Source organism: Staphylococcus pettenkoferi (genome assembly GCF_002902685.1).
In the GTDB taxonomy this organism is placed as follows: Bacteria; Bacillota; Bacilli; order Staphylococcales; family Staphylococcaceae; genus Staphylococcus; species Staphylococcus pettenkoferi.
Genome location: NZ_PPRN01000012.1, coordinates 1 through 57671 on the forward strand (window position 1 = coordinate 1; position 57671 = coordinate 57671).

Consider the following 57671-nt stretch of genomic DNA (forward strand, 5'->3'; position numbering starts at 1 on the left):
CTTATAAACCTAATGTGGCTTTGAGTAATGAAGTTGTCTCGCCACCAGGATAAAGTACATATAATAATATATATACTGCAACACCTGTAATCGCCGTAAAGAACCAGATGATAGAAGCTACAGGTCCAATCTTACGGTGGATATTAAACTTATCTTTATAAGCGAGAATAATTTGTATTAGCCCCAGTACCCCACCTACTGTAGCTAGTACGATATGGAAGATCAAGAAGATTGTGTAGTAAACTTTGATTGAATCTGGTCCTCCAAATGCAGTATTACCAATAATAGCAGTACGTGCTGCATAAATAATGAAGAATGCTAATGCAAATATTGCTGCCCATAACATGACTTTCTTATGACTTTCAATTTGTCGCTTCCATATCAGTCGCCAACCGATTGCTACGAGAATCGCGCTGATAACGATGAAGCTAGTACTTAATGTCGGTAAAATAGGTACACTCATAACTTCCATCCTTACTTACTTTATTTCAGACTGCGAGAACCAGTCTTATTTACAGTATTGCGCCGCTAAAGTATCTTGAATTAAAACATTTTAATCAATGACACAATAACGGTAAGAACGAAGAACACGACCAAGTAATTTAATGAATAAATGAACATCTTCGTTGCCCATTTCGTATGATCTGTATTCTTCTTGAAGCTTGTAAAGCCAACAAAGAACCAACCTAAGTTGAGTAACGTTGCGAGAACCATAAACGTCGTACCTAATTGACTAAACAAGAATGGTAACGGTAGTAGACAAACTAACCAGAAGAACATGCTTGCACGCGTACGATTGAAACCTTTCACTGAAGGTAACATAGGAATGTTCGCTAAGCTATATTCATCTTGGCGTTTAATCGCTAACGCGTAGAAGTGAACAGGTTGCCAGCAGAACACGACTAAGAAGAGTGCAATCGCTGTAAGGCTGATATTTCCTTCTAACGCTGCCCAACCGATAAGTGGCGGTACAGCTCCTGGAAAGCTTCCTATAACAGTATTCCAAACTGTATGACGTTTAGACCAGATAGAGTAGAAAGACACATAACCTACTATACCCATCAAGCCGATAACGCCTGAAGCAACATTAAGTGTGAAGAGCAATGCTTCCCCTATAAGCATCATCCCAAAACTTAGTAATATTAAATTTCGATCTGAAATTCTATTATTTACAGTTGGTCGTTTCTGCTTACTAGGCATGATACTATCGATATCTTGGTCATAGTAGTTATTTAAAGCACAAGAACCGCCCATGATAAGCGTTGAACCAACTATCATAATTAAGATTTGTGGTATAGATGAGAGGAAGGAATGATGTGCGAACACAACTGCTAACCACGCACCAGCGAATGCAGGAATTAGATTACCTTGAACCAATCCCATCTTGATAATCTCTTTCAGCTCTTTGAGACTGACACGCGTTGATGTGTGAGACATCACTTGTTCTTGTTTCATAATCTCCCTCCTAATTATTCATATAGTACTATGATATTACAATTTCAGGTAAAAGACTACAGACTAAACCAATAATTTGTGACAGACAAACGACAAAGTATTGCAATATTATTATAGAAACGCAAATAATCCATACTTTATATATCGATGGCGACCAGTTAAGGAGGGTTGAGTCGCGTAATCAATTTGTTAAAAGAGGCTAACGACAATGAAGAATGTACGCCATTGTCCTTTCATACATCTGTCTAAAGCGCCCTCGTTTTTTCTTTCATAAAGCTGTCCAGATCTCGTCACGAGGTCAGTTTTTGTTGAGTTCAGACAGCTACTGTGCTACTTTCTCTGTTCATCGCACTGATCTTATCAGTAAAACTTTGATGTAGGATTGAAAGTAGTCGTGCCAAGTGAATGAACAGAGACACTTTCAAACGCGAAAAAATCATTAGGATGAAGCGATTTTACTACCCGTAAATGAGCAAAGAGGAATGATTCTCGACTAATCCTTTTATCTCTACAAGTTAAAATAAACACTTCAAGACAAGGAAATGAAAATGGTGAAGCAAGGGAGAGAAAGACAGAAATCTATTTGATTTCGTCGTCTTTCCTTCGCAAGGCGGACTAGAACTTAACACAACGCCAGTTTTGTTGAGTTCAGACAGCTACTGCGCTACTATCCGTAAATGACTAATGAGCCATTTTCATTAACGCAGGATTGAGGTATTTAGTTTAACTTGTCATTATAAAGACACAAATTAAAGGCATATCCTTGTTATAATAATACTAAGATTTTATTATGTTCAGTGAGAACATAGAAACGGTATATTAAAGAGAAATATGGTGAAACTGAGGAACGGACTATTCCTTAGTTTCTTTGATGGGGTGTTTAACATTGTTTAGAAAGCGTAACCTTAAGTGGTTATCTATTATAGCGACACTCATTATGGCTTGGGTCCAACTTGGTGGTGCTTTAGTCACGAAGACGGGATCTGAAGATGGTTGTGGGACAGATTGGCCTTTATGTCACGGCGCGTTAATCCCTGATAGCATGCCAATTCAAACGGTCATTGAATTAAACCATCGTGCTGTGAGTGCCTTGTCTTTAATCTTTGTATTATGGTTGGTCATCGTTGCTTGGCGCCATATTGGTTACATCAAAGAAGTTAAGCCGTTATGTATTATCAGTGTCGGCTTCTTGCTTATTCAAGCCCTTATCGGAGCTGCCGCAGTCGTTTGGCAACAGAACGCTTATGTATTAGCCTTGCACTTTGGTATCTCACTTGTCAGCTTCTCATCTGTGTTTGTTCTGACATTGATTATCTTCGAAGTAGATAGAAAGTATGACGCGGATGAACTTTATATTCATAAACCGCTACGTGTCTTAACTTGGTTGATGGCCGCTATCGTTTACTTAACGATTTACACTGGCGCATTAGTTCGTCACAAGAAAGCAAGTTTAGCTTATGGTGATTGGCCAATTCCATTTAGCGATCCATTGCCACATAGCGTAGTAGATTGGGTCAACTTCACCCACCGCTGTATGGCACTCATCGCTTTCATTTGGATTCTGATTTCATTTATCCATGCGATTAAAAATTATTCAGAGAACCGTACGATTCGTTACGGCTACACTGCAGCCTTTATATTAATCATTCTACAAGTCATTACAGGTGCTTTATCGGTGATTACACATGTGAATCTGATTATCGCATTATTACATGCTTTAATTATCACAATACTCTTCGGTCTGATTGCCTACTTCATGGTTCTGATGATAAGAACGATTCGAAGTGGACATTAGCCATAGAATGATATATAGACCTTGAGGAACGTAACCTCAAGGTCTTTTTTCTATATCGTAAAAAAGCAAGAGCCCGTATAGAGCTCTTGCTTAATTGTTAATAGCGACGCGGAATATCTACGTTACGCTGATGTTTCTGTGCTTGTTTCTTGCGCGCTTCATCAATTTTAATCTGTTTAGCTGTGATAAGTAATAGACCCATTGCGATACTCAAGCTGATCATAGATGAACCACCGAAACTGATAAACGGCAATGGCACACCTGTCAATGGAATCGTACCTGAGATACCACCTAAGTTAACGAACGTTTGACTACCGATGTAACTTGCGACACCCACACACACGAGTTTGTAGAAATAAGATGTCGTCTTATTCGCTAAGACAAAGGCTTTGTATACGATGAAGAACAGTAAGCAAATGACGAATAACCCGCCGATTAAACCGAGTTCTTCACAAATAATCGCAAAGATAAAGTCTGTATGCGGTTCTGGTAGATAACCGAGTTTCAGCACACTGTTACCGAGCCCTCGTCCCAACAGTCCACCATTACCGATTGCGAGCAGCGAGTTAGAGACGTGATAACCTGTACCAGACTCGCTGTTGAACGGATTGGTAAAAGTACTAAAACGTGCGGCTAAATAATCAGGAAAGGCCCCTAATAGTAAGAAGAGTCCACCTACTAATATGATACCGAAGAGGATGATAAACCCATACTTCAATATCTTCTCAATTCCTACCCCAGCGTAGAGAATAACCGCAAAGACAACCATAAGTATAAGCAATGTTTGACCTACGTCACGTTGCAGAAGTACAAGTGCCACACAAATGCCTGCCAGAATAAGAGGGGACATCAGTACTTTAGGTTCTCTGAAGACTCGTGGCCGCTTCTTCTCTATCATAAACGACAAATAAAGGACTAACGCGATCTTCAAGAATTCTGAAGCTTGTAAGTTCATAAAACCTAAATGAATCCAACTTTTAGAACCATTGATATTACTACCAATCAATAATGTAGCGACTAGTAAACCTACCATGACTAGCATCATAATCTTCTGGAATTTAAGCGTTTGTAAGATCTTGACGTTCATAAAGAAGGCCATGAAGAATACCAGTCCCATACTGACAATGACATAAAGCAATTGTCGCGTATAGAAGTACGTACCACTTACAGGCGTACCATTGGTCAACGTTCCTTTCGTCGCAGCTACCATGCTTGCGCTATAAACCATGATGATGCTGATTAAGCACAAGATGACATAGGTCACGACTAAAGGATAATCTATGTATTTAGAATATTTACCTATGTATCGTAGAAATTGTTTTAAATTATTCATTTGCTTTACTCATCCAATTCTCCAAAATAAGTGCAGTAATTCGGCTTGGGACAAAAGTAGTACTTATTTAAATTTCAATGTTAAAACTCTCGCTTGCTTATGGTCCACACTCAACTAATTCCTCTCGCTCTAAGAGCTCTAGGAATGGATTTTCGTTGTGGTCTTAATCCATCAAGCGTCTCGAGTTCACATTGAAAATTTGCTCAAAAAATTCACTTTAAGCGCGATGTGAACTTATCTAAGATGTTAATTTCTTTTAGTGTCCCAGCCTCGTATTTATTTATCAACATAAAATATTTGGTTTGTTTTCATTAAAATATACTTAAAAATTCATATGTAACATTCATTAATAAAAATGAGCAATTAGAAAGAACTAATAACAAAAGTAAACACTATTACATTTTAAGTGCCATATAAAAGCAAGTAGTATCTTACAAATTCTAGCTCATTGTTTATTTTTAATTAGTATGTCCAATCGCATCACTCATCTATTCACATATTATAGCAAATATTTATGGTCAGACTCGAATAAATCTATGTGATTGCTCAAGACTTTTACTACAGAAAAGAAAAAAGACTGAGTCGAATCAACTAGTGATAACTCAGTCTGCAACCTTTCATCTATGTATCCTGTATAACTGCTATACGACATAGATACGGGTGTCCTATTAACATGCAATCCAGCTCGACTCTGTTTCACATGAAGAATAAGACATCTTTCTCTCTAACAATCTATATTCCAACTGCGACGTGCTATACCAAGTTATTCCCCTGACTCAGTTTCACACTGTAGCAGTTTGATGATTCGAACTAACTATTAGACATTTGTGAAAGCTTCATGCAATTTAGAAAGTTCTTTTTCTAAACGAAGCATTAAATCTTTGCCTTCTTCTCGGTCGACTAAACCAAGTTCAACTGCAAAGTCTACTTCTTTCTGTAAGCCATACATTTGAGTGTCTAATACTTCTTCGTATAATGGGCACTGCGGTAAAGTAAGATTATCCATTTGAACTTTAATCATTTGGAAGATTCTTTCCGCATCTTTATTTAACTGGTCATATGCCGCACTATTCAACTTCTGGCTCTTTACCATGACATACTCCCCCTATCATTTATAGCTTATAAATCAAATTCTATCTTACTGTTGAGTAAAAAGCAAGCCAATTCCAAGAATATGCTTACACTTGTGAGATGTGATAAAATTATTAAGAAAGTGTTTACAAGATAACACATTACATCTCAGTAAATGTCGATATATTTGTATGGTAACGTTTTCAAGATGAATTGCAACTATTTTATAACTCTGAGAAATTCGAAATCAACACAACCATACATAACGATACTAATAATCAATCGAGGGAGTGGAATTATGATACAAATTACGGGCGCTGTTAAATTCCCAATCACTTTAGATAGCACAACTTGGATCTTCGATGATCGCAAGGTACGTATTGAAGATTTAGAGAAAGGTGTCTTCGAAGGCACTAAACCTATCGCATTTGAAGACAACCGTGAATGGAACCGTGCCATTCTTGAGGGACAAACAAATCCTCCAACATTAAACTCTGAAATTAAATATAAACGTCGTTCTTTCCTAGAAGGTACATTCGTGATTAACATGACACCATTTTTCAAAAATGCAGAGCCAGAGAAAGATGCATCTATCATTCGTTTATCTAACGAAGAAACATCAGTGGATGTGCCACTAGAACTCTTGCCTTACCTCTTCTTCCAGTTTGCGAAGGAAGGTAAACGTCTTTACGAGGACAACATGGTAGATAGTTTCGTCTATATTCCAGATAAAGGTTACGACTACCAAATCAAGCACGTCACACAAATCGAGGTGCGATAAGCCGATGAGGAAAGTCACATGTATAATTTGTGATACAGAGGTTTATATCGACGAACGTACGCTAGAAGCTAAGCGTTTACGTAATGATCCGATTCATACCTTTATGTGTGATGAGTGTAAAAGTCGACTCGATACACCTAAGCAACGACGTCAAAAGACAACATTTAATCATCGCTAATATGTAATCACGCTCTCATGACTGTCCTAAGGTCTTGAGAGCGTTTGTTTTTTGAGTAGTACTATGAATAATTTTTATCCTATGAGTTATTGACTTATCCTTATACAGTAACGTCTTTCTCCCTAACCCCACAGCCACAAATCCTAAAAAAGCACCCACCCCACTGTTGGGATGAGTGCTCTATTACTGCAACTAATTATTATTCTTCGTCTTGCATCATTTGTTTAACACGTTTTGCTTCTTTTTCACGTGCACCTTTTTCTAGTATTTTCTTTCTAATACGGATGGATTCAGGTGTCACTTCAACTAACTCATCGTCGTTGATAAATTGAAGTGCTTCTTCAAGCGTTAAGATACGAGGACGTTTCATAGTTTCTGTTTGGTCTTTCGTAGCTGAACGTACGTTAGTTTGATGTTTCGTCTTCGTGATATTTACTGTTAAGTCATTTTCACGATTATGTTCACCAACAATCATACCTTCATACACATCTGTACCAGGTTCCATAAAGTTCGTACCGCGGTCTTCTAAGTTAATAATCGCATAAGAGCTTGCTTGACCTTTGTCCATTGATACGAGTGCACCATTACGACGACCACCTAAACGGCTCTTAATACGTGGTCTGAATTCTTCAAAGGTATGGTTAATGATACCGTAACCACGTGTTTGAGACATAAATTCAGTTGTGTAACCAATCATACCACGCGCTGGCACCATAAAGATTAAGCGAGTAAGACCATTATCTGTAGTAATCATATCTTCCATTTCGCCTTTACGCGCACCTAGAGATTCGATGACTGCACCTGTGTAGTCAGATGGTACCTCACATTGAACACGTTCAAACGGTTCACAAGTCACGCCATCAATATCACGTAAGATAACTTGTGGTTTAGACACTTGTAATTCATAACCTTCACGTCTCATATTTTCGATTAGAATAGATAAGTGAAGCTCACCACGACCTGCAACAATCCAAGTGTCTGGTGAATCTGTTTCAGTAACTTTGAGAGATACGTCTGTCTCAAGTTGCTCGTCTAAGCGTTCTTGAATTTGGCGTGCAGTTACGTAATCACCTTCACGACCTGCAAATGGTGAATTGTTAACTTTAAATGTCATTTCCAATGTAGGTTCGTCAATTCTGAGCACAGGTAATGCTTCTTGATGGTCTTGCGGTGTTACCGTTTCACCTACGTTAATGTCTTCCATACCTGATACAGCGATGAGGTCCCCTGCTTTCGCTTCTTCGATCTCTTCACGATTTAAGCCGAAGTAACCGAAGAGTTTCGTTACACGGAAGTTCTTCACGGATCCATCAAGTTTTAAAAGTGATACGCTGTCGCCAACTTTGATTGTTCCTCTGAACACACGACCGACACCGATACGGCCTACGTAATCATTGTAATCGAGGAGTGCGACTTGGAATTGAAGTGGTTTGTCGCTATTATCAACCGGTGCTGGAACATAGTCGATAATTGTTTCATATAATGCTTTCATGTTGTCGTCTTGTTGTTCTGGGTCAAGGCTTGCTGTACCGTTGACTGCTGAACTGTAAACAACAGGGAAATCACATTGTTCTTCAGAAGCATCGAGTTCGATAAAGAGATCTAATACTTCATCAACTACTGCTTCAGGACGTGCTGTCGGTTTGTCGATTTTGTTGATTACGACAACAGGTTTAAGGTTTTGTTCTAACGCTTTTTTCAACACAAAGCGAGTTTGAGGCATTGTACCTTCGTACGCATCGACAACAAGTACAACACCGTCTACCATTTTCATAATACGTTCTACTTCGCCACCAAAGTCAGCGTGACCTGGTGTATCTAATATATTAATACGATTACCGTTATAATCTACTGCTGTGTTCTTAGAAAGGATTGTAATACCGCGTTCTCTTTCTAAGTCATTGGAGTCCATTGCACGTTCATCAACATGTTCATTTTCACGGAAAATACCAGATTGTTTAAGTAATTCATCAACAATCGTAGTCTTACCATGGTCGACGTGCGCGATGATAGCAATATTACGAACATCTTCTCTTAAATTAGTCATTTTATATTTTCCTTTCTTATTGTAGATTCCCACTTTTAATTGTAACTTTTTTATTATATCATATAATAGATGAAAGAATACAAAAAGGTGTGATTCAGATGGAACAAAAGTCACAGAAAAAATCGAAAGCGATTTTCTGGGTACTCGCTGTCCTAGCGATTGTCTTTCTTACCCTCTTTAGCTTCAGTATAGGTGCTGGAAATATTCCATACATGATTTTAACACTTATACTATTCATTGCAACATTTGGCGTAGGTTTCTCGCTCAAGAAGAAATATAGAGAGAATGACTGGTTCTAAGGAATTCAGCTCGTATAAATTTAGATACGTACATCTCGAAACGCGCATCTTATAGAAAAATGCGATGAGATACGTCAATCCAAAGCATGTCATATGACGAAGTAAAAAAGCCGGTTTAGCGTGAAGCACTACGCTAGACCGGCTTTCTGTTTATGATTGCTGTATTCTTTGATGGAAAGCTTGAATTACCTCTTGATGATGTGAGAAATAATGTGTAATAAGTTCATCATGTAATTGAGGGTTAGCTACGACGACTGAACTTGGTTGTTGAATCGATAATTGTTGTCCGAGCAAATCCGTCGCTGTACCTCCTGTTTCTGCAAGGATAATCGCTGCCCCTGCATAATCCCATGGACTGAGTCGCGGTGTCATATATCCTGCAAGCTTACCTAATGCCACGTTGACGATTTCCAACGCCGCAGAACCATAAGCACGCGCACTTCTCGCATCGGCCACCACTTGTTTAAATATCGCTTCGGATTTCGGTTTCGCTAACCAATTCGGATTGATGCCAATGATACTTGTTTTTAAGGTTGTATGATTAATTGTACTTAATTCATTATCGTTAACAAAGGCACCCTCGCCAGCTTTCGCATGATAGAGCGTATCCCCCATCACATCGTAAACAAAGCCAGCATAGGGTTCTCCGTCATCATAAATACCTATAGAAATCGCAAAGTGATCGCCTTGATGTACAAAGTTCAACGTTCCATCAATAGGGTCAACCACCCACGTCACACCTTTAATTGAGCCTAAATCATGTCCATGACCTTCTTCACCGATGACATGATGCTCTGGATACGTCTCTTGTATATTATTATAGATAAACGTTTCCGTCTCTTTATCTACATTCGTTACCAAATCATTAGGATTCGATTTCGTTTCAACTTGAATCGAAGCATGCATCTTCTCACGGATTTGTTGCCCCGCTTCAAGAATTAATCCCTTAGCAAATTCGTACACTGTCATAGTTTCATCTCCCATATCTCCATTATACTACACTTACGTGTCATCTTTTCGCATTTTTCACTTGTAAAATGAGAACTAAAAATCTCGCTTATAAATCACATATCAGTTGTCCATTTCCCTTTTATCTATAGTTAAAATCACTTACATGAGTAAAACTGTGAATTGTGCTACAATACTTACAAATAGACTCGTTGACGAGGAGGATTCGATGACTCAATACACATTTAAACCTAACGATTTCAAAGTCTTTGACGTTGATGGACTCGACGCTCGTATGGAAGCGTTAGACAAATATATACGCCCTCAATTACGCGAACTTGGCGAATACTTCACACAATTCCTTGAAACGGAAACAGGTGAAACATTCTATGCGCACGTTGCAAAACACGCACGTCGAAGTGTCAACCCACCTAGCGATACGTGGGTAGCCTTTGCGACAAACAAGCGCGGCTATAAGATGGAACCCCACTTCCAAATTGGCTTGTTCCGCGATCAACTCTTTGTCATGTACGGTATCATGCACGAAGGCAAAGATAAAGAAGAGAAAGTTAAGACTTTCGAAGAACACTTTGACTACTTGAAACAACTACCAGACGACTATAGTTTAAGTTTAGATCACATGAAACCTGAGAAGAAATACATTAAAGATTTAACAGATGAGGAAATTCAAGCTGCGATCGATCGTGTTAAAAATGTTAAAAAGGGTGAGTTGTTCGTAGCCAGAACACTTGATCCATCTGACTATCGTTTGAAGAAAGACCAAGCATTCCTTTACTTCTTAGAAGATACGTTTAAACATTTATTGAAATTCTATCAATAAGTACAGCGCATAACTCAATATTACTACGAGTAAACCTCCTTATGAGCGAGAACGTTACGCACGGCTTATCGCGTTTGTTCTCTCATAAGGAGGTCTCTTTTTAATAAATGTAAGAATCTTTCTCTTTTCTTTGTTGCATTTCGCGTGCTGGATCAAAGCTTTGCTCTGTGTTGTGTGACCCTTGAGATGAAGAATCGTCTTCCCCACTGTATTGCGGACGTTTCGGATCTTTCTTAGATAGCAACATAATACCCGCGATTAACCAAAGTATTGCAGCGATATAGTTGCTCGTAACGAACCCAACTACAGCTACGGCAATCATGAGTATGCCACTTAACACACGTTTCTTCTTAAGTAATAGCGTTGCAATGATTCCAAATACGGTACTGAATAATACACCTACGACAACCGCACCAAGTTGAAATGTGATTTGATCCATTGAAAGTTGTTGACCTTGTTGTTTCATGACATCACTTATTTGTTGTCTCGTTTCAGGAATACTAAATAAGACTAAAGATAAAGCCATTATAATGAGAAACAAGGCACTTAAACCATTAGCGATCCATGCTAGAATCTTCTCTGTTTTTCTACTCATATTCTTCCTCCTCTACACTTATTTCTATAGTATCAAAAATATTTTAACTTCGACAATTTCGGGAATAGATTGTCGTAAAGTAATTGATTGTAAAATGATTGCATTTTACTCAAACCTGTCGTTCTCCATATTGTACGGAAATTTGAGTGAAAACACCTTAAATGAATTTGCGTATAAATTTAGGTTGACCTAACTTTAGATTTCGATTAAGGTAATAGATGTAAAAATCAATAGATTGAAGGTGTTATATTGAAGTCTGAACCCGAATCCTCTCGCAAAAGTCTTGAGGAAATAAACAATACAGTCTCTGTAAATCATGATGGGAAGTTTAGTCAAAAATTATTATCTTATCTAGGTCCAGGATTACTAGTGGCAGTCGGATACATGGACCCTGGTAACTGGATTACTTCAATGCAAGGTGGCGCGCAATTTGGTTATACATTGCTATTCGTAATCTTACTCTCGAGTGTCGCAGCCATGTTATTACAAAGTATGACTGTGAGATTAGGCATAGCAACGGGTGATGACCTAGCTCAAGCAACACGTCGCTATCTCAATAAACCGATGGCATTTATCTTCTGGATTATTGCAGAACTTGCTATTATTGCGACAGACATTGCCGAGGTCATTGGAAGTGCCATAGCGTTAGACTTGCTCTTCCACATACCATTAATTGTGGGGGCAATCATTACCGTGTTAGATGTATTCTTACTCCTCTTTATCATGCGCTTTGGTTTCCGCAAGATCGAAGCGATTGTGGGTGTATTAATCTTCACGGTGCTCGCTATCTTTGTCTTTGAAGTGTTTGTCGCATCACCACATGTAAATGAGATGTTAGAAGGCTTCTTACCGAGTCAATCAATTATTACAAATCACAGCATACTCTTTATCGCATTAGGTATCGTAGGTGCGACGATTATGCCACATAACCTATATCTACATTCATCTATCGTTCAATCAAGAATGTATGACCGCAATAGTACAGAAAGTAAAGCTCAAGCGATTAAATATGCGACGCTAGATTCTAATATTCAACTCATCATCGCTTTCGTCATTAACTGCTTGTTGCTCGTCTTGGGTGCTGCATTATTCTACGGCGTCGACAGTGATAAACTCGGTGGTTTCTACGATCTATATCATGCGTTGCAGAACCAACCACTACTCGGCGCAACTTTAGGCGGCATCATGAGTACACTTTTCGCTGTGGCATTGCTTGCATCTGGTCAGAACTCAACGATCACAGGTACGATTGCCGGCCAAATTGTGATGGAAGGCTTTATTCATTTACGTTTACCTAACTGGGCGCGACGTTTGATCACACGTGGTTTAGCGATCCTTCCTATCATCCTCTGTCTCATCATATACAAAGGCAGTGAATCTAAGATGGAAGAACTACTCGTGTTCTCGCAAGTCTTTCTGAGTATCGCCTTGCCATTCTCGTTAATTCCACTTCAACTTGCTACCAACAATAGTAAAATGATGGGGCGTTTCAAGAATAAAATGTGGGTTAACGTTATATCTTGGGCATTGATTATTATCTTGAGTATCTTAAATATTTATCTCATCATCGAAACATTCCAAGAGTTATAAGCGAAATTTAAAGCGCGCTGAGAGCATATACATAACAGTATGCTTTCAACGCGCTTCTTCTTTATACAAAGAGTCTGAGACAAAATTAAATAATTATTAATTTTCAATGTTATAACTTTCGCTTGCTTGGGAGAAGCACAGAAATCTATGATTTCGTAGTGCTTCCCCCGGAAGGAGAGCTAGGATTCATATGAGTGAAAACCCATATGAATGCAGATCACTACTGCGTGGGACCACACTCAACTAATTCTTTCCGCTCTAAGAGCTCGAAGAATGGATTTTCGTTGTGGTCTAGTTCCATAAAGCGTCTCGAGTACACATTGAAAATTCACTCAAGAATTTATTTTAAGCTTGCTTTTTTATTTACCTCAGAAATTAATACACAAAAGTGGAAGAACAACTGCCCTTCCACTTTTCACATACTTATTTCTGCTGCTTTGTTGAATCGTTCTCAGAAGCTTGAGCATCACCTTCATGCTGTTGTTCAATCACTTTGCGTCGTTCTTCATAATTCATACGACGTTGATTGACCGCACTCGGTTGCTCTTTACGCTTCTCTTTCAAACGTTTCTTACGTTCTTTCTTCTCTTGACGTGCTTGCGCTTTCTCTTCTTTCTTCTGTTGTTTCAAACGCGCAGCCTCTTCTGCTTGTTCTTGTTTACGCGCTTGTGCCTCTTCACGCTCACGTTGACGTTCTTCTTCTTGTTGTCTAAACGCTTCTTCACGTGACAATCGTTGACCGTCATCTACCCAGTCATCCGTCGCAGATTCGTCACGCTTCGGCTGTTCAAAGTCATCCGCTTTGTACTTTTTCTTATAATTGTACTTATCTTGACGAGACAACACTTCTGGTTCCTCTTCCGTAGCAGGTGTCTCATAGTCACTCGGAATATAGCCACCACGTCTGAGCGATTCATCTTGACGCGGTTTCGCTTCCGCTTCAGGTTGTGTATATTGCGGTTGAACCGGTTCATGACTTTGAGGTCTTGGTCTTGGCTCTTCTTCGTAAAATGGCTGAGCGTATTCAGGTCGATAAGACGTTGCATACTCAAACTTATCTTTACGCGCAAACATCATAATAGAAACGATGAAAAATAGAATCGGAATAATTAACGTCACCATTAACAATACGAGCGGTAAAGTTATAATGGATGCGATAAAGAATAAGATACCTGATAATATGCGAATATTCATCGAAATCAATGCTAAGAATGAAATAAGCAAACATACGATAAAGTAAACGATGATTGCCCAGATCCCATTCTGAAGCCAGATGACAAACTGCGTCGTATTCCAATCCAAATTGGAAAAGATTTGTTGGGCTAAATCATTATTATTTAACGAACCCTCTAACTTCTGAATCGATGTATCACTACTGAACGACACGAGCGCGATAAACATCATCACCACAGTCAGCAATAAGAGGAATATCCAGTTCAACCAGCCTAAGACCTTTTCAGCCACACGATTGACTGGCTTTCTTATTTGAGTAAATTGCTCATCTGACATACTAACAGCTCCTTATATGTCTTGTTGAATTACACAGGATGGACATCGTCATCATCGAGCGTTCATCTCAAATCATCATCGACGCTCTCTGTAAGTGCACGCTATCTTCAAGCACTTAACTGCTTATCGACTCTCAAGCGTCGGTGCCATCTATATGTAATCATGTTCTATATTTTTTGTGTAATCATTTCTTGTCGTCTCATTATATCTAATTCACGTTTAAATAACTACTCACACATATTTAATCACTCTTATTATACTTTACTGCAAACCCATCTTAAAGTTTAAGAATCGTTCATTATACTCACTCAAATGCTGCGAACCTAAATCACGATAAACTTCTAACTGACGTTGTTGCTTCTGAGTAGGATAAAAGCGTGTGTCATTCTTGATTTCAGCAGGCAACTGAGCACGTGCTGCTTTATTCGGCGTTGCGTACCCTACCCATTCCGTGTTCTGTTTGCTGTTACGTGCTTCTAGTAAAAAGTCTATAAAGCGATACGCCGCTTCTTTATTCTGTGCCGTCTTAGGTATGACCATATTATCAATCCAAACATTCGAACCCTCTTTCGGAATTACATACTCAAATTCAGGGTGTTCTTGAACGATAGGTGTTGCCACGCCACTCCAAACGACTGCTGCATTTGCTTCGTGTTGTGTCATCATCATTGTCACCTCATCACCTACGACACCTTTGACTTGAGGTTTCAACTCATTAAGAAAGGTCTGCGCACGATTGAGATGTGTTTCAGACGTATCATTTAAACTATAACCATATCGATTCAATGACAAACCTATGACTTCACGCGCGCCATCTACCAGTAACACGTCGTTCTTTAGCTCGGATCGCGTTAAGTCTTTCCAAGAATCAAACTTGATGTTAGGATAGCGATCTTTATTATACAATATACCGACTGTCCCAAAGAAATAAGGGACAGAATAACGATTATGAGGGTCAAAGTCTTGATTTAAATAAGCCGCATCTAGATTTTTATAATGTGGTAACTTCTGATGGTCAAGCGGTAACAGCATATGTTCTTTCTTTAGCTTCTCCACCGTATACTCACTCGGAAATGCCACATCATAATGCGTACCCCCATTACGTATCTTTGCTTCCATCGCTTCATTGGAATCGAAAGTTTCATAAATCACTTTGATACCGGTCTGTTTCTCAAATTGTTTGATTAAACTTGGGTCAATATATTCTCCCCAGTTATAAATATAAACTTTCTCTTGGTGTTTTGATTTCTGCGCCGTCAACTGATGACTGAGCACGAGGGCAAGTATGCCAATAATAATGGCTCCACCCATCCATTGTATTAATCTCATCATGATGGCAGCCCTCGCTTTCTAGACTTGTTAGAGAATCTTTTTACAATATAATAGCCTGCAACACCAAGCATGATAAAGAGGAAGATCAGTGTAGATATCGCATTAATCTCCATACTGATACCTTTACGTGCCATGGCATAGACCTCTACTGAAAGGACACTGAAACCATTGCCAGTGACAAAGAAGCTCACAGTGAAATCATCAAGTGAGTATGTCAAAGCCATAAAGAAACCGCCAATAATAGCAGGTGTAAGTTGTGGCAACAATACTTTACTCAACACTTGGCTTTCAGTGGCTCCAAGATCTCGTGCCGCATTCAAGATATTATGATTCATGTCGTAAAGCTGTGGCAATACGAGAATAAAGACAATCGGAATACAGAAAGCGATATGAGAAATGAGCACTGTAGTAAAACCGAGTCCAAAGCCCGTGATCTGACCTATAGCGATAAACATGATTAAAAATGATGCACCGATAACGACATCTGATGAAACCATCAATACGTTATTCAAAGCGGTTACTGTCGTCTTGATCTGCCGCTGCCTCAAGTGATAAACACCAATCGCTCCAAATGTTCCAATAATCGTCGCAATAGCTGCTGCAAGTAAAGCAACACTAACAGTATTGAGAATCACGCTCATCAGACGAGTATTTGAGAACAACGATGCATAATGTTCAAGAGTAAAGCCTTTAAACTCAATCATGTTGTTCGCACTATTAAATGAGTACACCATCAAGAAGAGGATTGGAAAGTAGAGAAAGAGAATGAGACATGTTAAATATACTTTGCCTTGCCAACGCATCCTGTTCACCCTCTTCCTTCACGTTGCGTCACTTGAGTTACGATAAGAACGAGCACCATAAAGATGACGAGTACCAGCGCTATCGCGGACCCTAGTCCATAGTTCTGTATGACTAAAAATTGTTCCTCAATCGCTGTACCTATATTGATGACCTTATTTCCTGCAATGAGACGTGTGATCATAAATAGAGACAAAGCAGGTATAAAAGTTACTTGAACGCCTGTCATCACGCCTTTTAAACTCAAAGGAAAAATCACTTTACGAAATGTCGTCCAAGGTGTCGCACCTAAATCGCTCGCTGCTTGAATCAGTTGATGTGGAATGTCGCGCAAGCTATTGAAGATAGGCAAGATCATAAACGGAATGTAGATATAAACCGCAACTACTACAAAGGCTGGCCCTGTGAACAGAATATTTAACTCAGGAAGATGCACAGCCTGTAATAAGCGATTAATAATTCCATCATGACTGAAGATCCCAATAAATGCATAGGTCTTGAGAAGTAAATTGATCCACGTCGGCACGATTAAGATGAGAAGTAGCATTTGTTGATGACGAGATTGTGCTACATAGTAGGCAGCCGGATAACTCACGAGTAGCGTAATGAAAGTGATGATGAAAGCGTAAATCATCGACGTGCTGAACATCTTTACATACTGCCAACTCAAGATTTGATGATAGTTACTCAAACTCCAATGACCCGCACTATCTGTGAGCGAAAAATAAATCAATAAAAGTATCGGAATGATGATAAAAATACCGAGCCATAAAATATATGGAACGAGTAATAGTTTATTCAGTCTCGTCATTTGCCGTGTCCTCATAACTTTCAATACGTTGATCAAACTCTGCTTCCGTTTCACCTGGTACCATGATATGAATCGCTTCAGGGTCAAAGTATAATCCTACAACTTCGCCGACTTCAGTACTTTGCGTCGAGTGAATAATCCATTCGTAACCTCGCTGATCTCGACATATCAGCTCATAGTGAACGCCTCTAAACAACTTAGAATCTACTGTCACTTCAAATAATCCACGCTCACGATCAACGAGTGTAATATCCTCAGGTCGAATTACGACTTCAACTGCTTGTCTTGATGGAATACCTTGGTCGACACACTCGAAGTCTTGACCATAAATGTTCACCTTGAAATCTTCGACCATTGTACCTTCTATAATATTGGATTCACCAATGAAATCAGCGACGAAGCGATTGACTGGTTCATCGTAAATATCATTCGGTGTACCAAATTGCTGAATCTTACCTTCTTTCAACACGAAGATATAATCACTCAAAGCCAACGCTTCCTCTTGATCGTGCGTGACGAAGATAAACGTAATGCCTAATCGTGATTGAAGTTCACGTAATTCATACTGCATTTCTGTACGCAATTTCAAATCGAGCGCTGATAACGATTCATCCAGTAACAAGATTTCCGGCTCATTGACGATCGCTCTAGCAATCGCCACACGTTGGCGTTGACCTCCACTCATTTCTTCAATTCGACGTGTCTCATAGCCGCTTAATTTCACGAGTTGTAGTGCTTCTGTGACCTTGTTTTTAATTTGAGAACGGCTCAACTTTTTTAACTTCAGACCAAAGGCAATATTGTCAAACACGTTCAAGTGTGGAAAGAGTGCATAGTCTTGAAAGACGGTATTGACTTGGCGTTCATTGGCAGGTATCGCTTGTAGATCTTTACCTTGATACTTAATCTGGCCGTTATCGGCATACTCAAAACCTGCAATCAACTTTAATATCGTCGTCTTACCACAGCCCGAGGGTCCAAGCAAAGTATAGAAATGCCCTGCTTCAATTTCTAAATTTATCTGATCAAGTACAGTCGTATCTTGATATTGTTTACTTACATTATGAAAAGACAAGAGTGCCATCACTTTCCTCCTAACTCGTCGATGTCGTTACGACCATCACTTCAGTTTTTACTTCACTCGGATTCGATAAGCAATGGGATTGATTCGCTTTGAAGTATAGCGCATCTCCTGTCTCTGCTATATATTCGGAAGCTCCTAATTGAAGTTGTATTTGACCTTTCAAGCAATAAACGAATGTTTCAGAATTCGAGGGAGCAAACGCTTTGTATGACGCGTGTGGGCGAAGTGTAATCTTAAGTGGATCCATCTCAAAGTCATGGGATTGACTGACAAGCCAATTCAAGACATACCCTTCATCATATTCGTCATAGCGGTGCTGTTGGTCAGACTTATAGAGTACGCGTGTTTCTCTTTGTTTTTTGAAAAATGTACTCGGATTCGTATTCATCACTTCAAGTATTGATAGAAAGGTATCCATACTTGGGGAAGCATAACCACTCTCAATTTGGCTAATGTAACCCTTTGATAAGTCTGTACGTTCAGCTAATTCTTCTTGTGTCAGACCTTTGATTTGTCTTAAAGTTTTCAAACGTTGACCGATATTCATACCGTCACCTTTTCATTCCATATATTAAAAAAGCTATACTTTGTTTACTTTTACTAAACTTTTTGTTTATTGCTTAATAAAAGTACCAAAATATAGCTTCAATAGCAAGAACTATTTTATTGTGAGTGAGAAATTGTTGTACCCGGCTCACGCTTAGCTAATTGTACAACTTTATAACTGTTATAACCGCTTGCCTTTTCAAAGGTTTTAAAGATTTGTTTCTCTTCTGCTTTGCTTGGCACCACATTTTTAAAACGTTTGTAGTGGTCGATGACGTGATCGCTTTTCACATGAGATTCATAATACGCTTCAATTTGGTTAAAGAATGCGATTACATCCATCATTTCTTCATTCGACCAATCTAAATCAATGGGATAATGATATTCCATCTTCGTTCATCCTCCTTTCTACACGAAAAGAGCAGGACAGAAATCGACATGATTTCATTGTCCTGCCCTACCAGTTCGTTCAAAACGCTTTAAAGTGAATTGTACACTAAGCACTTTGAACAGCTATTTTATAACTATCAGAGATATCGTTTAACTCACAATGAAGTTAAATCAACTATCTAATCAATTACATAGTGTGGATTGGTAAACCTAATGCTTTCTCAGCAGCTTCCATAGACATTTCACCTAAAGTTGGGTGAGCATGTACAGTTAATGCTAAGTCTTCAGCATTCATACCTGCTTCGATAGCTAAGCCAAGTTCAGAGATAACATCTGAAGCACCTGTACCTGCTACTTGAGCACCGATTACTGTGTTGTCTTCTTTAAGTGTGATTAACTTAACGAAACCAGTAGTATCGTCTAATGATAATGCACGTCCGTTAGCAGCGTAAGGGAATTTAGATGCTTTGTAATCTAAACCTTCTTCTTTAGCTTGTGCTTCAGTGTAACCTACTTGAGCTAATTCAGGTTCAGTGAAGGCAACAGCTGGCATACCGATGTAGTCTACTTCTGCAGCTTGTCCATCGATAGCTTCAGCTGCTACTTTACCTTCGTAGCTTGCTTTGTGTGCAAGTGCAAGACCAGGTACGATGTCACCGATAGCGTAGATGTTGTCGATAGAAGTACGGCTTTGTTTGTCAACTTCTAATAAGCCGCGTTCACCGAATTTAAGTCCTAATTCTTCAAGACCTAATTCGTCAGTGTTTGGACGACGACCTACAGTAACTAATACGTAGTCTGCTTCGATTGTTTGTTCTTCACCTTTAGCTTCGTAAGTTACTTTCACGCCATCTTCCGTTTCTTCAGCTGATTTCGCCATTGCTTCAGTGATGATTTCGATTCCTTTTTCTTTCATACCTTTTTTAACAGGTTGAGTCATTTGTTTCTCGAATCCGCCTAAGATGTCTTTCGCACCTTCAAGGATAGTTACTTCAGTACCGAAGTTTGCATATGCAGTACTTAATTCTGAACCGATGTAACCGCCACCAACAACAACTAATTTCTTAGGTGCTTCTTTAAGGTTTAACGCACCAGTTGAGTCGATAATACGTTCACCGAATTCGAAGTTAGGAATTTCAATTGGTCTAGAACCAGTTGCAATAATCGCGTTTTTGAAGTTGTAAGTTTGAGCTGATTTTTCGTCCATAACACGTAAGCTATTGTTATCTACGAAGTAAGCTTCACCTTTAACGATTTCAACTTTGTTACCTTTAAGTAAGCCTTCAACGCCGCCTGTTAATTTATTTACTACAGAGTTTTTGAACTCTTGTACTTGATCAAATTTAAGTTGAACGTTTTCAGCAACTACACCAAGAATTTCAGAGCTTTGAGCTTCTTCAAAACGGTGAGAAACGTGTAATAATGCTTTAGATGGAATACAACCCACGTTTAAGCACACACCACCTAAGTTGCCTTTCTCAACGATTGTTACCTTTTGGCCTAATTGAGCCGCGCGAATAGCAGCTACATAACCCCCTGGGCCTGCTCCGATAACTATAGTGTCTGTTTCAATTGGAAAATCTCCAACTACCATGTTTTACCCCTCCATTAATAATAATTCTGGATTATTTAATAAGCGTTTGATGTGATTCATAGCGTTTTGACCTGTTGCACCATCAATTTGTCTGTGGTCAAAGCTTAATGATAATGCTAGAACAGGTGCAGCTATGATTTCTCCATCTTTCACAATTGGTTTTTGAGCAATACGACCGATACCTAAGATCGCAACCTCAGGATGGTTGATTACTGGTGTAAACCATTGTCCACCTGCAGAACCAATGTTGCTGATTGTGCAAGTAGCACCTTTCATTTCTTCTGATGTTAGTTTACCATCTCTGGCTTTAACTGCAAGTTCATTGATTTCATCAGAGATTTCGAAGATAGACTTACGATCTGCATGTTTCACAACTGGAACGAGTAATCCACGTTCAGTATCTGCTGCAATACCGATGTTCCAGTAGTGTTTGTGAGTGATTGTACCTTCTTCTTCGTTGAATGAAGTGTTAAGTGCTGGATATTTTTTCAATGCTGAAACAAGTGCTTTAACAACGTAAGGTAAGAATGTTAATTTAGTACCTTGTTCTGCAGCGATTTCTTTGAATTTCTTACGGTGATCCCATAATTGTTGTACATCGATTTCATCCATCAATGTTACGTGCGGTGCTGTATGTTTAGAGTTAACCATCGCTTTCGCAATTGCTTTACGCATAGCTGGAATATTCTCAGTAGTTTCTGGGAAGTCACCTTCAGTTGATACAGGTGCTGATTGTTCAGATGTGCTTGCTGCAGGTGCTTCTGTTGCAGCCACTTCTTCACCTGTTGCTGCTGAAGCATCACCGTTAAGGTATGCATCTACGTCTTCTTTAAGCACACGTCCATGTTTACCTGTACCATTAACTGCTTTGATATTAACGCCATTTTCACGTGCGTATTTACGTACAGATGGCATCGCTTTAACACGTTTGTTCTCATCGACTTCTTCAGATGAAGTTGACGGAGTTGCGCCTGATTGTTCAGACGTTGATTCTTCTTGGCTTTGAGTCTCTTCTTCTGAAGCTTCTTCTTTGCCAGAATCGTCGTGGTCTCCGCCTTTGAATTGCATCTCTTCAGCATCTGGCGCATCAATCTTAACGATTGTGTCACCTACTACTGCTACTGTACCTTCGTCAACTAATACTTCTTCAATCGTACCAGCGACAGGAGATGGAATTTCAACAACGGATTTATCATTTTGTACTTCAGCTAGAACGTCATCTTCTTCGATAGTGTCTCCAGCTTTAACGAACCATTTTACAATTTCACCTTCATGGATACCTTCACCAATGTCAGGTAGTTTAAATTCAAATGCCACGTTCTTGTCCTCCTAATGTTTCAATATAAATTCTGTGCTCATCATCTTAAAATAGTAAAGACGAAGCTGAAATAATCATCACTAGAACCCCTAATGCGGGCCAACATCTTTAATTATTTCAAGCTTCTCTTCACCATGATACTTTAATTAGAATTCTAACGTTGCTTTCGCTTGTTCTACGATATCATTCTTGTTTGGTAGCCAAACGTTCTCAGCTTGAGTAAATGGATATACTGTATCAGCTGCTGCTACACGAGCGATTGGTGCCTCAAGAGAAAGAATGGCTCTTTCTGATAATTCAGCTGCTACTGTAGCACCTACGCCTGCTTGACGTTGCGCTTCTTGTACGACTACCGCACGGCCTGTTTTTTCAACAGAAGCTACAAGTGTATCGATATCGATTGGTTGAACACTGCGTAAGTCAATAACTTCAACAGAGTAACCGTCTTTTTCAAGCTCTTCAGCAGCTTTAAGAGACTCTTGAACCATCGCACCATAAGCGATTAAAGTGATATCGTTACCTTCTTGTTTAACGCTCGCTTTATCAAGTTCAACTGTGTACTCTTCTTCAGGAACTTCTTCACGGAATGAACGGTAAAGTTTCATGTGTTCTAAGTATACGACAGGGTCATTGCTACGGATAGCTGAGATGAGTAGCCCTTTAGCGTCGTATGGGTTAGAAGGAATAACTACACGTAATCCTGGAGATTGCGCTAAGATACCTTCAAGGTTATCTGCGTGCAATTCAGGTGTATGTACTCCCCCACCAAATGGTGTACGAATTGTGATCGGTGCAGCTTTAGAACCGCCTGCACGGAAGCGTGTACGAGCGATTTGACCTGCAACTTCGTCAAACACTTCAAATACGAAACCTAAGAATTGAATTTCCATAACTGGACGGAAGCCTTGAGTCGATAAACCTAAAGCTAAACCGCCGATACCAGATTCCGCTAACGGTGTATCGAATACACGATCTTCACCGAATTCTTTCTGTAACCCTTCAGTTACACGGAATACACCACCGTTAACACCGACGTCTTCACCGAAAATTAAAACATCTTCGTCGTTTTGTAATTCAGTTTTAAGCGCGTTATTAATCGCTTGAACCATTGTCATTTGTGCCATGGGTTACTTCGACTCCTTCTCTTTATAGATTTCATATTGTTCTGCTAAGTGTTGAGGCATATCTTCATACATGATGTCCATAAGATCAGTCACTTTTTGTTTAGGTGTATTATCTGCTTCTTTAATCGCAGCTTTAATTTCTGATTTAGCAGTTTCAATGACTTCGTTCTCTTTATCTTCAGACCATAAGCCTTTATTTTCAAGATACTTTCTGAAACGTACTAATGGGTCCTTTTTCTCCCATTCAGAGTCTTCGTCAGAAGTTCTGTATTTAGTAGGATCGTCACCCGCCATAGTATGTGGACCATAACGGTAAGTCATTGTTTCAATTAATGAAGGTCCTTCACCGTTAATTGCACGTTCACGCGCTTCTTTAGTTGCTTGATATACAGCTAATGCATCCATACCGTCAACTTGGATAGATGGAATACCTACTGCAATACCCTTTTGAGCAAGTGTTGCAGCTGCTGTTTGTTTACTACGTGGTGTTGAGATCGCGTAGTTGTTGTTTTGGATTACGAAGATTGCAGGTGCTTTGTAAGCAGATGCAAAGTTGATACCTTCGTAGAAGTCACCTTGAGATGAACCACCGTCACCTGTGTAAGTGATTGCTACAGCTTTCTTACCACGTTTCTTGATACCTAAAGCGACACCCGCTGTTTGAACGTATTGAGCACCGATAATAATTTGCGGACTCAACGCATTTACTCCTTCAGGCATATGGTTACCTTTGAAGTGTCCTCTTGAGAATAAGAACGCTTCAGTTAATGGTAAACCGTGCCAGATTAATTGCGGTACATCACGATAACCTGGAAGGATAAAGTCTTCTTGTTCAAGTGCAAATTGTGAAGCAAGTTGTGATGCTTCTTGACCTGCAGTTGGTGCGTAGAAACCTAAACGTCCTTGTCTGTTTAAAGAGATAGAACGTTGGTCAAGGATACGCGTCCATACCATTCTGCTCATCAACTCAACGAGTTCGTCATCTGATAAGTCAGGTACTAAGTCTTCATTTACAACGTTTCCATCCATGTCCAATACTTGGACCATTTCAAATTGAGATTGAGTATCTTGCAATACTTTCTCTGCGTCGAATTGGGCTTTTAACTTAGGAGCCATTCAATTCACCATACCTTTCCCGTATAATAGATATTCTTTTTAATCCACTACTATTGTACCATAATAAGAATATACTGTTAACTAAATATAAAATGTTCTGTATCAACGAACACAGGTACAGAATTTAAGCTGTACTAATAGCGTTTCTTAAACTGTACTAGTATGTTTATTGATGTATAAATATAGTTTAACCCATTTAGGAAAGCGCATACAACATAAACGTACTATATTATATTTATTTTATTACTCAATAAGTTATATTTTTCATCAATTGCACACTTTTATTGTAATGTTTCTGCATTTTGTTTCTGCTCGTCTGCTTTTTTCGATGCGTCTTGATATTTTTTAGAACTGTCAGAGACTTTTTTGTAAGCATCGTTGACTTCTTTATTCTTTTTATCAATTACTTTTTGATCTGGATCATCTTTAAGGACGTAGTTGAACTTATCCTTTTCTTTCTTCATCGCGTCATTATATTTATCAGCGTAGTCATCGAAAGCTTGATATTTTTTGTCGAGCGCTTTATCCCATTTCTTAATCGCATCGCGGCGCTTGTCGTTCTCGATGTTTTTAATATGTTTGTGCGCTTTATGATATTCATCTTTAGAATCTTTCATCGCTTTCGTTTCTTGTTTAAAAGACTTTTGCTGTTTATCTATTTTTTTAACGAGCTTTTTCGATAAGTCTTGTACTTTATCGAGATCATTTTTACCATCAAGTTTGTCCATTATCTTCTGTTTCTCTTGTTGAATATCAGCCATTTCTTTATCTACTTTATTAATCACTTTCTCTTTACCTTGTGCGTCTTCAATTTGATGATTATAGGCTTTCATTTCACCTTTATCCGTCGTACAACCTGCGAGAAGTACTGCCGAAGCTAGGATGGCACTCATACCATATCTTAATTTCATTGTGTTTACTTCCTCCTTTTTTATCAGTGTAATCGTAAAAAATTTTTCTTGCAAAAGCAACTAGAATACTGTATCTTGCCGCGTCAAATTTGGTATAGTGGATAATTAAGGAAGGTGTATGACTAATGTTAACTATGAAAGATATCATTAAAGATGGGCATCCTACATTACGTGAGAAAGCGAAAGAAGTTGAACTACCATTATCAGATGACGAACGTGAGACGCTTCAAGCAATGCGCACGTTCTTAATTAACAGTCAAGATGAGGAAACTGCGAAGAAATATGGTTTACGCTCAGGCGTGGGTTTAGCTGCACCTCAAATCAATCTGTCTAAAAGAATGATTGCAGTTTATTTACCTGATGATGGAAATGGTAAATCCTATGATTTAATGTTGGTTAATCCTAAGATTATGAGTCATAGCGTTCAAGAAGCTTATCTTCCTACTGGTGAAGGGTGTCTTAGTGTAGATAAAGATATTCCAGGATTAGTCCATCGTAATTACCGCATAACAGTAAAAGCATATGATATCGATGGAAACGAGTTGAAACTGCGTCTTAAAGGCTACCCAGCTATCGTGGTACAACACGAAATCGATCATTTAAATGGCGTCATGTTCTACGATCATATTGATGACGACCATCCACTTACACCACATGAAGGTGCAATCGAAGCTTAAATTAAATATAAGAATACGCGCTAAAGAGGAACAAGTCTTGCCTCGTTAGCGCGTTTTTCTTAACTATCCATCTATTTATTTTATCAGCAGACGTTACATAAAAACGTCACGCCGCTCGCTATAAGGAATATGTAATTCTGATAATTTCTGCTTAATTGTTTCCATATCCTCTAATGCAATAAATTCAGGATCATGATGATGCTTCACTGCATATGGATTGCCGTGAATATTATCAACGACTTCATCATATTCGAAGAACATGATGACCTGTTGTCCTCTCACTTCAAATATTATTTTTTGCAACAGTTTATCCTTGCGCCCTTTTTCCCATTCGATTTCTTTAATCAGTTGTTTCAAAGTTGCCATAATAATCCCCTTCTTCCTCAGGACATCCATTAATAAGAATAATATTATCATAGCGGATACGAGTATCCATTTACAAGTAATCTTCAACGCAAACGAATATGTTCAGTCGTTGAGATATAGGTGAAAATGTGCATTCCATCATTTCCCCTCTGTATTTTAAAAAAGTATTCAGAACCTTGTTATGAACGACTTTCAAAGCATTTTACAGAAACAAGTTGTAATATTCTGAACATTAGTGTAATATAACTTTAATAATATACGCTTGAACAATAGGGGTATGTTCACTCATAAACAAAGTATATTATTCACTCTAAAGTGACTGGGGAGAAAAACAATGGCAAAACATCTAAGAAGAGAACTGAGCAACCGTCATATCCAACTCATTGCGATTGGCGGCGCTATCGGGACAGGGTTGTTCTTTCGATCAGGGAACACCATTGCTAAAGCAGGTCCCTCTATACTCTTTACGTACATGATTGTAGGATTTTTCTTATTCTTATTTATGCGAGCAATGGGAGAAATGCTACTCGCAAAAACAGGTTTCAACACATTTACGGATATTGCACATGAATACTTAGGATCCTTCGTAGGATTTGTAGTCGGTTGGTCATATTGGATGTCGTGGGTCATCACGGTTATGGGTGATCTAACGGCTATCGCACAATATATTAACTACTTCAATCCAAACATACCGAACTGGCTGACGTGTTTCTCAGTATTAATATTTTTACTCGTACTTAACTTATCCAGTACGAAGATCTTCGGCGAATTGGAATTCTGGTTCTCGATTATTAAAGTCGTGACCATCCTTGCATTAATTGTTGTAGGAATCGTATTAGTTGCGCTTGCATTCAAGACGCCTACGGGTGCACATGCTTCATTCTCTAACCTTTATTCACATGGTGGCATGTTCCCACATGGCGTGAGTGGCTTCTTGATGTCATTTGAAATGGCAGTTTACGCGTTTATGGGTATTGAATTCATAGGTATCACAGCGGGTGAGACGAAAGATCCTGAGAAGACACTACCACGTGCGATTAACAGTGTACCGCTTCGTATCATCATCTTTTACGTCGGAGCACTCGCTGTCATCATGATGGTTGTTCCATGGACGCAAATCAATCCTGAGAACAGTCCATTCGTTTCATTATTCGCATTAGCCGGTGTACCTTTCGCAGCGTTACTTATCAACTCAGTAGTCCTAACAGCTGCTGCTTCATCTGCTAACAGTGGTATCTTCACGAATAGTCGAATTCTATTTAGTCTAGGAGATAAACAACAAGCACCTAAGATGATGGTCGCTTTATCTAAACGTGGCATTCCTCAGAATGCGCTCATCGTGACATGTATCTTGATTTCGATTACTGTCATCTTGAACTTTATCATCCCTGACGGTGAGAAGGTCTTTGTGTATATCAGTTCTGTCGTCACATCCATCACGATTGTAGTATGGGCACTCATCGTTTGTGCTTATATTAGTTATGTGAAAAAGGATAAAGCATTGCATCAAGCAAGTAAGTTCAAATTACCGGGCGGTGTCTTCGCTGCTTACTCAGTAATCATCTTCTTTATCTTTATCGCAATCATCTTGCTGTTCGATCCTGAAACGTTGATTGGCTTTATTTTATCGCCAGTATGGTACAGTGGTGTTGCTATCGCTTACTACTTCCATAAGCGTGCACTTTCCAAAGATACGGATCGGTTGGCAAAACTTTAAGTTAAAAGGCTGAGTATAACAGTGTATTTGAAATATTGATTTAAGCTATGAAGAGCTCGAACACGATGAGTTGCTTCATAGCTTTTTTAAACGGTAAAAGGGTATGCTTTAAGTTCTCGCATGCACATGAACGTGAGAACCCACTTCAATATAAGTTAGGATTTCATCTTATAAATCTAGTATTTTCTTTTTAGTCTTACCACGGACATTCTCAACATTATGAGTTAGTACAGTGAAAATAGGACTCCGATATTACGACTTTCTACACTGCTCACCCTCCTATTAAAATAAAACTGCTTTATTTATTTATTCACATAATGTAAAATAAGAACTAACTGAAATTGAGATGAGCAACTCAAATACTCATGATATTGTACAGATAGAATGACTTATTTTATCCATATTAAATCACAGTTAGCTAGAGGTTTTAATTATTCTATCTTTGAACTTTACCAAACACCATGAGTTGGCAGCTCATTTCTCTACGAACGACATCAATTATCCCTGGAAACATACTGGGCAGAAAGCTGGTATGTTCTCTTTCTTTTTAGTAACATCACCTATTTTGATAGAAATAAGTTCCATTTATTTCGTACCAAGTATTCAACCAGGGAGTTAACTTTAATTATTTTAAAAATATAAACAAGTAATATATAGGAGGAACTGTAACAAATGGCAGTATTTAAAGTATTCTTTCAACATAATCGCAATGAAGTAATCGTACGTGAAAATACACAAACGATTTATGTTGAAGCACAAACAGAAGAACAAGTTAGACGTTATTTGAAAGATCGTAATTATAATATCGAATTTATCACTAAATTAGAGGGCGCACATTTAGATTACGAGAAACAATCTGAAGATTTCAATGTGGAGCAAGCTGAATAATGAAGCAAATTCACAATAATGAAGTTGCGGTATACGCGCTTGGTGGCTTAGGTGAAATCGGTAAGAATACCTATGCCGTCGAATACAAAGACGAGATTGTCATCATTGATGCGGGAATTAAGTTCCCGGATGACAACCTTCTCGGAATCGACTATGTGATTCCTGACTATACTTATCTTGAACAGAACGAAGATAAGATTGTCGGTTGTTTCATCACACACGGACACGAAGACCATATAGGTGGTGTGCCCTATTTACTTAAACAAATTAACGTACCTATTTATGGTGGTCCACTCGCTCTCGGTTTAATCCGCAACAAACTTGAAGAGCATCATTTATTACGCACAGCATCTCTCAATGAGATTGATGAAGATAGTGTGATCAAATCTAAGCATTTTGAAATTTCATTCTACCTCACAACGCACAGTATTCCTGAGGCTTATGGTGTGATTGTGAATACACCTGAAGGTAATATCGTTCACACAGGTGACTTTAAATTTGATTTCACGCCTGTAGGTGAACCTGCGAATATGGCTAAAATGGCTAAATTAGGTGAAGAAGGCGTACTCTGCTTAATGTCTGACTCTACAAACTCTCTCGTTCCAGATTTCACGCTTAGCGAAAGAGAAGTTGGACAAAACGTTGATAAAATTTTCAGAAACTGCACAGGACGTATCATCTTCGCTACGTTCGCATCAAACATTTATCGTGTACAACAAGCGGTAGAAGCAGCGATTAAATATGATCGTAAAATCGTGACGTTCGGTCGCTCAATGGAAAATAACATCAAGATTGGTATGGAACTCGGTTACATCAAAGCACCGCCAGAAACATTTATTGAACCGAACAAGATTAATAGCGTGCCGAAACATCAATTGCTCATCCTTTGTACAGGATCTCAAGGTGAACCGATGGCAGCATTATCAAGAATTGCCAACGGTACGCATAAACAAATTAAGATTATTCCTGAAGATACTGTGGTGTTTAGCTCTTCACCTATCCCAGGTAATACGAAGAGTATCAACCGTACAATCAACGCGCTTTATCGAGCAGGTGCGGAAGTTATTCATAACAAAGTATCAAATATCCACACATCCGGTCACGGTTCTAAAGTAGACCAACAATTGATGTTACGTTTACTCAGACCGAAGTTCTTCTTACCTATTCATGGTGAATACCGTATGTTGAAAGCACACAGTCAAACAGGTATTGATTGTGGTGTGGATCCGGACAATGTCTTTATCTTTGAGATCGGTGATGTGCTCGCGCTCACTCACGATTCTGCTCGTTACGCTGGCCGTATACCATCAGGCAATGTGCTTGTCGACGGTAGTGGTATCGGCGATATTGGTAACGTTGTGATTAGAGACCGTAAGTTACTATCAGAAGAAGGTCTTGTGATTGTAGTCGTAAGTATTGATTTCCATACCAATCGCCTACTTTCTGGTCCAGATATTATCTCTCGTGGTTTCGTTTACATGCGTGAGTCAGGTCAACTCATTTATGACGCTCAGAAGAAGATTAAGACGGACGTGATTGGCAAGTTGAATCAGAATAAGGATATTCAATGGCACCAAATCAAGTCATCTATCATCGAAACGTTACAGCCTTATCTTTACGATAAGACAGCGCGTAAACCGATGATTCTTCCAGTAATCATGAAAGTAAACGAACATCAGTCAGGCTCTAATCATCATAAGAAAACGTTCAAACCTTCTTACAAAGGTTTCCGCAAAGGTAAAAGTAAAAAACAAGATAAATCATAGCATAAAAAGGTCGCAAACCCATTCAAGCGTTTGCGACCTTTTCCCATACTATAACTTAACCTCTAACGACTTTCTTCTCAAAGCGACTCAAATCATTGTCATGACCAATCATGATCAAGATATCTCCGAATTCAATACTAATATTAGGATCAGGAGAAACAATAATGTCACGTCCACGTTTGATTGCTATGATACTAATACCATACTGCGCACGAATATCCATATCAATAATCGACTGCCCTGCCATCTTCTCACTCGCTTTAATTTCCACGATAGAATGTTCATCCGCAAGTTCAAGATAGTCCAAGACACTGGCACTCGCCACATTATGTGCAATGCGTCGACCCATATCACGTTCAGGATGCACGACGGTATCTGCACCAATTTTATTAAGAATCTTCGCATGGTAATCATTCTGCGCTTTCGCAGTAACTTTCTTCACGCCAAGTTCTTTCAAGATCAATGTAGTTAACGTACTGGATTGAATGTTCTCCCCTATAGCCACGATGACATGATCAAAGTTACGAATACCTAAGCTTTTCATCACCGCTTCGTCAGTCGTATCTGCCACTACAGCATGTGTAGCAATATCGCTATATTCGTTGACGCGATTCTCGTTAAAATCAATCGCCATAACATCCATATCTAAAGCATTGAGTTCTCGGACGATACTACCACCGAAACGTCCAAGACCGATAACGACGTACTCTTTATCCATAAGTTGCCTCCATAATAAATAAGATGAGAATGATTTATCTATGAGTATTCTAACGTCATTAGCGTATAGTAAAACACATCATATTTCAATCATTCTCACCTTAAAAGTTTAAATTCTATTTTTTACCTTTCACATAACCTTTATCGAAAATAAATAAACGCATCAAGAATAAAAGAGATGGTAAGAGTAATAGGAAACCTGCTATAAACGCAATAATCAACGCTAATGCCATACTACCGTTGGCTGCACCATGTTCGATGCTGACATACGGATAGAGAATGTAAGGCATTTTACTCAAACCATAACCAAGGAAAGCAAAGAACACTTGTAAGATGACCATGATAAAGGCTAAACCATGCGCAACCTTAAAGAGTACAAGTAACAAGGCGATGACGAAACATACTAAGCTTAACGCAAACATCCACCAATAATCTTGCACCGCGGTCATGAAATGCGTGTGGTTCTGAATTCTTAACGTTAAGAGCACGAATAAGGACATCGCAATCATCGGTGGTCCCCAGAAGATGAACCAATATCTCACAAGTTTATACGCCTTCCAATCTTCCGCTTTCGCTGCATAATACGTCAGGAAACCTGCTGAAATATATAGCACGGTGAGCACAGCGAGGAAGACGACTGCCCATGAGAATGGGCTTAGCAAGAGTTCTGTCCAATCTAAATCAATGTGATGCGCATACTCGTGAATATAGCCCCCTTCTGATACGGTAAAAGCAACTGATAGAGAGGCTGGAATAAATAACCCTGCTATACCATAAAGGGCAAGCCACGGTAATTTCGTATCAGGACCATAGTTCTCAAAGGCATAGAAACCGCCGCGAATTGATAATAGAATCAGCGAAATAGACGCTGGTACGAGTAAAACAGTACCCATATATTTCGCTGTATCTGGGAAGAACCCGACTATTCCTACGAAGAAGAAGACGAAGAACACATTCGTCACTTCCCACACCGGATTTAAATACCGCGCAATGAGGTGATTAATACGTTTATCTTGATGTGTAATCTTCGCATGCAACGTGAAGAACCCTGCCCCATAATCTATTGAACCGATGATGATATAGCAGAATAAGAATAGCGATAAGACTAATATGCCTACATGTGCGTAATCCATTAATGGTCACCTCTTTCTGAGGAAAGTTCGTCGATCTCTTTGTAAGCAGGTTTGTTTCTGAACATCCGAATCAGCACGTAAGATGCAGTAACGAGAAGGACTAAATATAGTAATCCAAACAGAATCGTTACTAACGTGAGTCCACCTGCTTGTGTGGCTGCCTGTGCCACTTTCATATAACCTCTAATAATCCACGGTTGACGTCCTTGTTCAGTTAAGAACCAACCAAATTCAATCGCTAATAGTGCAGCTGGACCCGTTAGGATTGCTGCATAAAGCAATGGTTTCTTGAAAGTCCAACGACGTAAGCGTTTAAAAATCATCGTAATAATAAATACGGCTGAGACGATGAAACAGAACACACCCATTGCGACCATCAAATCAAAGTAGTAATGGACAATCATCGGTGGGAGTTCACTCTCTTTAAAATCATTTAAACCTTTCACTTTCGTATTCACGTTATTATCAGCCAAGAAGCTAAGTAAGCCAGGTATTTTGACTGCCCCTGAAACTTCTTGTTTATCTTCATCCAGTACACCGAAGAATACGAGATCAGACTTACTTTGGGTATCAAAGTGCCATTCATACGCAGCGAGTTTCTCCGGTTGTTCTTGATGTAGGAATTTCGCTGACATATCTCCGGCTAGCATAGAACCTAACGTAAAGATCAAACCGAGAATCATCGTTAGTTTTAAAGCTTTCTTATGATAAGCGGCGTCTTTCTTAAATTTATTCTTTAACAGTTTAAAAGCAGCGATCGTTGCGAGAACGAAAGCCATCGTCATTAAGGCCGTTGCAACGACGTGGAATGATCTCACTAAGAACGAATCATTAAACATCGCAGCCCACGGTTCGACGTTAATCATTCTGCCATTCTTCATTTCAAATCCTGCGGGTGTATTCATGAAGGAGTTAACTGAGGTGATAAACAATGCTGAGAAGGAACCACCTAGTATCACGGGTATACTAATAATAAGATGCGTCCATTGGCTTTTGAAACGATCCCAAGTGTAGAGATAAATACTCAAGAAGATCGCTTCAAAGAAGAATGCGAACGTCTCCATAAAGAGCGGTAGTGCGATGACATGTCCACCAATTTTCATAAAGGACGGCCATAATAGAGAAAGTTGTAAACCTATAATCGTACCTGTAACAACACCTACTGCAACGGTGATCGTGTACCCTTTTACCCAACGCTTCGCTAAAGTTAAATATTCAGGGTCTTTCTTCTTAATCCCTAGAAATTCAGCGATAGCAAACATGAGTGGCATACCTACACCAATCGTTGCGAATATAATATGAACTGCGAGCGTCATTCCTGTGAGAAAACGTGCAATTTCAACTGAATCCATAATATCACCTATATTTATATAAATATCATTGAGTTTTTACTCATGATTCTGTTAAATTATAAATCGACTACTATGCCAAATGAAATCATTTTGTTCATAAATTAAATGACAAATCTTTGACAACGCGCGGTTCAGACTACTTTCGTCTGTTCAACGATTATGCTAATCTGTAATTATTCTAAGCTTAAAAGGAGTATCACTATGAGTGAAATTGTTATTTATACCCAAGATGACTGCCCACCTTGCACATTTGTAAAAAATTACTTAGCTGAACATAACGTCGACTATACTGAAAAGAATATTAATCATGGTCCATATCGTAATGAGATGATAGATTATGATGCGTTTGCAACGCCATTTATTCTGTTAAATGGAGAGCCTATGTATTCTGTAGATATGGATAAGATCAATCACGCGTTTGGCATTGAGTAGAAGATTTATACTATTTTCGACAGAAATGAATATACTACTATCATTCCTGATTTTATATGGCACTAAACATAGATAATATTGATAAAAGGCGCTATGCCAGATCATCATATAATATAGTAGATGGGGCCAGCCCAACCCCAGACTATAGAAACACGACTTTTCTGTCTTAGACCTACTAAAAAGAGCTTAAGTTGAAGCGATTTGCCTTCAACTTAAGCTCTTATTTTTTATCAATCATAGTTATAAAAACAACTTATTTCGTATAAGATTGAACTAAATCTTCTACTTCATCAGCAGAAACACAATCGAGTGCACGATTTGCAAGTTCACGCATTTCGTTCTGACTTAAACCTTTGATTTGGCGACGTGCTTTGAGTACAGATATCGCACTCATAGAGAACTCGTCTAAACCTAGACCGAGCAATACTGGAATAGCAGTAGCATCGCCAGCCATTTCACCACACATACCTGTCCATTTACCTTCTTGATGTGAAGCATCAATGACTTGTTTAACAAGGCGTAAAATAGATGGATTGTATGGTTGGTAAAGATAAGATACACGTTCTGACATACGATCTGCCGCCATCGTATATTGAATCAAGTCGTTCGTACCGATACTAAAGAAGTCGACTTCTTTCGCAAAGACATCAGCTAAAGCAGCTGTAGCTGGAATTTCAACCATAATACCAAGTTCAATATCCTCAGCTACTTCTACGCCTTCTTTGATTAACTTCTCTTTCTCTTCGTTGAGTAATGCTTTCGCATCACGGAACTCTTGAACTGTTGCAACCATTGGGAACATGATGCTTAACTTACCATACGTTGACGCACGTAATAACGCACGAAGTTGTGGTCTGAATATTTCAGGTTCATTCAGACATAGACGAATTGCTCTGTAACCTAAGAATGGATTCATTTCTTCCGGCAGATTTAAATATGGTAGCTCTTTATCTCCGCCGATATCCAACGTACGAACAACGACGCGTTTACCATCCATTTCTTGTAAAACGGATTTGTACGCTTCAAATTGTTCATCTTCTGACGGCATTTCGTCTCTGCCCATATATAAGAATTCTGTACGGTATAATCCAATACCTTCGGCGCCATTATCAATGACACCATTAAGGTCTTCAGGCGTACCAATGTTTGCCGCAAGCTCAACGTTAACACCGTCTACTGTTGTTGTTTCTTCGTCACGTAATTTCTTAAGTTCTTCTTTATCTTTAAAGAATCGTTCACGCTTATTCTGATATGCAATGACTTCATCTTCTGTCGGATTGATAATCACTTCACCTGTCATACCATCTACGATAATCATATCACCTTGTTGTACTTCTTCAGTGATTGATTTCGTACCTACGACGGAAGCAATTTCTAAAGAACGACTCATAATTGCAGAGTGTGACGTTCTTCCACCGATATTCGTAACGAAACCCTGTACGAACTCTTTATTTAATTGAGCTGTATCAGATGGCGTTAAGTCATTACCGATAATAACGACATTCTCATCGATCATACTTGGGTTAGGTAATGTCACGCCAAGGATGTGTGCTAAGACGCGTTTAGATACGTCGCGAACATCTGCGGCACGCTCTTTCATATATTCGTTGTCCATAGACTCAAAGATCGTTACAAATTGTGAAGTCACGTCAGTCAATGCCGTCGGTGCATTCACTTGTTCGTTAGAAATCTTTTCTTCTACGGGTTTAATAGTTTCTGGGTCGTCCAGAATGAGTAAATGCGCATCAAATATCGCCGCTTTATCTGGGCCAATATTATCTTCGGCGTTATTTCGAATCTTAGTTAATTCAACTTTAGAAGTATCGATAGCGTTTCGAAACTTGTTGATTTCTGCATCAACATCCGCAACCTTATCACGTTCAAAGGATAAGTCAGGTTCAACGAGTAAATATGCTCTTGCAATTGCGACGCCGTCTGAAGCCGCAATTCCGTTCATACGTTGTGACATATTATTCTGTTAAACCTTCTTTAGATAAGATTTCAGTGATCGCTTCGATTGCGTCCGCTTCGTCGCTACCATCAGCATAGATTGTAATTTCAGCATCTTTGCCTACACCTAAGCTCATAACACCCATGATTGATTTAAGGTTAACTTTCTTACCGTTGTATTCTAATTGAATATCTGAATCGAATTTTGAAGCTGTTTGTACAAGCATTGTAGCTGGACGTGCATGAATACCTGTTTCGTCGATAATTACATATGATTTTTGTTCCATAATATGCTGTCTCCTTCGTATAGTTAGAATCGTTCAGTTTAATTAAACTTTCTTAGCCTTATAACTAAACATTACCAAAATTGATATTGAAATTCAATTTGTTAAACCCTAGCTACGATAATATTTGTAGCACTTTTGACTATTTTATGAAACGGGTTCCATTACCATAGAGATTTGATGACACTTTCACATTTTTTCATGTGATCTTCGCCAACTTTTTTCATAAAGTAAAAGCTAATTGAAGCTGAGATTGCTTGACCTACGACAGGGAACCATTTCGTTTGTTTTGCCGCTGCACGTTTTGCTACGTCACGAATCACGACTTTTAAGATTGCGTTTGACACCTTTTTACCGATAAATTGGCTACCTTGAATTGCTGCAGCAGAGAAGATACGTTGTTTCGTGTCATCGCCTAAAGAATTCACTTGTTTGTGATCTAAACCATACAGTTTATTTAAATCTTCAATGATATCGCGCATTAATTTAATATCTACACCGAAGTCTAATCCAGGAATCGGTACGACGCTCATTCCAGAAGAAAGTAAAGATTTCTTCTTCACTAATGACATCGCACGACGATGACGTTCCTTTAATTCTGCTTTCGTAGTAGGAATATTGCTTTTCTCTTTAATCTCTTCAATGTTGAGAACTTTATTTCCAATCTTACTAGTGACATCGTTCGTAATCTTATTAGTAAAACTCATGATCCATCGCTCCTCATAGTTAATTGTTCACAAGACTACATACCCGATTCAGCACAATTTATTTAAGTTGGACGAAAATTGCTTTCAAATACTTAGATGGTTTGTAATGCGGATGTGTCTTAAAGTCTTTAGGTAAGCCCATCACTTCCGCAAACTCAAAGTCGACGCCTGCTTTATTGAGTGTCTGTTTAATCACTGATTTAAATTGTTTCTTCGTAAACTCACTGTGGTTTGTACATAAGAGTAACGTGCCTTGAGGCGCAATAATATTCAGCGCTCCCTCGATTAATTTGTCGTAGTCCTTCTGCACTGAGAATGTTTTCTTTTTATTACGTGCAAAGCTTGGCGGATCAATAACGATCGTATCGTAAGTGATGCCGTGACGCTCTGCATAACGATAGTAGTCAAAGGTATCCATGACATAGATATACTGCGTTTCAGGATCGATGGCGTTAACACCGAAATTCTCTTCAGTGAGTTCACGTGAACGGTTAGCGAGATCAACACTTGTCGTTGTCTTGGCTTCGTTCGCTGCCACTACTGAAAATGCACCTGTGTAACTAAAGAGATTCAACACATCACGATGTGACGCAAAGTGATCACGAAGTTTCTTACGCACATCTTTCTGGTCAAGGAACAGTCCCGTCATCATATCATCATCTAGATTGACGTTATAGAAAGTGAAGTTCTCTTCAATAATAATAGGAAATTCTGGTGCATCACCTTCGACAAAACCACCTGCATGCGTGTGGTTAGGAAAGCGCATCTTCTCGTAAATAGACGTATAATCAAACACTTGTCGAATTGCTTGTAGAATTAAATATCTAAATTTGTAAATCCCTTTCGAATACCACTGAATCAACAAATGTCCATCATAATTATCGATGGTTAAACCACCCACACCGTCTCCTTCCGCATTAAAGAGACGGAATGCATTAGTACCTTCAATATGATAGAAATAGTCTCTTTCTGCTTGCGCTTCCTCAAATAAATTCATGAAGAACGTGGCATTAATATCTTCTGATTGATCGTAGCTCAACACCCATCCGAGTCCTTTATGTTGATGACCGACGTAAGCTGTGGCAATATAATTTCCTGAGTCAGTCACGAGTTGAAAGATATCCCCCTCTTTCAAATGATCGTGTGCATAGAGGTCCGCTTCATCTATCAATGGATAGTGATTCAAATACTTCTTCTCTTTACCTTTATTTAATGTCGCTGTCTTCATCTCTGACACTTACATCCTTTCTATTTATGCACTGTTATTGTGTTATTATTTTAACTTTCAATCCTACAATATCATATGCTGTGTTTACCTAGTTTATCATTCTTTATTGAGCTTAGCCTACGACTTATTCGCATTTTTTTGCCAATTCTATCCTCTCCTATTCTTCAGAGAAATTCAATTCTTTCATGAGCTTTGAAATGCGCAGAATGCTTTTGTCATTTTAAAAAGCAGATACAGAAACCGAGTTGATTTCCATATCTGCTTCTCATCCTCAATTTTAACTTTTTAAAAGTAAGAACTACTTCGAATTTAAAGATTCCATTCTCTCTTTATCATTACGATCAGGCTCACGTAATTTAATCACGAAAGCGACGATGACTGCGATGAGCATAATAAACAGAATTGGTGTAATGAATGTTGAGAATAATTGACCGTGAATCATAATATTCGCAAACTCTGTAAATAATTTGAAGAAGAGTATGCTAATAATGAAGAGATGTAAATAATAGAATCGATTTTTAAAGTAATTGGTTAACGTCAATAACACATAAACGATCATGATTAACATGAGCAAGAATAAAGTGATCCACTCAATAACGTACTGCGTTTGTGATAACTCCCAATTCCCTGACATAAACAAGGAACTTCTGTTGTGCAACTCAATGAGTGTAAAGAAGAGCATGATTCCTGCACAAATTAATTCAATATATAATGATTTCAGCCATTTCGGTTTGCGCATCCATTTCGGTACATCATCTTCTTGAATATCGATGCGTTGTTTCCATTTATCAACGAATTGATCTTTCTTGTTACGCATTTTTTCAATATCCATACTACGACGTGTCTTATGAGTAATCTCAGTCGTTTTATCTTGTAAGTGTTTAATACGTTCTTTCGTTTGGTTCGTCATTGACTCTTTGTTCGTCCGTGATAATTCTGGTTCTTCTTCACCTAACTCTTGCTTAGTTAACGGAAGAGAGCGGCGTAAGAACAAGAAGTTCCAAATCGCCATTTGACCGAGTAACCACATCACTAAGAAGAAAGCATTCACACTTAAGATGTCAATCGGGATAATATCATTATTGTCTACGCGGCCATATAACACAACTTGCGTGATAAGGTAAGAAATACCATAGCTAAAGATAATCCATAAATAATGATATTTTCGGTGATTCGGATTTAAATCATCTTTATAAACGATATAACCAATGTGAATGATAAAAGGAATCACAAAGATAATCGCAAAGAAACTATAAACTTGCGTCATTAAGACGAGTGTAATGATGAAGAATAGAATTCCGATGACTAAGAAGAATACAGAAATATCATAGTCGTAAGAAGTTGTTCTGAACAACAGAATACCTATACCGATAACTAATAAACCGAACAGAATGATGATAATCGCACTGACGATTGGAAAGCTACCAATAAACGTACTCATGACTCGAATAATTTCTGCAAAGAATGCGTTAATAAAGTCCCATACATTATGTATGTTTAAGTTGATCTTATCTTTCCCATTAAGCATGTGAATGAAAGATAAATTGAGTAATATAATAACACCTATTAACAGTGCGACTGCACCGATAATATAGCTGTATATAATTTCGGCGTGTTTTTTAAGGAAAGACATTCATTTCACCTCAAAACAATTATATATGAACATATCCATGTTGTCTCTATATCGTACAAGAAATAGGTCTAGAGACCGAAATTTCTCACACTTTTCTCGCTAATGATTAAACATAATCCACAATGTCCCTTTCAGTATGTAACATCATTGAAAACGAGTGACGATGGTATTTTGTGACAGCAATTTATAAATTTAAGTTCTTTTCTGTAAACAAGCTGAGTCGCGATTTGTATTCTCGCTCCCCACTTTTTCAGTAAAAGTAAATGAAGCGTTTATAGCACACAGCAATAGCATTTGAACTTGAGCTTACCTTTTATGTTTGCACACTAACGCTTCCTTCGAATGCGAGATAAGTATGTAAATTATAACGCACGCGACCTATCAACTCAACTCACTTCTTCTATTTCCATTTCGCCCCACGAAGAAACAGATTTCACAATATAATTGTGTGTAAATACTTTAAAATGGGTATAATAAAAGTGGTAAGAATAATCAACAAAGGAGCCTGATTCCCATGACAAATGAAGACAAAAATAAACAAGCAGCTGAACAAGCTAAAGAACAAGAAGAGCAATTAAAGGATAAGAAAGAACAAGCCGAAGATAACGTTAAAGAAACAAAACAGAACGTCCAAGATACTTTAGATTAATAGCTAAACATCGTTCGAATTCTACACATTTTATTCGTAAGATAAACACAAACCCTATAATTATTAGTCGCAAAGCACGCGTCACTCACAACTAATACCATGTGACGCGTGCATTTTCGTGCGTATTTTAATGTAATTATGCTACTATATGACCTCGCTAAACCGAACTTCTCTCACATATCTCAAGAAAGCCTTGACAATCGTTCTCAACCAGTCTACATTAGAATTAAATTACAAATCAATCTAACGCACTAGGGGTGTTATGTTATAACTGAGATGAGGTAGAACCTCAAACCCTTTGAACCTGATCTAGATGATACTAGCGTAGGAAAGTGAGCGATTACTATTATGTTAAGCTCTGCCTTTTATGACTCGGCAGAGTCTTCATCCAATGTTTATTTCTTTCTGTTTGTTTTTCGCGCAACTTCTAGATGAGGTTGTGCGTTTTTTATTGGGAGGAAATAGATATGACAAGAGCTTCAAGAGGTTTAAAGCTATCCGACATACTCGTCACAGTCTTAATCGCCGTCGTCTTCGCGATTATTTATAACGTTTGGCATTTCGTGTATGATTTTTCTAAAATATCTGGTTTGCACGTAGAAGAAATCGTCTACGGCATGTGGTTTATGGCAGCAGTCGTTGCTTATCTCATCATTCCTAAACCGGGTATCGCAATTCTAGCTGAGTTTGCAGCAGGTGCTGGTGAAACCATCGTTATGGGCCGCTTCGATGTCCCTACGATGATTTATGGTTTACTCCAAGGTGTAGCTTGTGAGGTTATCTTCCTCATCTTCCGCTACAAATCTCGTTCAGCTGCAGTAGCTATGCTTGCTGGGTTAATGGCAGCGATTATTACCTTGCCACTCGACTTCGCGTATGGCTACCTCAATGAGTTATCAGGTTGGAACTTAACACTGTACATCGTCTTCAGATTAATCGGTGGTCTGTTAGTCGCTGGTTTACTGTCTTACTACATCGTCAAGGCGCTGGATCAGACCGGAGTGACCAAACTCTTCAGACCTGCATCTAAAAAAGATTACGATAACTTGTAAGGAGACGATACTGTGCTATCGACTAAAAATTTACGTCTGAAGTATCCGAATGGTGAACATAAGATCTTCGATGGTCTCAATTTAACCATTCATGACAAAGAGAAAGTACTCTTACTCGGTCCCTCTGGGGCGGGTAAGAGTACATTATTAAATGTGTTAAGTGGCATCGTTCCTGAATTAATCGAATTGCCAATGAAATATGACGAATTACATATTGATGAACATTGTGGCATGATCTTCCAAGACCCTGACACCCAGTTCTGCATGCCGAAAGTGAAAGAAGAACTAGGCTTTATACTTGAGAATCGACAAGTGCCACGTTCCGAAATGGACCAAGCGATTCAACACGCTTTAGATTCAGTAGGTCTCAATGTTGATCCTGGTCAATACGTAAACCAACTCAGCGGAGGTATGAAACAGAAATTAGCGATTGCAGAAACGTTACTACAACAAGCTGAGACTCTTTTCCTAGATGAGCCAACAGCCATGCTTGATACAGAAGCCACAGCTGAATTGTGGAGCAAGATCAAGGATTTCTGGGAAGACCAAACTGTCGTGATCGTGGAGCATAAGGTTGAACATATTTGGGAACACATCGACCGTGTCATTCTACTCAATTATAACGCTGAGATTATTGCTGATGACAAACCCGAAGCAATTCTCTCTCAGCACGAGGAGCTACTGACCGAGTACGGGGTATGGCATCCAAATGCATGGGATTATGCGCCTAAAGCACAGGATACACCCTCCACCCCTACTGAGCCTGTCTTTCGCTATCAAGATGGGGCCATTCGTCGCGGTAACAAGACATTGATTGCTCTTGACGAATTTACCGTTTCTTTAGGTGAGTGGATCACGATTACAGGTAAAAATGGTACCGGCAAAACGACATTGCTCGAATCTATGATGCAGTTAATCAAATACGATGGCAAGATGACCTATAATGGACATGTCTTAAAGAAAATTAAAGATGCTGCACAACATATGTATCTCGTGTATCAAAACCCAGAGCTACAGTTTATTACGCAATCTGTTTATGATGAAATCTTTATTCAATTTAGTCAAAAAGATAATAAGGAAGCGCAACAACAAACTGAAGACATGTTACGCTTACTCAATTTAGAACGCGTGCAGAACCAACATCCGTTCGAATTGTCTATGGGTCAAAAGCGTCGTCTGAGTGTGGCAACCGCGTTAAGTTCACCAGCAGATATTATCATGTTGGATGAGCCTACCTTTGGATTGGATAGCCATAATACTTTTAACTTGATCCAACTCTTCCAAGAACGTGTAGCGCAAGGTCAGACGATCATCATGATTACACACGACCCAGAAATTATTGCGCGCTACCCTTCTCGACAAATTCACGTTGAAGATCAGCAGTTACATGAAGTAAGAAAGACAGGTGATATGCATGTTTGAAGCGTGGAAAGTACGCAACACCTTTGTCCATGATGTCAATGTAATTACGAAGATTGTGATGGCGATACTCTTATTCGTCTTCGTCATCTTTATTCACCAATTCGATATCATGATTTATACAACGATACTTATGTTTCTGTTTCTCGTCTTATTTAACGGCGTGCAGTTTAAAGTTGTGGGTATCTTCACCTTCTTCGCAATCTTTTTTGCGATTATATCGTCATTATCAATGATTCTTTATGGAGAAGGAACACATACCCTATTTAAACTTGGTTTCATCCATATCACACGTGAGAGTTTCATTCGTGGCATTCATTTATCGTTACGTTTATTAACAGTCTCCTCTATGGGGATACTGATCTCATTAACATCTGAAATCGTCATGATTTTTTACAGTATGATGCAGCACTTAAAGGTGAAACCGAAATTTGCTTACGCCTTTATGGCAGCCATTCGTATGGTGCCCATTATGATCACATCATTTATCCAATTGCGTCATTCACTCAAGATGCGTTATCAAGTTATAGATGCACAACACTATCGTGGACTTAAACGTTTGAAACATTTGTTTATTCCGTTGCTCAGTCAGAACATCCGTCGTGCACATCAACTTTCTGTCGCGATGGAGAAGAAAGGCTTCCAAGATGGTCCACGTACGTACTACTACAAAGCACCATTTTCATACAAAGATATCGTGTTTATCGTCGTGACCATAGCACTACTCGCCATCAGTTGTTATCTGGCACACGTCCTACCACTTACAGATATTCCAGATGTACGTAGCCATAATTTCTAACTATTTTTCTTAGGTTTTGTAAAAGGCGAGCGGACTTGGCAATAGAAAATGATGGCTATTAGCCGATAACAGCCAGTCCCTTTTATCACTAAAACTTGCTGAACTTTGAGATAATTAATAACATTCATCACATCTTAAAAACCCCGTTCCAAACAATTCATGGAACGGGGTTAAATTATGTCTATTTGTACATTTATTTAAAGTAAGTTAGCATGCTCAGCACTCAATTACTACTCTAGCTTAACGTAACGCTTTGTCACTAATATCATTACGATAGAATAATGCATCATTAGCTACAGGTTCTACTGCTTCATAAGCGGCTTTCTTCGCTTCAGCAATATCTTTGCCTTCTCCTAAAGCTAAGATTACACGGCCACCTGAAGTAACGAAGTGGTCGCCTTCTTTCTTCAAACCACTCACGAAATATTTACCTTCATCTAAAGTGAAGCCAGAGACTTCTTTACCTTTCTCATAGCTACCAGGATAGCCTTTAGACGCAAGCATAACTCCAACAACAGCTTGATCTTTCCACTTAAAGTGAATTGGTTGTTTCGCGTCTAAGTCGAGAATATGTTGCATCAAGTCACTTTCCATACGTGTGAGTAAGACTTGAGCTTCAGGGTCTCCGAAGCGCGCATTAAATTCGATCACTTTCGGGCCTTCTTTAGTGAGAATCGCACCGATGTACAATAATCCGAAGAAATGATAGCCTTCTTGCTCCATCGCTTGAGCAATCGGTTGTGCAATTTGACGATTCGTTTCTTCGATGACTTCTAAGCTGATATGTGGTACAGGACAATAAGCACCCATACCGCCAGTGTTCGGCCCTTGGTCATTATCAAATGCACGTTTATGGTCTTGCGCAATACAATCGAATGGCACGGCGTAGTCTCCATTCACGAACGTCATGAGTGAGAATTCTTCACCTTCAAGGAAAGTCTCAAAAACTACAGTTTCGTCGTCTGTTGGATACAATTTTTCAACCGCTTCTGCTGCTTCATCGTAATTCTCCGCAATAATAACGCCTTTTCCTGCAGCGAGACCATCTTTCTTTAATACCACTGGGTAGTCGCAGGATTGAATGTATGCTTGCGCTTCCGTCTTGCTCGTGATTTCACTATAGTCAGCCGTTGGAATGTCGTACTTAGCCATTAATTTCTTCGCAAATGATTTAGAGCCTTCAATTTGAGCAGCTGCTTGCGTTGGACCAAAGACTTTAATATCTACGTCTAACAAGCGATCTGCTAAACCTTCAGTCAATGGTTGTTCAGGACCTACAACGACCCATTCAATACCTTGTTGTTGTGCGAAATCAACAATGTCATCATGTGCACTTTCAGCAATAACAGTGTGAACTTCAGCGACTTGAGCCATCGCGTCACTGCCTGGAATCGCATGAAGTTCGTCAACGAGCGGCGATTGATTTAACTTATGTGCAAGTACATGTTCGCGCCCACCTGCACCAATCACTAACACTTTCATCTTTCTACCTCCTGTAGTTGAGATTAATGTTTAAAATGACGTTCTCCTGTCGTTACCATAGCAATGCCATGTTTGTTGGCCATATCGATAGAATCTTGGTCTTTAATTGAACCACCAGGTTGAATAATTGCTTTGATACCATGTTTCGCAGCGAGTTCTACCGTATCATCCATTGGGAAGAAACCATCAGAAATCATCGCAACATTATCATCAATACCAATTGCTCTTTCAATTGCAATTTCAGCAGAACCTACACGATTCATTTGTCCTGCACCAATACCGACAGTTTGTTGTGGGTTGCTGAGGATCACCGCGTTACTTTTAACTGCTGCAACGACTTTCCAGCCTAAGAGCATCGCATCCCATTGTGCTTCAGTAGGCTCTGCATCAGTTACGACTTTCATATCTTCACGAGTGATTGTAGAGTGGTCTTTCTCCTGAACGAGATAACCACCAGAAACAGATACGAACTCTTCTTCATCATCATTGACTGACATATCAATTTCTAGCAAGCGGATATTCTTCTTCTGTTGTAATACATCAAGGGCATCTTGAGAGAATTCCGGTGCAATGACGACTTCTAAGAAGATACTGTGTAATTGTTCAGCAAGCTCTTTCCCAACTGGACGGTTAAGCGCAACAATACCACCAAAGATAGATTGGCTATCCGCCTCATAAGCGCGGTTGTAAGCTTCTTCGATAGTTTCACCTACACCTACACCACACGGGTTCATATGTTTCACCTCTACTGCAGCTGGCTGTTCAAAGGATTTCGCCAACGTTAATGCAGAGTCTGCATCCTTAATGTTGTTAAAGCTTAATTGTTTACCATGAAGCTGTTTCGCTCCCGCAATCGTATTCGGAGCATCAGATTCACGTACGAAGTAAGCAGATTGTTGTGGATTCTCACCATAGCGCAGTGATTCTTTACTATCTTTGAAAAAGTTAACAATCGCATGATCGTAAGCATTCGTATGTTCGAACACTTTAATCATCAATGATTTACGATACGCTTCATCTAAATCGTCGTTTCGTAGACGTTGGATCACTTCATCATAATCTTCAGGATGCACAATCGTTGTCACATGTTTGAAGTTCTTAGCTGCCGCACGTAACATCGTTGGCCCACCGATATCGATGTTCTCAATTGCATCCATTTCTGTTACATCCGGATTCGCCACTGTTTCTTGGAAAGGATAAAGATTGACAACCACCATATCGATGAGATCAATATCTTGTTCTTTCAATTGATCAAGGTGTTCAGATTTATCACGATCAGCTAATATACCACCGTGAACTGCTGGATGTAATGTTTTAACACGTCCATCCATAATTTCGTCAAACTGTGTTAACTTTGAGATCGATTGAACAGGTACACCTGCCTCTTCGATTGCGCGCATGGTACCTCCAGTAGAATACAATTCGTAGTCCAATTCAGTTAATGCTCGCGCGAAATCTACGATACCTGCTTTATTCGATACACTTAATATTGCTTTCTTCATTACGTTATTTCGCCCCTCTTATTGAATAATTTCAGCTATGACTTTCGGATAAAGTTCATATTCAAGTGATTTCACTCGTTGTTCTAAGTCTGCTTTTGTATCATCTTCATAAATTGGGCACTGACGTTGTTCAATAATTTGGCCCGTATCCATACCACTATCAACATAATGGACAGTAGTTCCGGTTTCTTTGTCACCACTAGTAAAAGCTTGTCCAATCGCATCAATACCCTTGTACTTCGGTAACAATGACGGATGGATATTCAATATTCTGCCTTCATATGCGTCCAAGATGGTAGCGCTGATCAATTTCATATATCCTGCTAGAATAATCCATTCAACGCCCTCAAGTTGTAACTGCTTAAGGATCGCTTGCTCATAGTCAGCTTTGGAATCATAGTCTTTCAATACTGTGATGTGAACATCTAAATCAAATTGTTGCGCACGCTGGATACATTCCGCTTCAACTTGATCTGTATACAGTGCAGTAACCTCAATATTAGGTAATTCCCCTGCTGTCACACGTTGCATAATGTTTTCGAAATTTGTGCCTGAACCAGAGGCAAAGATTGCTACTTTAACCATAGATTAAACACCTTTCACCGTAATCGGTTCTTCTGCTTCAGTAATCGTACCGATATGGAATGCTTCAACATCTTCTTTGGCTAAAATGTCTATCACGCGCTTCACGTCTGCTTCATCTACAATTAACGTAAAGCCGATACCCATATTAAAAACATTGTACATTTCATCTGCCTCAATGTGTCCTTGTTGTTGAATCCAATCAAAAACTGGCGGTGTTGGGAAAGTAGTCACATCGACTTCACCAGATTTGCCTTCGGGTAATGCTCTTGGGATATTTTCATAGAAACCGCCGCCCGTAATATGTGTCATCGCATGAATCTTCACTTGTTCTTTGACTGCAAGTACAGGCTTAACATATAAACGTGTTGGCTCAAGGAACACATCTAAATAGGATTTACCGTCAACGAATGTATCATTTAAATCAATATCCGATTGTGCAATTAAGCGACGAACGAGACTATAACCGTTAGAATGTACACCACTCGAAGCCAAACCGATAATTGCTTGGCCAGCTTGGACGCTACTGCCATCGATGTATTCATCCTTTTCAACAGCACCTACAGCAAATCCAGCTAAATCGTACTCACCTTCATGGTACATTTCGCCCATCTCAGCAGTTTCGCCACCGATTAATGCCGTATTTGTTTCTTCACAACCATCACTGACACCTTTAACAATCTGTTCGATGACTTCAGGAACGACTTTATTCGTTGCGATGTAATCTAAGAAGTAAAGTGGTTCAGCACCTGTCGTTAAGATGTCGTTCACACACATCGCGACAGCATCGATACCAATCGTATCGTGTTTGTCGTGATCAATCGCGAGTTTCAATTTCGTTCCTACACCGTCTGTACCAGAGACCATGACCGGCGCTTTCATGTTGAGTTGAGATAAATCAAATGTCGCGCCAAAACCGCCAAGACCACCGAGTACTTCAGGGCGCATCGTTCTCTTTACGTGACTCGACATACGTTCTACTGCTTCGTAACCTGCGTGAATGTCCACGCCAGCTTCTTGGTATGATTTAGACATTAAGATTCCCCTCACTATCAAAGTATTGTTTGTTCTGCGCTAAATATGCTTTCTGTCTATCACTTAAGTTGGCTTTATAGTCCGCTTCGTAATCATACAAACCTGCAGGATAATCGCCAGTAAAGCTTTCTACACATAATCCGCTATATGGTGAATCTACATCAAGTCCGATAGAATCAATTAAGCCATCTACTGAAAGATAGGCCACAGAATCCGCACCGATGTGTTCACAAATCTCTTCTGGTGATTTGTTAGCAGAAATAAGTTCAGCTGTCGTAGATACATCGATACCATAGAAACTTGGGAACATGAACTCTGGAGAAGCAATGCGCACATGAATTTCTTTGGCACCTGCTTCTTTCAACATGCGGACGATACGTTTACTCGTTGTACCGCGCACGATTGAATCATCGACGAGCACGATGTTTTTACCATGCACGATGTCTTTAACTGGCGATAACTTCGTACGCACACCTTGTTCACGTAATTCTTGTGTCGGTTGAATAAACGTACGTGCTACGTATTGGTTTTTAACAAGCCCCATCTCATATGGTAATTTCATCTCTTCAGCATAACCAGACGCTGCAGATAATGAAGAGTTCGGTACACCGATAACCATATCTGCAGTTTCAGCCGGACTCTCTTGCGCTAAGCGTTTACCTGACGCTTTACGCACCGCATGAACGTTCTTCCCCGCAATCGTTGAATCTGGACGTGCAAAGTAGATGTACTCCATAGCTGAAATGGCTGTGTTTGTATGTTCTGTATAGCTTTCCACACGGATACCTTCGTCATTGATGACCACATATTCACCAGCGTGAATGTCACGTACAAATTCTGCACCGAGTACGTCAATTGCACATGTTTCACTTGCGATGATATAAGCGCCATTCGGCATTTGTCCCACAACTAATGGGCGAATCGCGTTTGGGTCTACGGCTCCGTAAAGTCCTTCTTTAGTTAAAATAGCGAACGTAAAGCCACCCTTAATAATACGTAGACTTTCTTTTAAAGCTTCTTCAAAGGTAGGTTGCTTACTACGACGAATCAAGTGCATAATCACTTCTGTATCAGATGAAGAATGGAAGATGGCACCTTGATGTTCTAACTCTTGGCGTAAGCTTTGTGCGTTGATTAAGTTACCGTTGTGGCACACCCCAACGCTCATATCATAGAAATGATACAAGAACGGTTGAATGTTCTCGATTCCTTTGTTGCCTGATGTTGCATAGCGAACGTGACCAATCGCATATTGATAGTCTTGTAAGTGACTCATCTTCGTCTTGTTGATGGCATCTGTCAGCAAACCTAAACCACGTTCACTGACAAATTCCTTACCATCTGAACAAACGATACCTGCACCTTCTTGACCACGATGTTGTAAACTGTGTAAACCCATGTAAGTCAATTGTGCTGACTCAGGGTGATTCCAAATTCCAAACACGCCACATTCTTCGTTTAATCCGTTGAAGTCATACATTGAGGAATTGCTCCTTCCCATGCTTGTTTTAATTGATCAGCATTGCGTGAAATTGTAGTTGAACCGTTCTTCACAGTGAAGGATTGGTCGTTAGTGATGTGACCAATTTTAACTGCGTCTGGCATATCAAATGACTGACCCTCTTTAACTATGACTAAGTAACGTCCTTGCGTTTCACTAAAGAGTTGTGCATCTGAAACGTCTAGTTCGACATCTAAGCCTAAATCGTAATGCGCGCTGAAACGAGCAAGTGTGATGAGCAAGCCACCTTTACCTACTGTTTGAACATGTGATAAGACGCCATCCCTAACCGCTTGTGCGATGTGTTCACCTTTAGCTACTTCGTCAGATAAATCAATCGCTTCAAACTCGTGATTAACTGAACCATGAAGTAACTTCTCGATTTGACTACCACCGAAATCATCACGTGTACCGCCGACGAGATAAACATCTTCGCCTTGGGTTGGATGGAAATCTTTCAAGTAATTAATATCTTCGATTAAACCAACCATACCTACGACAGGAGTTGGGAAGATCGACGTCTTCGGTGTTTCGTTGTAAAGTGAAACGTTACCGGAAACAACAGGAGTCTTCAATGTTTCACAAGCTTCAGCCATACCTTTCGTAGAGTCGATAAGTTGTTGATAGATTTCTTTCTTCTCTGGAGAACCGTAGTTTAAGCAGTCTGTCATCGCTAGTGGTTTCGCACCGACTGCAATTAAGTTGCGGTACGCTTCAGCTACGACCATCTTACCGCCTTCGTAAGGTTGGTTGAATACGTAGCGCGCTTCACCGTCAATCGTTGAAGCGATGGCTTTGTTCGTACCTTCAACACGTACGACAGAAGATTGCAATCCTGGCTTAACAATCGTATTCGCACCTACTTGTTGATCATATTGTTCGTAGAGATAGCGCTTAGAAGCGATTGTTGGATGTGTAAACAATTGATCAAATGTTTGTTCAACGTCAACTTGGCTATAATCATTTTTAGACGTATTAAATTCTTTCTCTTCCCCTTCAAGGATATATTCAGGTGCTTCGTCAGCGAGCGGTTGAACTGGAATATCTGCGTACACTTCGTCTTCGTAAGTGAGAACGAAGCGGTCAGTATCTGTCACTTCACCAATTACTGCACTGTCTAGCTCATGATCTTCAAAGAGGTCTAAGAATTTTTGTTCTGTACCCTTTTCAACTACAAGTAACATACGTTCTTGCGTTTCAGATAACATCATTTCGTAAGGAGAGATGCCTTCTTCACGAACTGGCACTTGATCCAATCTTAAGTGCATACCACTGCCACCTTTAGCAGCCATTTCAGAAGAAGATGATGTCAGACCAGCAGCACCCATATCTTGAATACCAACGAGTTCTTTATATGTAATGGCTTCAAGTGTAGCTTCCATCAGTTTCTTACCAACAAATGGGTCACCGATTTGTACAGAAGGACGTTTACTTTCGCTTTCTTCGTTTAACTCTTCTGATGCGAATGTCGCACCGTGAATACCATCGCGACCTGTCTTCAAGCCGACGTAAATCACTGAGTTACCTTTCCCTTTAGCTGTACCTTTCTGAACCATGTCATGATCGATGACACCCACACACATCGCGTTAACGAGTGGATTACCGTCATAGCGTTCGTCGAATTCGATTTCACCTGCTGTAGTTGGAATACCGATACAGTTACCGTAACCACCGATACCAGCAACGACACCACGTAGCAAACGGCGATTCTGTTTCTCAGTTAATTCGCCGAAGCGTAAACTGTTGAGTAAGTTGATTGGACGTGCACCGATAGATACAATGTCACGGATGATACCGCCAACACCTGTAGCAGCACCTTGGTAAGGTTCAACTGCAGATGGGTGGTTATGAGATTCTACTTTGAAGACCACCGCTTGTTTGTCGCCAATATCCACGACACCTGCCCCTTCACCAGGACCCATGAGGACATGTTCGCCTGTCGTTGGGAACTGTTTCAAGAACGGCTTAGAGTGTTTGTAAGAACAGTGTTCACTCCACATCACTGAGAAGATACCAATTTCTGTAAAATTCGGTTGGCGTCCGAGAATCTCGCACACTTTGTCGTATTCTGCGTCTGTGAGTCCAAAGTCTTTATATAACTTCTCTGTTCTAATTTCTTCACTGCTTGGTTCGATAAATTTAGACATTTTGTTCCCTCCAACTTTTCACCATGGCTTCGAATAACTTCATACCACTATCAGTACCTAAGATTGCTTCAAGCGCACGTTCTGGGTGTGGCATCATACCGCAGACGTTACCGCGTTCGTTGACAATACCTGCGATATCTTCATGCGAACCATTTGGATTATCAACATATTTCAAGATGACTTGATTGTTGGCATGTAAGTCATTGTAAATCTCATCTGTACAATAGTAATGACCTTCACCGTGTGCAACTGGATAAACGACCACTTCATCTTTGTCGTAGAGATTTGTAAAAGCTGTGTCGTTATTCACGACTTGTAATTCTTCGTTTCTGCTGACGAATAAATGCGAATCGTTATGTAGCAAAGCACCTGGTAATAAGCCAATTTCTGTAAGAATTTGGAAACCATTGCAGACACCCAATACAGGCTTACCTTCTTCTGCTAAGCGTTTCACTTCTGTGATCACTGGTGCCACGCTCGCTACCGCACCTGAGCGTAAATAGTCACCGAATGAGAATCCGCCTGGGATGAGTACGCCGTCGAAACCTGCAAGTGATGTTTGACGATAATCTACATATTCTGCATCGACACCTGCTTTAAGTGCAGCATTCAGCATGTCACGGTCGCAGTTCGATCCAGGGAATCTAAGCACTGCAAACTTCATTAGAAATTCTCCCCTTCTTCAACAACTTTGTAGCTATATTCTTCAATGACTGTATTCGCAAATAATTTCTCACTTAAAGTTGTCACGATATTATCCACCGCTTCATCTGACGCTTCATCCACTGTTAAGTAAAGTACTTTACCCACACGAATATCGTTAACTTGTTCGTAACCTAAATCATGTACGGCGCGTGTTAATGCTTGTCCTTGTGTATCTAATACTTGTGGTTGTAATGTGATGTGTAATTCGATTTTTTTCATTATTCTACGTCCTCCAATTTAGTTAAAAATGCTTGATAAACATCTAAGATTGAACCTCTATCTTCACGGTAAACGTCTTTATCAAAGTTCTCGTCACTATCCAAAGCCCAAATACGGCATGTATCTGGTGAAATTTCATCAGCGAGAATAATCTTACCATCTTCTGTACGACCGAACTCAATCTTGTAATCCACGATTCTTAAATCCACCTTCGCCATGAGCGCTTTTAAGTGTTCGTTGATACCTAAGGCTGCCTCTTTTAACGTAGCAATTTCGTCATCGTTCGCTAAGTTGAGTAATTTCACGTGGTCGTCAGTGATAAGTGGATCGTTGAGATCATCATTTTTATAGAAGAATTCCACGAGAGGTTGCTCAAATTCATATCCTTTGTCGAAACCAAGGCGTTTAGTGATAGAGCCTGCTGCGATATTGCGAACTACGACTTCTAACGGAATGATTTCTACCTTTTTAACTAACTGTTCAGTGTCAGAAAGTTGTTCGATAAAGTGACTTTCAAGACCTTGATCTTTCAAATATTGAAAGATTTTAGAAGTGATAAGGTTGTTCAAACGGCCTTTACCTTCTAAATGGTCTTTCTTAGCACCGTTGCCAGCTGTAACTTCGTCTTTATACTCCACACGAAGTACATCATCTTGATCTGTAGTGAAAATACGTTTCGCTTTACCTTCATATAATAAAGACATTATTGGTTTCTCCCTTCAAAACGTTGTAGCATTTCTCGTTCAGTTTGGTCGACGTCGTTTGTTAAGATCGTCATGTGCCCCATCTTACGGTCAGGTTTACGTGTTGTCTTACCATATATATGCACGTGCCATTCTGGATGGTCACCAAATTGATCTTCGAGTAAGTCTAAATCACGGCCGAGTAAATTCATCATGACCGCTGGCTTTAAGATTTCGATTTCTTGAGGTAACTGTTGTCCTGTCACAGCAAGGATATGCGTATCAAATTGAGAATAATCACACGCTTCAATAGAATAATGGCCTGAGTTATGAGGTCTTGGCGCGATTTCATTGACATAGAGATGATTATCTCGATCGATAAAGAATTCAACAGTGAACGTACCTACAAAATGGATATAATCTGTAATCTTCTTCACTTCTTCACGAGCTTCAGCTTCTTTATCTGAGCGCGCAGGTACAATCGTTTTAAATAGTATTTGGTTTTGGTGTTCATTCTCTTGGAGAGGGAAATAAGTAATTTGATTATTATTACCAATCGTTACAGTTAGTGATACTTCTTTAGCTAAATCAACAAATTGTTCGGCAACACATTCTTGATTCTCAATTAATGTGCGTGCTTCATCTAGGTCGTCTTCACTTTGAACCAAGATTTGTCCTTTACCGTCGTAACCGCCAAAGCGTGTTTTGACCATAAATGGATAACCTAATTTGTCTACCGCTCTTTCGATATCATTCGGTTCAGTGAGCTGTTCAAATGGAACAATTTGTGTTCCAGCAGCTTCTAAAGATTGCTTTTCAGTCAAGCGATCTTGGAGCAATTCAATCGCTTGATAACCTTGAGGAATATTGTAGCGTGAAACGAGCGCTTTCAGTTGTGGAGCAGAGATATTCTCAAACTCGTATGTAATAACATCCGATTGCTCACCTAACTGTTCGAGCGCTTCCATGTCATCATATGGTGCATTAATAAATTCGTGTGCGACGTGTTGGCATGGACATTCAGCATCCGGATCGAGGACAATCACACGATAACCCATCTTCTGTGCAGATTGAGCCATCATCTTACCTAACTGACCCCCACCGATAATACCAACCGTTGCACCAAACGCTAGTTTATTGAAGTTCACTTTGCATTTCACTCACTTTCTCAGCTAATGACTTTTCATAATTTTGTAAGTTTTCTTGAACTGAAGTATCTTGAAGTCCTAATATTCTGGCAGCTAAAATGCCCGCATTCTTCGCTCCAGACTTACCGATAGCTGTTGTAGCAACAGGAATACCACCTGGCATTTGTACAATAGAAAGTAATGAATCCAAACCTTGTAGCGCTTTAGATTCAATCGGTACACCAATAACTGGAAGTGTCGTCATTGAAGCAATCATACCTGGAAGGTGTGCAGCGCCTCCAGCTCCAGCAATGATCACGTCGTAACCATTGAGTCGTGCTTCTGACGCGAAATCTACCATTAATTTAGGCGTACGATGTGCAGACACAACTTGTTTATCATACGGAACGCCTAATTCTTCTAACATCTGACAACTTTCTTTCATCGTAGCCCAGTCAGATGAACTACCCATGACAACTGCCACTTTCATTATGAACACCCTTTCAAAGATTTGAAATTCACATTGCATAAGTTGTATATTACATGTATAAGGATAACAACAATTCACGAGTATTTCAATTTAAAATCGAACTTTATCTGAATTTCTTGCGTCAATTTACGTTTATTACTATAAATTCGATTGACCTACTCGGGAAATGTAAGGATAGAGTGAATCTAAACAAGGAGGATTTGGTTTATGTCTGCTAAGGTATTAGACGGTAAACAAATTGCAAAAGATTATCGACAAGGACTTAAAGATCAAGTTGAGGAATTAACTTCTAAAGGCTACACTCCAAAGTTATCTGTTATTCTCGTAGGTAACGATGGTGCAAGCTTAAGCTATGTTAAATCTAAGAAAAAAGCTGCAGAAAAAATTGGTATCACTTCAGAAATCGTACATTTAGATGAAGATACTTCTGAAGAAGAAGTGTTAAAAGAACTTGATCGTTTAAACAATGATGACTCAGTAAGTGGTATCCTCGTTCAAGTACCTCTTCCTGATCAAGTAAGCGAACAAAAGGTATTAGAATCTATCGACCCAGCGAAAGACGTAGACGGATTCCATCCTGCTAACATCGGTAAGCTTTATATCGATGAACAAACTTTCGTACCTTGTACTCCACTTGGCGTAATGGAATTACTTAACCACGCTGATATGGATTTAGAAGGTAAAAATGCTGTCGTTATCGGCCGTAGCCATATCGTAGGCCAACCTGTTTCTAAACTACTTTTACAAAAAAATGCGACAGTAACAATCTTACACTCACGTACGAAAGACATGCATGCGCACCTTAAAGATGCAGACGTCATCGTGAGTGCGGTAGGTCGTCCAGGACTCGTAACGAAAGACGACGTTAAAGAAGGCGCTGTAGTCATCGACGTAGGTAACACACCTGATGAGAACGGTAAACTTAAAGGTGACGTTGAATACGACGAAGTGAAAGAAGTTGCGGGTGCTATCACGCCAGTTCCAGGCGGTGTAGGCCCAATGACAATCACTATGGTGCTTAACAATACGTTATTAGCTGAAAAAATGCGTCGCGGAATTGAATAAATTCCTCTCATTATATGAGGGAAGCAATTAAGCATAATTCGTAATTGCACTTTAGACCTTTCATATTATTGAGAATAGAAAGGTACACACTGTTCGAATACGAATTAAATATTCACGTTTCATTTTATATGTATATAAGGATAGAATTAGGATAGTATTAAATTTCCAATTCTATCCTTATTTTTTGTTAATATTTCTATAATTATTTTCTATATTAGTAAAAGAGCCTAAGGTGTAAATAAAATTTAATCAATAATATATAATGCATTTTCTTTTTATTTATTCTATAAGATAATTCACATTAATGTCCCAAGCTTAAGATTACTATCCGATTAATATCAGAACCTTATATTTTTATAAAGTTTGTTATTCAATGCCTCTTCAAACTTTATATCGCTACACTAATATTTAAATACTTGTATTATCGTTACTACATTAGCACGTTCTTTCATATTATATAGATATAGTTATCTCTCTAAATTGAATATATTCAAAAATATTTTTATCATTTCCACCTGTACTGCTTCTTATCATTTCAATACTTCGCCCTACTTTTCTAAATTAAGACCATAGTATGATGTATTTTCAATTCGTATAAAGTATAGTATAGTTAACACTAAGTTGTGACTTGATACGGAGGTAAATCGTTATGAACAAATTACTACAGTCATTATCAGCTATTGGAGTCTCAGCAACATTGGTTTCTCCTAACTTAAATGCCGAAGCCACAGATAACTCTACTCCTGAAATCAAAGGAGCTAAAGACGTCGTTGTAGAAAAGGGTTCAGAATACAACGTCCTCAATGGTATTACTGCCTTTGATAAAGAAGACGGCGATTTAACCGATCAGATTACCGTAGAGGGTCACATTAATACGAACCAAGCAGGTAAATAT

Annotated in this window: 56 protein-coding genes and 1 riboswitch (1 of these 57 running past the window's edge); of the genes, 17 read left to right on the forward strand and 39 right to left on the reverse strand. The window is 39.3% G+C overall.

Going from position 1 to position 57671, the window contains the following annotated elements; translation table 11 throughout:
• Nucleotide 1: 1 nt before the first annotated feature.
• Nucleotides 2–463 (reverse strand): DUF420 domain-containing protein, encoded by a 462-nt coding sequence (locus CD126_RS02025; RefSeq protein WP_049406945.1) that lies wholly within the window; start codon nt 461–463, stop codon nt 2–4.
• A gap of 80 nt (nt 464–543) precedes the next feature.
• Nucleotides 544–1455 carry a heme o synthase gene (cyoE, locus tag CD126_RS02030; protein ID WP_002472880.1) on the reverse strand — a complete coding sequence of 304 codons (912 nt, stop codon included), beginning with the start codon at nt 1453–1455 and terminating at the stop codon, nt 544–546.
• Nucleotides 1456–2341: 886 nt separating this feature from the next.
• On the opposite strand from cyoE, the gene CD126_RS02035 reads away from it, so the two are divergent.
• A complete protein-coding gene (locus CD126_RS02035) occupies nt 2342–3250 on the forward strand; it encodes a COX15/CtaA family protein (RefSeq protein ID WP_049406940.1) in 909 nt (302 codons plus the stop codon).
• 97 nt (nt 3251–3347) lie between these two features.
• Here the strand turns inward: CD126_RS02035 and ftsW are convergent, their stop codons facing one another.
• Both ftsW and CD126_RS02045 read right to left on the reverse strand, forming a co-directional pair.
• The gene (ftsW, locus tag CD126_RS02040) at nt 3348–4583 is read right to left on the reverse strand and encodes a cell division peptidoglycan polymerase FtsW (RefSeq protein WP_049406937.1); all 1236 of its coding nucleotides are present in this window, start codon (nt 4581–4583) and stop codon (nt 3348–3350) included.
• Between the two features lie 817 nt (nt 4584–5400).
• Nucleotides 5401–5676 carry an Fpa/YlaN family protein gene (locus CD126_RS02045; RefSeq protein ID WP_002472897.1) on the reverse strand — a complete coding sequence of 92 codons (276 nt, stop codon included), beginning with the start codon at nt 5674–5676 and terminating at the stop codon, nt 5401–5403.
• A 276-nt stretch (nt 5677–5952) separates the two neighbouring features.
• On the opposite strand from CD126_RS02045, the gene CD126_RS02050 reads away from it, so the two are divergent.
• Together CD126_RS02050 and CD126_RS02055 are read left to right on the forward strand one after the other, a co-directional pair.
• Nucleotides 5953–6435, forward strand: a complete 483-nt coding sequence (locus CD126_RS02050) for a hypothetical protein (protein WP_103369953.1) — start codon at nt 5953–5955, stop codon at nt 6433–6435.
• Between the two features lie 4 nt (nt 6436–6439).
• A complete protein-coding gene (locus CD126_RS02055) occupies nt 6440–6613 on the forward strand; it encodes a DUF2197 domain-containing protein (RefSeq protein ID WP_002472895.1) in 174 nt (57 codons plus the stop codon).
• 199 nt (nt 6614–6812) lie between these two features.
• Here CD126_RS02055 and typA read toward each other — a convergent pair whose 3' ends face one another.
• Nucleotides 6813–8660: a translational GTPase TypA gene (gene typA, locus CD126_RS02060; protein ID WP_049406931.1), complete on the reverse strand. Its 1848-nt coding sequence runs from the start codon at nt 8658–8660 to the stop codon at nt 6813–6815.
• Nucleotides 8661–8758: 98 nt separating this feature from the next.
• Between typA and CD126_RS02065 the strand changes: the two genes are divergently transcribed.
• Nucleotides 8759–8959, forward strand: coding sequence for a DUF5325 family protein (locus CD126_RS02065; protein ID WP_049406928.1), 201 nt, complete (start codon nt 8759–8761; stop codon nt 8957–8959).
• Nucleotides 8960–9109: 150 nt separating this feature from the next.
• Here CD126_RS02065 and CD126_RS02070 read toward each other — a convergent pair whose 3' ends face one another.
• Nucleotides 9110–9928 carry an inositol monophosphatase family protein gene (locus CD126_RS02070; protein WP_049406926.1) on the reverse strand — a complete coding sequence of 273 codons (819 nt, stop codon included), beginning with the start codon at nt 9926–9928 and terminating at the stop codon, nt 9110–9112.
• A gap of 208 nt (nt 9929–10136) precedes the next feature.
• On the opposite strand from CD126_RS02070, the gene CD126_RS02075 reads away from it, so the two are divergent.
• Nucleotides 10137–10748 (forward strand): YktB family protein, encoded by a 612-nt coding sequence (locus CD126_RS02075; protein WP_049406922.1) that lies wholly within the window; start codon nt 10137–10139, stop codon nt 10746–10748.
• A gap of 100 nt (nt 10749–10848) precedes the next feature.
• On the opposite strand, the gene CD126_RS02080 is transcribed toward CD126_RS02075, so the two are convergent.
• Nucleotides 10849–11343, reverse strand: coding sequence for a DUF4064 domain-containing protein (locus CD126_RS02080; protein ID WP_049406917.1), 495 nt, complete (start codon nt 11341–11343; stop codon nt 10849–10851).
• A gap of 246 nt (nt 11344–11589) precedes the next feature.
• On the opposite strand from CD126_RS02080, the gene CD126_RS02085 reads away from it, so the two are divergent.
• Nucleotides 11590–12933: an Nramp family divalent metal transporter gene (locus CD126_RS02085; protein ID WP_411912609.1), complete on the forward strand. Its 1344-nt coding sequence runs from the start codon at nt 11590–11592 to the stop codon at nt 12931–12933.
• 423 nt (nt 12934–13356) lie between these two features.
• Here CD126_RS02085 and auxB read toward each other — a convergent pair whose 3' ends face one another.
• The 12 genes from auxB to CD126_RS02145 all read right to left on the reverse strand — a co-directional run bounded on the left by auxB (nt 13357) and on the right by CD126_RS02145 (nt 25469).
• A complete protein-coding gene (gene auxB / locus CD126_RS02090) occupies nt 13357–14442 on the reverse strand; it encodes a lipoteichoic acid stability factor AuxB (protein WP_049406910.1) in 1086 nt (361 codons plus the stop codon).
• Nucleotides 14443–14703: 261 nt separating this feature from the next.
• Nucleotides 14704–15774, reverse strand: coding sequence for an ABC transporter substrate-binding protein (locus CD126_RS02095; RefSeq protein ID WP_049406907.1), 1071 nt, complete (start codon nt 15772–15774; stop codon nt 14704–14706).
• Nucleotides 15771–16577, reverse strand: coding sequence for an ABC transporter permease (locus CD126_RS02100; protein ID WP_049406904.1), 807 nt, complete (start codon nt 16575–16577; stop codon nt 15771–15773). The genes CD126_RS02095 and CD126_RS02100 overlap by 4 nt, the downstream gene beginning before the upstream one ends.
• A gap of 5 nt (nt 16578–16582) precedes the next feature.
• A complete protein-coding gene (locus CD126_RS02105; RefSeq protein WP_103369954.1) occupies nt 16583–17386 on the reverse strand; it encodes an ABC transporter permease in 804 nt (267 codons plus the stop codon).
• A complete protein-coding gene (locus CD126_RS02110; RefSeq protein ID WP_249663537.1) occupies nt 17370–18470 on the reverse strand; it encodes an ABC transporter ATP-binding protein in 1101 nt (366 codons plus the stop codon). Before CD126_RS02110 ends, CD126_RS02105 begins: the two co-directional genes overlap by 17 nt.
• 10 nt (nt 18471–18480) lie before the next feature.
• Nucleotides 18481–19017 (reverse strand): helix-turn-helix domain-containing protein, encoded by a 537-nt coding sequence (locus CD126_RS02115; protein WP_103369956.1) that lies wholly within the window; start codon nt 19015–19017, stop codon nt 18481–18483.
• Between the two features lie 116 nt (nt 19018–19133).
• The gene (locus tag CD126_RS02120; RefSeq protein WP_049406896.1) at nt 19134–19406 is read right to left on the reverse strand and encodes a UPF0223 family protein; all 273 of its coding nucleotides are present in this window, start codon (nt 19404–19406) and stop codon (nt 19134–19136) included.
• Nucleotides 19407–19593: 187 nt separating this feature from the next.
• Nucleotides 19594–21000, reverse strand: coding sequence for a dihydrolipoyl dehydrogenase (gene lpdA, locus CD126_RS02125; RefSeq protein WP_103369957.1), 1407 nt, complete (start codon nt 20998–21000; stop codon nt 19594–19596).
• Nucleotides 21001–21003: 3 nt separating this feature from the next.
• Nucleotides 21004–22317 carry a dihydrolipoamide acetyltransferase family protein gene (locus CD126_RS02130; RefSeq protein ID WP_103369958.1) on the reverse strand — a complete coding sequence of 438 codons (1314 nt, stop codon included), beginning with the start codon at nt 22315–22317 and terminating at the stop codon, nt 21004–21006.
• A gap of 147 nt (nt 22318–22464) precedes the next feature.
• On the reverse strand, nt 22465–23442 hold the full coding sequence (locus tag CD126_RS02135; protein WP_049409235.1) for an alpha-ketoacid dehydrogenase subunit beta: 978 nt from the start codon (nt 23440–23442) through the stop codon (nt 22465–22467).
• A 3-nt stretch (nt 23443–23445) separates the two neighbouring features.
• A complete protein-coding gene (gene pdhA, locus CD126_RS02140) occupies nt 23446–24558 on the reverse strand; it encodes a pyruvate dehydrogenase (acetyl-transferring) E1 component subunit alpha (protein ID WP_002471907.1) in 1113 nt (370 codons plus the stop codon).
• Nucleotides 24559–24839: 281 nt separating this feature from the next.
• Complete coding sequence (locus CD126_RS02145) at nt 24840–25469, reverse strand: YkyA family protein (RefSeq protein ID WP_049406884.1); 630 nt, start codon at nt 25467–25469, stop codon at nt 24840–24842.
• Between the two features lie 125 nt (nt 25470–25594).
• On the opposite strand from CD126_RS02145, the gene def reads away from it, so the two are divergent.
• The gene (gene def / locus CD126_RS02150) at nt 25595–26146 is read left to right on the forward strand and encodes a peptide deformylase (protein ID WP_049406883.1); all 552 of its coding nucleotides are present in this window, start codon (nt 25595–25597) and stop codon (nt 26144–26146) included.
• 93 nt (nt 26147–26239) lie between these two features.
• Here the strand turns inward: def and CD126_RS02155 are convergent, their stop codons facing one another.
• Nucleotides 26240–26512 (reverse strand): hypothetical protein, encoded by a 273-nt coding sequence (locus CD126_RS02155; RefSeq protein WP_065428822.1) that lies wholly within the window; start codon nt 26510–26512, stop codon nt 26240–26242.
• Nucleotides 26513–26846: 334 nt separating this feature from the next.
• Between CD126_RS02155 and CD126_RS02160 the strand changes: the two genes are divergently transcribed.
• The 3 genes from CD126_RS02160 to rnjA all read left to right on the forward strand — a co-directional run bounded on the left by CD126_RS02160 (nt 26847) and on the right by rnjA (nt 30883).
• The gene (locus tag CD126_RS02160; RefSeq protein ID WP_103369959.1) at nt 26847–28229 is read left to right on the forward strand and encodes an amino acid permease; all 1383 of its coding nucleotides are present in this window, start codon (nt 26847–26849) and stop codon (nt 28227–28229) included.
• A gap of 672 nt (nt 28230–28901) precedes the next feature.
• Nucleotides 28902–29117 (forward strand): DNA-dependent RNA polymerase subunit epsilon, encoded by a 216-nt coding sequence (locus CD126_RS02165; RefSeq protein WP_002471871.1) that lies wholly within the window; start codon nt 28902–28904, stop codon nt 29115–29117.
• Complete coding sequence (gene rnjA / locus CD126_RS02170) at nt 29117–30883, forward strand: ribonuclease J1 (RefSeq protein WP_049406876.1); 1767 nt, start codon at nt 29117–29119, stop codon at nt 30881–30883. The genes CD126_RS02165 and rnjA overlap by 1 nt, the downstream gene beginning before the upstream one ends.
• Nucleotides 30884–30938: 55 nt before the next feature.
• Here the strand turns inward: rnjA and CD126_RS02175 are convergent, their stop codons facing one another.
• The 3 genes from CD126_RS02175 to CD126_RS02185 form a co-directional block, all read right to left on the reverse strand.
• The gene (locus CD126_RS02175) at nt 30939–31601 is read right to left on the reverse strand and encodes a potassium channel family protein (protein ID WP_002471883.1); all 663 of its coding nucleotides are present in this window, start codon (nt 31599–31601) and stop codon (nt 30939–30941) included.
• 115 nt (nt 31602–31716) lie between these two features.
• A complete protein-coding gene (locus CD126_RS02180; protein ID WP_049406873.1) occupies nt 31717–32733 on the reverse strand; it encodes a cytochrome d ubiquinol oxidase subunit II in 1017 nt (338 codons plus the stop codon).
• A complete protein-coding gene (locus CD126_RS02185; RefSeq protein WP_049406870.1) occupies nt 32733–34085 on the reverse strand; it encodes a cytochrome ubiquinol oxidase subunit I in 1353 nt (450 codons plus the stop codon). The genes CD126_RS02180 and CD126_RS02185 overlap by 1 nt, the downstream gene beginning before the upstream one ends.
• 201 nt (nt 34086–34286) lie before the next feature.
• Here CD126_RS02185 and CD126_RS02190 point away from each other — a divergent pair, with 201 nt between their 5' ends.
• A complete protein-coding gene (locus CD126_RS02190) occupies nt 34287–34517 on the forward strand; it encodes a glutaredoxin family protein (protein WP_049406867.1) in 231 nt (76 codons plus the stop codon).
• A 253-nt stretch (nt 34518–34770) separates the two neighbouring features.
• On the opposite strand, the gene ptsP is transcribed toward CD126_RS02190, so the two are convergent.
• The 5 genes from ptsP to auxA form a co-directional block, all read right to left on the reverse strand.
• Nucleotides 34771–36486 (reverse strand): phosphoenolpyruvate--protein phosphotransferase, encoded by a 1716-nt coding sequence (gene ptsP, locus CD126_RS02195; protein WP_103369960.1) that lies wholly within the window; start codon nt 36484–36486, stop codon nt 34771–34773.
• Nucleotide 36487: 1 nt separating this feature from the next.
• On the reverse strand, nt 36488–36754 hold the full coding sequence (locus CD126_RS02200; protein WP_002471864.1) for a phosphocarrier protein HPr: 267 nt from the start codon (nt 36752–36754) through the stop codon (nt 36488–36490).
• A gap of 161 nt (nt 36755–36915) precedes the next feature.
• On the reverse strand, nt 36916–37458 hold the full coding sequence (locus CD126_RS02205) for a hypothetical protein (protein WP_049406862.1): 543 nt from the start codon (nt 37456–37458) through the stop codon (nt 36916–36918).
• A 58-nt stretch (nt 37459–37516) separates the two neighbouring features.
• Entirely contained in the window at nt 37517–38686 is a 1170-nt protein-coding gene (locus CD126_RS02210; protein WP_103369961.1) for a class I SAM-dependent rRNA methyltransferase, read from the reverse strand.
• A gap of 298 nt (nt 38687–38984) precedes the next feature.
• Nucleotides 38985–40319 (reverse strand): lipoteichoic acid stability factor AuxA, encoded by a 1335-nt coding sequence (gene auxA, locus CD126_RS02215; RefSeq protein WP_049406856.1) that lies wholly within the window; start codon nt 40317–40319, stop codon nt 38985–38987.
• 514 nt (nt 40320–40833) lie between these two features.
• Here auxA and graF point away from each other — a divergent pair.
• The 4 genes from graF to CD126_RS02230 all read left to right on the forward strand — a co-directional run bounded on the left by graF (nt 40834) and on the right by CD126_RS02230 (nt 44238).
• On the forward strand, nt 40834–40968 hold the full coding sequence (graF, locus tag CD126_RS12225) for a glycopeptide resistance-associated protein GraF (RefSeq protein WP_198465107.1): 135 nt from the start codon (nt 40834–40836) through the stop codon (nt 40966–40968).
• Nucleotides 40969–41211: 243 nt separating this feature from the next.
• A riboswitch (TPP riboswitch) is annotated at nt 41212–41316 on the forward strand.
• A gap of 119 nt (nt 41317–41435) precedes the next feature.
• On the forward strand, nt 41436–42020 hold the full coding sequence (locus tag CD126_RS02220) for an ECF transporter S component (protein ID WP_049406853.1): 585 nt from the start codon (nt 41436–41438) through the stop codon (nt 42018–42020).
• A 12-nt stretch (nt 42021–42032) separates the two neighbouring features.
• Nucleotides 42033–43442, forward strand: a complete 1410-nt coding sequence (locus CD126_RS02225) for an ABC transporter ATP-binding protein (RefSeq protein WP_103369962.1) — start codon at nt 42033–42035, stop codon at nt 43440–43442.
• The gene (locus CD126_RS02230; protein ID WP_049406849.1) at nt 43435–44238 is read left to right on the forward strand and encodes an energy-coupling factor transporter transmembrane component T family protein; all 804 of its coding nucleotides are present in this window, start codon (nt 43435–43437) and stop codon (nt 44236–44238) included. The genes CD126_RS02225 and CD126_RS02230 overlap by 8 nt, the downstream gene beginning before the upstream one ends.
• A 240-nt stretch (nt 44239–44478) precedes the next feature.
• Here the strand turns inward: CD126_RS02230 and purD are convergent, their stop codons facing one another.
• The 11 genes from purD to purE are packed head-to-tail and all read right to left on the reverse strand — an operon-like array spanning nt 44479 to nt 55711.
• Nucleotides 44479–45720, reverse strand: a complete 1242-nt coding sequence (gene purD / locus CD126_RS02235; protein ID WP_103369963.1) for a phosphoribosylamine--glycine ligase — start codon at nt 45718–45720, stop codon at nt 44479–44481.
• Between the two features lie 23 nt (nt 45721–45743).
• Nucleotides 45744–47222 (reverse strand): bifunctional phosphoribosylaminoimidazolecarboxamide formyltransferase/IMP cyclohydrolase, encoded by a 1479-nt coding sequence (purH, locus tag CD126_RS02240; protein ID WP_103369964.1) that lies wholly within the window; start codon nt 47220–47222, stop codon nt 45744–45746.
• 18 nt (nt 47223–47240) lie between these two features.
• Nucleotides 47241–47807, reverse strand: coding sequence for a phosphoribosylglycinamide formyltransferase (purN, locus tag CD126_RS02245; protein WP_103369965.1), 567 nt, complete (start codon nt 47805–47807; stop codon nt 47241–47243).
• Between the two features lie 3 nt (nt 47808–47810).
• Nucleotides 47811–48839, reverse strand: coding sequence for a phosphoribosylformylglycinamidine cyclo-ligase (gene purM, locus CD126_RS02250; RefSeq protein WP_103369966.1), 1029 nt, complete (start codon nt 48837–48839; stop codon nt 47811–47813).
• Complete coding sequence (gene purF, locus CD126_RS02255; protein WP_049406834.1) at nt 48832–50319, reverse strand: amidophosphoribosyltransferase; 1488 nt, start codon at nt 50317–50319, stop codon at nt 48832–48834. The genes purM and purF overlap by 8 nt, the downstream gene beginning before the upstream one ends.
• Nucleotides 50298–52487: a phosphoribosylformylglycinamidine synthase subunit PurL gene (gene purL / locus CD126_RS02260; RefSeq protein WP_103369967.1), complete on the reverse strand. Its 2190-nt coding sequence runs from the start codon at nt 52485–52487 to the stop codon at nt 50298–50300. The genes purF and purL overlap by 22 nt, the downstream gene beginning before the upstream one ends.
• Nucleotides 52480–53151, reverse strand: a complete 672-nt coding sequence (gene purQ, locus CD126_RS02265; RefSeq protein ID WP_049406829.1) for a phosphoribosylformylglycinamidine synthase I — start codon at nt 53149–53151, stop codon at nt 52480–52482. The genes purL and purQ overlap by 8 nt, the downstream gene beginning before the upstream one ends.
• A complete protein-coding gene (purS, locus tag CD126_RS02270) occupies nt 53151–53411 on the reverse strand; it encodes a phosphoribosylformylglycinamidine synthase subunit PurS (RefSeq protein ID WP_002471865.1) in 261 nt (86 codons plus the stop codon). The genes purQ and purS overlap by 1 nt, the downstream gene beginning before the upstream one ends.
• Nucleotides 53411–54115 carry a phosphoribosylaminoimidazolesuccinocarboxamide synthase gene (gene purC / locus CD126_RS02275; protein WP_103369968.1) on the reverse strand — a complete coding sequence of 235 codons (705 nt, stop codon included), beginning with the start codon at nt 54113–54115 and terminating at the stop codon, nt 53411–53413. Before purC ends, purS begins: the two co-directional genes overlap by 1 nt.
• On the reverse strand, nt 54115–55242 hold the full coding sequence (gene purK / locus CD126_RS02280) for a 5-(carboxyamino)imidazole ribonucleotide synthase (protein WP_049406823.1): 1128 nt from the start codon (nt 55240–55242) through the stop codon (nt 54115–54117). Before purK ends, purC begins: the two co-directional genes overlap by 1 nt.
• Complete coding sequence (gene purE / locus CD126_RS02285) at nt 55229–55711, reverse strand: 5-(carboxyamino)imidazole ribonucleotide mutase (RefSeq protein ID WP_002471940.1); 483 nt, start codon at nt 55709–55711, stop codon at nt 55229–55231. The genes purK and purE overlap by 14 nt, the downstream gene beginning before the upstream one ends.
• A 207-nt stretch (nt 55712–55918) precedes the next feature.
• On the opposite strand from purE, the gene folD reads away from it, so the two are divergent.
• Together folD and CD126_RS02295 are read left to right on the forward strand one after the other, a co-directional pair.
• Nucleotides 55919–56776: a bifunctional methylenetetrahydrofolate dehydrogenase/methenyltetrahydrofolate cyclohydrolase FolD gene (gene folD, locus CD126_RS02290; protein ID WP_002471878.1), complete on the forward strand. Its 858-nt coding sequence runs from the start codon at nt 55919–55921 to the stop codon at nt 56774–56776.
• Between the two features lie 649 nt (nt 56777–57425).
• Nucleotides 57426–57671, forward strand: partial view of a DUF5011 domain-containing protein gene (locus tag CD126_RS02295; protein ID WP_049406822.1) — the 5' portion only. It continues 72 nt past the right edge of the window; the window shows 246 of its 318 coding nt (coding positions 1–246); it begins with the start codon at nt 57426–57428; its stop codon lies off the right edge, out of view.

Coding starts and splice junctions, on each gene's coding strand:
- CD126_RS02095 (WP_049406907.1), bottom strand. CDS start 15,774: ATGATGAGATTAATACAATGGATGGGTGGAGCCATTATTATTGGCATA.
- pdhA (WP_002471907.1), bottom strand. CDS start 24,558: ATGGCTCCTAAGTTAAAAGCCCAATTCGACGCAGAGAAAGTATTGCAA.
- purD (WP_103369963.1), bottom strand. CDS start 45,720: ATGAAAGTGTTAGTGATTGGTGCAGGTGGGCGCGAACATGTACTTGCA.
- CD126_RS02190 (WP_049406867.1), top strand. CDS start 34,287: ATGAGTGAAATTGTTATTTATACCCAAGATGACTGCCCACCTTGCACA.
- CD126_RS02070 (WP_049406926.1), bottom strand. CDS start 9,928: ATGACAGTGTACGAATTTGCTAAGGGATTAATTCTTGAAGCGGGGCAA.
- CD126_RS02025 (WP_049406945.1), bottom strand. CDS start 463: ATGAGTGTACCTATTTTACCGACATTAAGTACTAGCTTCATCGTTATC.
- CD126_RS02105 (WP_103369954.1), bottom strand. CDS start 17,386: ATGACGAGACTGAATAAACTATTACTCGTTCCATATATTTTATGGCTC.
- purM (WP_103369966.1), bottom strand. CDS start 48,839: ATGTCTAAATCATACCAAGAAGCTGGCGTGGACATTCACGCAGGTTAC.
- CD126_RS02220 (WP_049406853.1), top strand. CDS start 41,436: ATGACAAGAGCTTCAAGAGGTTTAAAGCTATCCGACATACTCGTCACA.
- CD126_RS02065 (WP_049406928.1), top strand. CDS start 8,759: ATGGAACAAAAGTCACAGAAAAAATCGAAAGCGATTTTCTGGGTACTC.
- CD126_RS02050 (WP_103369953.1), top strand. CDS start 5,953: ATGATACAAATTACGGGCGCTGTTAAATTCCCAATCACTTTAGATAGC.
- CD126_RS02185 (WP_049406870.1), bottom strand. CDS start 34,085: ATGGATTCAGTTGAAATTGCACGTTTTCTCACAGGAATGACGCTCGCA.
- purN (WP_103369965.1), bottom strand. CDS start 47,807: ATGGTTAAAGTAGCAATCTTTGCCTCTGGTTCAGGCACAAATTTCGAA.
- auxA (WP_049406856.1), bottom strand. CDS start 40,319: ATGTCTTTCCTTAAAAAACACGCCGAAATTATATACAGCTATATTATC.
- purL (WP_103369967.1), bottom strand. CDS start 52,487: ATGTCTAAATTTATCGAACCAAGCAGTGAAGAAATTAGAACAGAGAAG.
- CD126_RS02055 (WP_002472895.1), top strand. CDS start 6,440: ATGAGGAAAGTCACATGTATAATTTGTGATACAGAGGTTTATATCGAC.
- CD126_RS02200 (WP_002471864.1), bottom strand. CDS start 36,754: ATGGAACAAAAATCATATGTAATTATCGACGAAACAGGTATTCATGCA.
- CD126_RS02155 (WP_065428822.1), bottom strand. CDS start 26,512: ATGGCAACTTTGAAACAACTGATTAAAGAAATCGAATGGGAAAAAGGG.
- CD126_RS02175 (WP_002471883.1), bottom strand. CDS start 31,601: ATGGATAAAGAGTACGTCGTTATCGGTCTTGGACGTTTCGGTGGTAGT.
- typA (WP_049406931.1), bottom strand. CDS start 8,660: ATGACTAATTTAAGAGAAGATGTTCGTAATATTGCTATCATCGCGCAC.
- purE (WP_002471940.1), bottom strand. CDS start 55,711: ATGAAAGTGGCAGTTGTCATGGGTAGTTCATCTGACTGGGCTACGATG.
- CD126_RS02165 (WP_002471871.1), top strand. CDS start 28,902: ATGGCAGTATTTAAAGTATTCTTTCAACATAATCGCAATGAAGTAATC.
- CD126_RS02210 (WP_103369961.1), bottom strand. CDS start 38,686: ATGAAGACAGCGACATTAAATAAAGGTAAAGAGAAGAAGTATTTGAAT.
- purQ (WP_049406829.1), bottom strand. CDS start 53,151: ATGAAGTTTGCAGTGCTTAGATTCCCTGGATCGAACTGCGACCGTGAC.
- lpdA (WP_103369957.1), bottom strand. CDS start 21,000: ATGGTAGTTGGAGATTTTCCAATTGAAACAGACACTATAGTTATCGGA.
- CD126_RS02100 (WP_049406904.1), bottom strand. CDS start 16,577: ATGCGTTGGCAAGGCAAAGTATATTTAACATGTCTCATTCTCTTTCTC.
- CD126_RS02145 (WP_049406884.1), bottom strand. CDS start 25,469: ATGAAATTAAGATATGGTATGAGTGCCATCCTAGCTTCGGCAGTACTT.
- CD126_RS02080 (WP_049406917.1), bottom strand. CDS start 11,343: ATGAGTAGAAAAACAGAGAAGATTCTAGCATGGATCGCTAATGGTTTA.
- folD (WP_002471878.1), top strand. CDS start 55,919: ATGTCTGCTAAGGTATTAGACGGTAAACAAATTGCAAAAGATTATCGA.
- CD126_RS02135 (WP_049409235.1), bottom strand. CDS start 23,442: ATGGCACAAATGACAATGGTTCAAGCGATTAATAACGCGCTTAAAACT.
- graF (WP_198465107.1), top strand. CDS start 40,834: ATGACAAATGAAGACAAAAATAAACAAGCAGCTGAACAAGCTAAAGAA.
- CD126_RS02075 (WP_049406922.1), top strand. CDS start 10,137: ATGACTCAATACACATTTAAACCTAACGATTTCAAAGTCTTTGACGTT.
- CD126_RS02230 (WP_049406849.1), top strand. CDS start 43,435: ATGTTTGAAGCGTGGAAAGTACGCAACACCTTTGTCCATGATGTCAAT.
- CD126_RS02115 (WP_103369956.1), bottom strand. CDS start 19,017: ATGAATATCGGTCAACGTTTGAAAACTTTAAGACAAATCAAAGGTCTG.
- CD126_RS02180 (WP_049406873.1), bottom strand. CDS start 32,733: ATGGATTACGCACATGTAGGCATATTAGTCTTATCGCTATTCTTATTC.
- purF (WP_049406834.1), bottom strand. CDS start 50,319: ATGTATGACTTCAACGGATTAAACGAAGAATGTGGCGTGTTTGGAATT.
- cyoE (WP_002472880.1), bottom strand. CDS start 1,455: ATGAAACAAGAACAAGTGATGTCTCACACATCAACGCGTGTCAGTCTC.
- CD126_RS02160 (WP_103369959.1), top strand. CDS start 26,847: ATGGCAAAACATCTAAGAAGAGAACTGAGCAACCGTCATATCCAACTC.
- def (WP_049406883.1), top strand. CDS start 25,595: ATGTTAACTATGAAAGATATCATTAAAGATGGGCATCCTACATTACGT.
- purC (WP_103369968.1), bottom strand. CDS start 54,115: ATGTCTTTATTATATGAAGGTAAAGCGAAACGTATTTTCACTACAGAT.
- purS (WP_002471865.1), bottom strand. CDS start 53,411: ATGAAAAAAATCGAATTACACATCACATTACAACCACAAGTATTAGAT.
- CD126_RS02045 (WP_002472897.1), bottom strand. CDS start 5,676: ATGGTAAAGAGCCAGAAGTTGAATAGTGCGGCATATGACCAGTTAAAT.
- purH (WP_103369964.1), bottom strand. CDS start 47,222: ATGAAGAAAGCAATATTAAGTGTATCGAATAAAGCAGGTATCGTAGAT.
- rnjA (WP_049406876.1), top strand. CDS start 29,117: ATGAAGCAAATTCACAATAATGAAGTTGCGGTATACGCGCTTGGTGGC.
- auxB (WP_049406910.1), bottom strand. CDS start 14,442: ATGTCAGATGAGCAATTTACTCAAATAAGAAAGCCAGTCAATCGTGTG.
- ftsW (WP_049406937.1), bottom strand. CDS start 4,583: ATGAATAATTTAAAACAATTTCTACGATACATAGGTAAATATTCTAAA.
- CD126_RS02120 (WP_049406896.1), bottom strand. CDS start 19,406: ATGGAATATCATTATCCCATTGATTTAGATTGGTCGAATGAAGAAATG.
- CD126_RS02110 (WP_249663537.1), bottom strand. CDS start 18,470: ATGGCACTCTTGTCTTTTCATAATGTAAGTAAACAATATCAAGATACG.
- CD126_RS02205 (WP_049406862.1), bottom strand. CDS start 37,458: ATGAGTTTTACTAATAAGATTACGAACGATGTCACTAGTAAGATTGGA.
- ptsP (WP_103369960.1), bottom strand. CDS start 36,486: ATGTCACAACGTATGAACGGAATTGCGGCTTCAGACGGCGTCGCAATT.